Raw genomic sequence first — 51,196 nt, forward strand, 5'->3', positions numbered from 1 at the left:
GTCCGCGCCCTGGTCCTGGTGGATGGCGGGCTCCCGCTGCAGGTTCCGGCCGGAATTTCGGACGAGGACGTGGTGGCTGCCGTGTTGGGCCCTGCGGCCGAACGCCTGAACTCAACGTTCCCCAGCCGCGAGGTGTACCGGCAGTTCTGGCGCCAGCACCCCGCCTTCAGCAGCGACTGGGGCCCGTTCGTGGAGGAATACGTTGATTACGACCTGACCGGCGAGGAGCCCGAGCTGAAGCCGGCAACCCGCTACCAGGCCATGGCCGAGGACACCGCGGAGCTGCACCGGGGCGCCTCGCTGCTCAAAGCGCTGGACGAACTGGCGGTGGACGCCCAGGTGCTCCGGGCTCCGCGCGGACTCCTGAACGAACCCGCAGCCCTTTACACCCCCGGCTACCTGGATGCCTGGGCGTTGAAGCTTCCGGCCCTCCGGGTCCGTGAGGTGCCCGACGTGAACCACTACACGATCGTCATGGGAGAGGCCGGCGCCCGGGCTGTAGCCGAAAGCGTGCAGGAAGCGCTGGCCATCCGGTAGCAGTGCGTGATTCCATTCTTCCTGTGACAGACCCGGCCGCGGCCATCCTGAGGCGGCCCTACCGGTGGGTCACCATCGGCGCGTGCGCCCTGGTGTTCCTGGCCGCATTCGAATCCCTCGCGGTGACCACCATCATGCCTGTGGTCAGCCGCGAACTCGACGGCGCCGGCCTGTATGCGCTGGCGTTCGCCGGGCCCCTGGCCACCGGTGTGATCGGCATGGTGGCGGCCGGAAACTGGTCGGACCGGCGCGGGCCCGCGGCACCGCTGTACGCCTCAGTGGCCCTGTTTGTGCTGGGCCTGCTCATCGCGGGCACGGCAGCGTCCATGCCATGGCTGGTCACCGGACGCCTGGTGCAGGGGCTCGGCGGCGGCGCGCTGACGGTGGCGCTCTACGTGGTGGTGGCCCGCGTCTACCCGGCCGCCCTCCACCCCGGGATCTTTGCCGCCTTCTCGGCGGCCTGGGTGATCCCGTCCCTCGTGGGCCCCTTCGCGGCAGGCATCGTGGCACAGCTCCTGAGCTGGCACTGGGTCTTCCTGGGCGTGGTGGGGCTGGTGGTACCTGCAGTCGTGATGATTGTCCCGGTTCTCCGCGGCCTGGACGGGCAGGCCAGGGAGGCCGCCGTTCCGCCGTGGGCGGTGGGCCGGCTGGGGTGGGCTGCGCTCGCCGCGCTCGCCGTGCTGGGGCTGAACCTCTCCGCGGGTGTCACGCTCTTTCCCGCCGCCCCGGCGGTACTCGCCGCGGCCGCCGTCGTGGTTGCACTCGTTGCCGTCCGCCCACTTGTCCCAGACGGAACCCTGCTGGCCCGCCGCGGCCTCCCGAGCGTCATCCTCACCCGGGGCCTGGCCGGAGCGGCGTTCTTCGGCGCCGAGGTGTACTTGCCGTACCTGCTGATCGAGGAGTACGCGTTTCCGCCGACGTTCGCGGGGCTGACCCTCACCGGCGGGGCGCTGGCCTGGGCAGGTTCCGCCGCCATCCAGGGCCGCCTGGGCGCCAGGCTGACGCACCGGGCTGCAGTCAGGACCGGCTCAGTGCTGGTCCTGGGCGCCATCATCCTCGCCCTGGTGACAACGGCATTCCACTGGCCGGCCGCCGTCGCGATCGCCGGCTGGATCTTCGCCGGCGGCGGCATGGGGCTGCTTTACCCGCGGCTCAGCGTCATGACCCTGGCCCTGTCCACCAAGGAAAACGAGGGCTTCAACAGTTCGGCGATGTCCATATCTGATTCACTGGGCGGTGCACTGGCACTCGCCGCGACGGCGATCGTGTTCGCGGCATTCACGACGACGGCGGCAGCGTTCGCCGGGGTCTTCGCACTGATGGCGGTGGTGGGCGTCGCCGCGGTTGCCGTGGCGCCGCGGGTGTCCCGCTGACCCCGCCCGGAGGATCAGTAGTCCGGGCGGGGGAGGACATTGAAGTACAGGTGGGTGACGCCGTCGCCCTCTATCACCCGGGTCCGTTCGAGTTTCACCGGGGCGCTGCGCAGGTGGTCGAAGAACCGGATGCCGGAACCCAGCAACCACGGCGCCAGGTTCACGCGGATCTCGGCGAGCAGGCCTGCGTCGAGCGCCTGCCGGATGACATCCGGACCGGCGAGGCCAACGTCCTTGTCCCCGGCGAGCTTTTCTGCCTCCGCCACCGCTTCCTGGAAACCGCTCGTCACGAAGGTGTAAGGGACGCCGTCACGCGGCCAGCCGTCCGGGACGGAATGGCTGAGCACCACGATGGGGCAGCCGATGGGATGGTTGCCGTCCCAGCCGTGGGTGATGTCGAAGATGCGGCGGCCCACCAGGAGTGCGCCCGCTGACATGGTCCGGCGGAGGTGCTCCGCGCTTGCTTCGGTGACGTGCCAGGTCATGTCCGGCCGGGCTGTGGGGACTTCAACCGGGCCGTTCTCGTACCAGTCAAACAGTCCGCCGATGCTGTCATCCGGCAGGGCAATGAACCCGTCCAGAGACATCGTCATTTCCGCCACAAGCCTTGCCATGGTGGTCTCCTTCCGGGGGTTGAGGGTTCCCGCCGATGCCTTGGTCAGGAAAGCCGGGTGGCGCGGAGCACGGTGTCGCCGATGACCGCTTCCCGTCCGTCCGGATCGGACACGTGCCGATCGCGGGTGGTGAGGACCTCCACCTGCCACTCCGGAGCGGTGAGGTCCAGCTCCTGCACCAGCTGGGCCGGGGTGTAGAACATGTCCGGCGTGGTGTGCGTCTGGTTTCCCCAAGGCGGCAGCATGTCAGGGTGGTGGCCCACAATCAGCAGGGTGCCGCCGGGCTTCACGGCCGACGCCGCCATGCGCAAAGGTTCCTGCCACGCCATCGTCCGTGAGTGAAGGAACTGCGAGGACACCAGATCGTACTTCTCCTCCGGCTGCCATTCCGCCAGGTCACACTGCTGCCAGTGAATGCGGCTGGGGATGGCACCGGGACCCTCCGCGTGCACGCTCTCCCTGTCCAGCGCCGTCTTTTCGTGCGCGGCCGCGCGTTCCAGGGCGACGGCGGACACATCGACGGCGGTGACGGTCCAGCCCTGCTGGGCGAGCCAGATGGAGTCAGCACCCTCGCCGCACCCGACGTCGAGGGCTTTGCCCGGGTGAAGCCCGGAAGCTTCACGCACCAGCTGGGGGTTGGGTTTTCCGCTCCAGAGTTTCGGTGCGCTGCGGTACCGCTCGTCCCAGGCTTCGGCGGAACTTTGCTCCGCTTTATCCTCAAGCCCGGTGGCGCCGTCGTTCGTTGAGTGGTGGTGGTCCGCACCCTGTTGCGTCATGCCTCAAGGGTGCCCCTCCCGGGCCCGCGAAGGCAACGGCCGGTGCTTACTTGGCGGGGGTCCGGCCGCGTCGGGCGGCAGCAGTGGACGGCCGGACCGTCCGCTGCTGATAGACTGGTGGAACTTGATGTGCAGTGATGCCCACTTTTGTTCCGGTTCATCAACCGGTTCCCCTGCTGGATTCCTCGGATTCCGCGGCCAGGGAGTGGGATTTTTTCATGTGAGAGGCACATCCTGCGTCGATGAACGCGTTCTATTTGGTCCCGGCCGCCGTTTTGTACAAATGGCAGCTGGCCGGTTGATCACCTGACTTTTCTTCGGCGAAACCCCTGAGCCAACCGGCGTCGGGGGCCGATATCCGCATGGATACCGCCTGAAAGACCTTTACCTACATGACTACTTTCGCTGCCCTCGGCACGCCCAAAGAACTTGCCGATTCCCTCACCGCACAGGGGATCACCGAGCCGTTCCCCATCCAGGTCAAGACCCTCCCGGACACCCTGGCAGGACGCGACGTCCTGGGCCGCGGCCGCACCGGTTCCGGTAAGACCATTGCTTTCGCCATCCCGCTTGTAGCACGACTCGCTGAGCGGGAAGCCAAGCACTTCCGCAAGCCCGGCCGCCCCATGGGCCTGGTCCTCGCACCGACCCGTGAGCTGGCCACCCAGATCAACGCCACCATTGAGCCGCTGGCCAAGGCCATGGGCCTGACCACCACGGTGATCTACGGCGGCATCTCCCAGGCCCGCCAGGAAAAGGCCCTCCGCGCCGGCGTCGACATCGTCATCGCCTGCCCGGGACGCCTGGAGGACCTGATCCGCCAGCGCATCCTGACCCTTGAGGCCGTGGAGATCACTGTCCTGGACGAGGCCGACCATATGGCCGACCTCGGCTTCCTGCCGGTGGTCAAGAAGCTCATGGACATGACCCCCAGCCAGGGCCAGCGACTGCTCTTCTCCGCCACCCTGGACAACGGCGTGGACAAGATCGTCCAGCGCTACCTGTCCAACCCGCTGACCCACTCCGTGGACGACCCGCAGGCCGCGGTGACCACCATGGAACACCACGTGCTGGTGGTCAACGACCAGACCGTCAAAAAGCAGCTGATCGTCGAGCTCGCCTCGGGCGCCGGCCGCCGGATGCTCTTCATGCGCACCAAGCACCACGCCCGCAAGCTGGCCAAGACCCTGACCGACGCCGGCATCCCCGCCGTCGATCTGCACGGCAACCTCTCGCAGAACGCCCGTGACCGCAACCTGGCCGAGTTCTCCTCAGGTGACGTACGCGTCCTGGTTGCCACCGACGTCGCAGCCCGCGGCGTCCATGTGGACGACGTCGAACTGGTCATCCACGTTGACCCGCCCACCGAACACAAGGCCTACCTGCACCGCTCAGGCCGTACGGCCCGCGCCGGTTCGGACGGCACCGTTGTCACGCTGACCCTCCCGGAGCAGCAGAGCGACGTCAAGAAGCTCATGAAGGCCGCCGGCGTCGAGGTCAACTTCGAGCGCGTCACCGCCAACTCCCCGCTGGTTGCAGAACTCGTCGGCGAAATGGCCGACAAGATCGATCCCCGCACCCGCGCAGCACTGCTGGCCAAAAAGGCAGCACAGCAGGGCGGCGGCACCTCCACCGGTGCCAACGCCGAGCGCAAGCGCGCCCGCCGCACCACCCAGGCCGCACCCACCGCGGGTGGCCGTGGCGGACGTGGCGGACGCGGACGGGTTTCAGCCGAAGCCCCCCGCACCGACGTTCCGCGCGCCGAGCGCCGGGCAGCAGCCTTCGAAGGCCGCACCGAAGCCCGGGCAGCATTCGACCGCGTTGCAGAGCAGAACGAGGACCGCGCCATTGCAGCAGCCGCTGCACGACGCAACGCCCGCGGACGCGGCCCTGCAGCCGCAACGCACCGCAACGACGTCCCCGCGGCAGGTGGCCGTGCAGCGGCTGGCCGCGGTTCAGACGGACGTGCAGCGGATGGACGCACTGATTCCCGCGTAACCCGCAGCGACGCTCCCCGCGGCGGAACCGGTCGCCCGGCTACCTCCGGCGGACAGCGCGGCGGACGCCCGGCAACCGGCCAGCGTGCCGCAGCAGGTGCAGGTGCCAGGACCGGCGGTGCCCGCACGGGTGGCTCCGGTACGGGTGGCCAGCGCTCCGCAGGCGCCGGCGCAGCCGGTGGCAACAAAGCAGTCTGGTCCTCCAACACCGGCGGTACCTCGGGTGGTTCCTACGCAGGCAACGGCGGCGGTGGCCGTTCCAGCGAAGGCCGTCCGGCACGCAGCGCCGGCCCCCGCCGCGCGTCAGCTCCGGCATCGAACGAACGCCGCAGCCGCTAATCCCCAACCGCTCCCTAACCTCGCAAGCTCGGTCAGGGAACCCGGCGGTCGTGGCCCCAGCTTGACCACAGGTGGTTGAGGTGGGGTCTCGCCGGTTATTAGCCGGACGCTTTACCAGCCGCGGGCGCGCCACTCCTGAAGGTGCGGGCGTTCCGCGCCGAGGGTTGTCGGCTGGCCATGGCCCGGGTGCACCACGGTGTCATCCGGGTAGACGTCAAACAGCCGCTCGCTGACATCGGTGATCAGCCGGTCGAACCGCCCGGGATCCTTCTGGGTGTTGCCCACGCCGCCGGGGAAGAGTGAGTCCCCGGAGAAGATGTGGGCAGGCCCGTCCGGGTCCTGGTACACCAAAGCCACGGAGCCGGGGGTGTGGCCGCGCAGGTGCACGGCCGTCAGCCCGAAGCCGTCCAGGGTGACGGCGTCCCCGTGGTCCAGCAGAACATCCACCTTCACCGGCAGCTCCGGGGCGTCATCCGTCCCGGCCGCTGTCCGCACCCCTGTTGCCTCCACCAGGGCAGGCAGCGCGCGGACGTGGTCCCAGTGCTGGTGCGTGGTGGCAATCAGTTCCAGTTTGGGCGTTGCCGCGGTGTCCGCGGCGGCGTCCTGCAGCAGCGCCTGGATGGCCGGAAGGTCGTCCGCGGCATCGATCAGCAGCTGCGCGCCGGACTCCTTGGCGGTCAGCAGATAAACGTTGTTGTCCATCTCGCTGACCGAGATCCGGCGGATGGAGATGTCCTGTAAGTTGTGAATGAGCGTGTCCATGCGGACCAGTTTATTCACGGCCCTCCGACACCCAGTTCGGATCAGCAGAGCGGGAGCCGACGACGGCGTCCGCGGCCCGGTCCAGCGCGTTGAGTTGCGCCGGGGTCAGGTCCAGGGACAGTGCGCCCAGGTTTTCGTCGATCCGGTGCGTTTTGCGCGTGCCGGGGATGGGGACCACGGGCAGGCCCAGCCGCCTTCCCTGTGCCAACAGCCAGGCCAGTGCCACCTGCGCGGGAGTCGCGCCCAGCTCGGCCGCCACCGACGCGATGGCGGCCACCACACCCTGGTTGGCGTCAGCGGCGGCGTCGGCGAAACGGGGGATCCGGCGTCGGAAGTCATTGGCTCCGAGGCTGGAAGCGTCAACGGTGCCGGTGAGGAATCCCCGGCCCAGCGGCGAATACGGCACAAAACCCACGCCCAGTCCGGCCGCGGCAGGAACAACGTTACGTTCCACGTCGCGGCTCCAGATGGACCATTCGCTCTGGACTGCGGCGATCGGGTGCACGGCATGGGCTTCGGCCAGTTCCGCCGCTGTCACCTCGGACAGGCCAAGGTGTTTGACCTTGCCCTGCTGCACCAGCCCCGCTATGGCCTCCACGGTTTCCACAATCGGAACGCGGAGGTCACGGCGGTGCATGTAGTAAAGGTCGATCACGTCCGTGCCCAGCCGCGTCAGGCTGGCGTCCACGGCCTGCCGGACATAGGCCGCGTCCCCGCGGATGTCCGTGTAGCCTGCCGTCGGAGTGCCGACCAGGGAGAACTTGGTGGCCAGCTGGATCTCACCCCGGCGCTCCTTGAGCAGCTTCCCGATGAGTTCCTCGTTGCTGCCACCACCGTAGATGTCCGCGGTGTCGATAAAGCTGACGCCGGCATCCACGGCATGGTGCAGGGTTTTCAGGGCCTCGCCGGGGTCAACCTCGCCATACACAGGCGTCAGTGCCATCCCGCCGAAGCCGAGGGGGCTGACTTTCAGGCCGTCGCCGAGGTGTACCAGTGGTGCAGTCATGGGTGTGCTCCGTTCGTAGGGAATGTGTTTAGTGCCAAGGGATGACCCGGTCCGCACTCCGGCGCGTGGCTTCGATCAGCACGGCGTTGGCCTCGTCCGGACCCGTGGCCCAGGCCTCCGCCGCGGCGCGGTCCATGCCGAATTCCACATGCCGGTCCACCAAACGGGCAAGCCGCAGCGCAGGAGGCGTGTCAATGAACCAGACCTCGTCCAGCTGTGCCCGGACGTCCTTCCACTGCGGCGGCTCGGCCAGCAGGTAGTTGCCTTCGGTGATCACCAGCGGCACGGATGCCGGGATTGCAATGGACGCGGCCACGGGCTCGTCCAAGGTGCGCCGGAACTCGGGGGCGTAGACCACTGCCTCGTCCCGCCGCACCAGCCGCTGCAGCAGCGACAGGTACCCGCCGACGTCGAACGTGTCCATGGCACCTTTGCGCTGCCGCAGCGGTGTGCCGTCGATGATCGCGTTGCCCAGGTGGAAGCCGTCCATCGGCACAACCACCGCCTGCGCCGGCCCGAACTGCTGCTGGAGCCACGAGGCGAAGGTGGATTTCCCGGAGCCGGGCGATCCCGTGACGCCCAGCAGTGTCCGCTGGCCGCCGTCCAGTCTGAGGCGCAGGGCAGCGACGGCTTGGGAGATCTCGGGGGAGTCCATTGGAAAAGCCTAAACCGGCTGGTCCTCCCTCGCCTTCGCAGCGGCAGGCAGGGCTTTCAGACCCGCCGCGCAGCCCACGATCCCGGCGATGAACAGCACCTTCAGGACGCTGAAGGGTTCGACGCCGGTGGCCATCGCCCAGCCCACCGTCAGGGCCGCGCCGATCCCCACCCACACGGCGTACGCGGTGCCGAGGGGGATACTGCGGATGGCCAGGCCCAAGCCGATCATGCTAAGCGTGGCCGTCACGGCAAAGACGACGGTGGGCAGCGGGCGGGTGAAGCCGTCGGAAAGGCCGAGGGCGGTGGCCCACACGGCTTCCAGTACGGCGGAAGCCAGCAGCAACAGCCAGGCAACGGAACGTGGATTCATCACGCCACCACCTTCAGGCCCACCACGCACGCGGCGATGCCGGTGAGCAGGAGCAGGCGCGCCGTCGTCGGGCGTTCCGCTTTGGTGATGATCGCGTAGGCCGACGTCAACACGACGCCTACACCCACCCACACGGCGTAGGCGGTTCCGGTGGGGATGGACAGCATAGCCACGGCGAGGCCGGCCATGCTGGCGAGGACAGAGACGAGGAAGAGGAGCGCGGGCGCAATGCGGCGTGGGCCCTTGGCCTGGAAGGTCCGGTGCAGCGCAGCGGCCCAGACGGCTTCAAGCGCTCCGGAAAGAATGAGGATTAACCACGACATGACAGATCCTTTGGCCAGTCTTGTCGCGTGCCGGGTACTGAACCGTCGTCCGGAGGCCCCGTTGGGGAGCCTTGGATCCAAGCCTAGCAAGGCCATGCAACGCGGGGTCACTAAACGCCCGATATGAGGCCTCCGAAGGGCCAAAAGTGACCCCGCGTTGCACTTAGAGGGCGCCGCCTGCTGCCGCGGGGGCCGAGCTGTCGCGGCCGCCGTCGCCGATGGTTTCGCGGGCGATGAAGTTCTCGATGTCGAACAGGTTGTCGGCGCGTTCGGCGATGTTCAGCAGGGTTGTCATGGAGGCAACCTCCTCCACCTGCTCCTTGAGGAACCACAGGATGAACTGCTCGCCCAGGGCGTCGTCCTCGCCGCGGGCCGCACGGAAGAGGGACTCGATGTCGCGGGTGACATCCTTCTCCTGCTGCAGGGCAAGAGCGAGCGGTTCGGTGACCGTGGAGAAGTCGTTGCGGACGGTGGGGACGCCCGGGATGGTGAACGGAATGTCCCGGTCCAGCATGTACTGCACCATCATCATGGCGTGGTTCCGTTCCTCCACCGACTGCCGGTAGAAGTAGCGGGCCAGCTGCGGGAGGTCCTGGTTGGCGAACCAGGTGGCCACGGCAATGTACTGCTGCGAAGCCGCGAACTCGTTGCCGATCTGGGTGGACAGAAGCGCATTAAAGGAGGTGGTCATAGCCCGAGTTTAGGGTCGGCACGCGGCGGTGGCCAGTGTGGAAAGGCTCGGATAATGCAGGCGGGGCTACCCTGCCACGCGGTCGATCGACACCACGGCCAGGAAGCCGCGGCCCAGGATTTCGGGGGAACGGACATTGGAACCGACGACGGCGTCGTAGCGGCCCAGTGCCTCCGGTTCGGGTGCCGGGGCTGCTTCGGTTTCGGCGTCAGGTCCGGCTTCCATCCCGCCCTCGGCATCCTCCGCGGCACCTGGGCTGACGGTTGCCTGGCCCTGCAGCAGCACGGCCAGCTGGCCCTCGAACACGGGGTGCGCGCGCTTTTTGGAGAGCTCGATGATGGACGTGAAGCCCTTGTAGGAGTCGCTCCGGGTGACGACGTTCAGGTTGCGGACGTCCCCGGTGGGAAGTGCGCCGTGGCTTTCCGCTTCTCCGGAGAACCTGAAGGGACGGTACTTTTCGAGGGGGTGTTCTTCGCCGTCCACGGTCAGCAGGAGCAGTTCGCCGTCGATCACAGTCAGTACGCGCTCCATCCCCGGGAACACGGAGAAGTCCCCGGCCTTGGTGACGTCGGCGATGCTGACGCGCCAATCCCAGGCGCCGTCCTGCGCCGAGGCGGCCTTGGGGTGGCTTGCCAGCTCCCGGGTCACCCCGCCGCCGTTGCGCCACGGTTCGTTCTTGAGCTCTGCAAAGCGGATGATCTCCATCCGACCAGCCTAGTTTGTTGCCGGACCCCAAGGGGCTCGCAGCCGGGCGTGGCATGCTGGGTGGCCACCAAGACCCGCGCGTGGATGGACCGGGCCCACGGGCTGCTGACGGAGACGGACCTCAAGCGCCTCTCCCGCGAGTTGAATGGCCTGAATCCGGGCACAGTGCCGATGGTGGCCACGCACGGCGATTACCAGCCCAGGAACTGGCTGCAGGAGAACGGGCAGATCAAGGTGATCGACTTCGGCCGCGCCGAGAAACGCCCGTGGGTGCACGACCTCGTCCGCCTCACGCACCAGCAGTTCGTCCACCGGCCGGACCTGGCCGAGGCTTTCTACGCAAGTTTGGGCAGGACGGTGGGCCCGGCCGAAGCTGACCTTTGGGGCCTGGAGAACCTGAACCAGGCGGTCGGCACGGTGGTGTGGGCCCACCAGCTGGGCGACACAGCTTTCGAACAGTCCGGGCGGGAAATGGTGGACCGTACGCTGTCCGGCCGCTGACGGCACGGACCGCAGAGGCGCCGGGGCCGTGTGCCTGCTAATCTCCTCCGGGGGGACAACACAAAGTCAGCCTGAAGGAGCCGGGAATGTTCGTCAAAGTCTGTGGTCTCAGTACGCCCGAATCTGTCCGGGAGGCCGTCGACGCCGGTGCGGACGCCGTCGGTTTTGTCCTCACGGCCAGCCCGCGGGCGGTCTCGCCGTCGCAGGTGGCCCGGCTGCTGGCGGACGTCCCCGAAAGGGTGGCGGCCGTGGGAGTGTTCCGGCACGAACCCGTCGCCGACGCCCTGGCGATTGCCCGCGCCGCCGGCCTGGAGTGGATCCAGCTGCACGGGGACCTCACCCCGGAAGACGTCACAACAGTTCACGACGCCGGCATGAAGCTGGTCAGGGCAGTCACCATGGCAGCGACGGCGGACGCATTCGACGACTGGGGCGAGGAAATCCTCCTAATTGATGCCGCCGTGCCGGGATCCGGAGAAACCTGGGACTACGCCTCCATGGTGGACGTGACCGAGCTTCAGGACCGCAAGTGGCTGCTGGCCGGGGGACTGAATCCGGAAAACGTTGCCTCGGCCGCCGCAGCTGCCGGAGCGTGGGGAGTGGATGTCTCCTCCGGCGTCGAGGCTTCCCGGGGAGTCAAGGACCTGAACAAGGTCCGGGCTTTCGTCAAAGCCGCCAAGGGCTGACAGTTTCAGGGGCGAATCAGGGCACACCCCTACGTTTTTGTCAGACCCCGCAGGGCACAATGGACAGATGAAGACATTGCTCAACATCATCTGGCTGGTTTTCGGCGGTTTCTGGCTCGCGCTGGGCTATTTCATGGCCGGCATCATCTGCTGCCTCCTGATCGTCACGATTCCCTGGGGCATAGCATCGTTCCGGATCGCCGCCTACACGCTGTGGCCGTTCGGGCGCATGGTGGTGGACAAGCCGGGCGGGACAGGCGTGTTCTCGCTGCTCGGGAACGTCATCTGGCTGCTCGTCGCGGGCATCTGGATTGCCATCGGCCACGTGGTGACGGCGTTCGCCATGGCCATCACCATCATCGGGATCCCGCTGGCCATCGCCAACCTCAAGCTCATCCCGGTGAGCCTGATGCCGCTGGGCAAGCAGATCGTCCCCACCGACAGGCCGTTTATCGCCAGCTACCGCTAGCCGGCCGCCTGCCCGTCTGCCTGCGCCTGCTCGTCCGCCTGCAACGCCCGCAGGATGCAGAACTCGTTGCCGTCGGGGTCCGCCATCACCACCCACGTCACCTCCGGTCCCTGGCCGACGGAGATGCGGGAGGCGCCCAGTCTCTCCAGCCGCCGGACCTCCACCTCCTGGTCTTCCGGGCGGAGGTCCAGGTGCAGCCTGTTCTTGAGCTCTTTCCGCTCCGGCACCTTCAGGAACAGGAGGTCCGGGCTCACGCCCTCGGCCGGGCTGCCTGCCGGCGGTTCCAGCACGATTTCGTAGTCCGCCTCGTACGTCCGGCGCCAGCCAAGGGCCTTTTCCCAGAAGTCGGCGGGGATCTTGGGGTCGGTGGAGTCGATACAGAGGGATTGGATGCGCAGGCTCATCCGAGCAGTCTGGCACCGGCTGCCGCGGCCGTAAAGACTCCGCGAACGCTCGGCGGATACGTCAGGCCAGCTCGCCCCGGAGGTTCTGCCGCGCCGCGTCCGCCCAGAGCTCCCGCGCGCGTTCACTGTGGAACAGCGGGTCAAGATCGAGCAACTGACGGACGACGGCGGCGCGTCCCGCCGCGAAGTCGGCGTCGCCGATGTGCGCGTAGTCTTCGCGGACGGCGGCCACGTACCGGGCGTAGGGCTCAGGCTCCCCGCCCAGAACTGACAGGTCCGCGTCACTGAGGAGGGCGCCGTCGTCGTCCCCCGGATCCGGGCGGTGGTCCGACGTCAGGCGCACCAGCCTGGACACCTCCTCGACCTCCTCGGCCGGCAGTCCTGCGTGGGTGAGCCGCTCCTCGGCGAGCCGGGCGGACTCCTCCTCGTCCTGGCCGGCGACTCCGCGATACACCGCATCGTGGAACCAGGCCGCCAGCAGCACGGTCCGCGGCGGGTCGGCGGGATCGGTGAGCAGATCCAGGGCCTCGAGCACCGAAAGCAGGTGGGTGCAGCCGTGATAGCGCCGGTGCTCCTCGCTCCAGCGGTCCAGCAGGTCCAAGAAGAGGGCGTCGTGGCCGGGCATGATGGATTCCCAGCGGTTCAGCAGCGGCACCTTCAATGACTTGTTGCGCTGCCGGGCCGGGATGCGCAGCCCGCTGGCGATCAGTTTGCGGACCAGGATCCGGGCTTCAACCGGAATGGCACCTGCCGCCACCAGATCCGCGAAGCGGCGTTCCGGAACATCGTAATGGTCGCCGTCGAAGGCCCTGTCCGGGATGCCTGCTGCGGCGCAAAAGGCATGCAGCTCCTCCAACGAGGTGTCCGAAACCAGGTGCGAGAAGTGGGTGCCGTGGGCCGGCCACAGCGGCGGATCCAGGTAAATCGCCATGCAGGAAGTCTAGTGCTGCCTGGCTGCGGAGTGGTTCGGCGGTTGGCTAAGACGTCCGGTCAGGAGCCTGCGGGCAGGATGTTCTGGTTGCCGCGGAAAACGTTCTGCGGATCGAAGTCGCGCTTGACCCGGGCCAGCCGCGCGTAGTTGCCGTTCCCGAACGCAGCCTTGATCCGGTCCTGCCCTTCGTTGCCGATGAAGTTCAGCCACACCCCGCCCGTGGCGTAGGGGGCGATTTTTCCGCGGAAGTCCCTCACCCAGGCCTTGGCCCGCTCGCCTCCCTCAGGCGTGGGGGAGATTCCGTAGGGGTGGCTGACCCAGGCCGCGTTCCGGTTGATCAGCGGAGTGGCCGCAGCCGCGTTGCCTCCCACCGCGCCACCCCACCGTGCGAGGAGCTGCTGGGATGTGGCATCGGGGAGGTTCCGGGCCGATTCCACGAACAGCTCCAGGGCCTCGTCGGGAAGCTCGTCGTGGTAGTCCGCGCTCCAGTAGTTGTAATGGTCAGGCGGGTCGTCCAGGGAGCCGTTGAATTCGGCATAATGCGTGTCGCCCACCAGGTCCACTGCGGGGCCGAGTTCGCGGAATGGCCTGGCATGTTCGGAGCCTTCGTCGGTGTCGCCGGCGTACACGTAGGCCACGAGGACGGCCATCTTTCCCACCATGTTCTCCGGCACGAAAGGCTCGGGCGGTGCCGTCACGTACAGGAGCGCCAGGCCGACGCCGTCCGGAGCCGCCAGGGCCAAATCCCTGAAGGCGCGCGAGACGTCGGAGGCGGCATCCCCGGGCCACAGCCACATGCCGGCATGGACTACGGGACCTAGCCGGTGTCCCTGGAAAGTGAATGACGTGGCCACGCCGAAGTTGCCGCCCCCGCCGTGGAGCGCCCAGAAGAGCTCCGGATTCTCCCGTGCGCTCGCGGTGACGCGCTCGCCGTCGGCCGTTACCAGGTTGACGGAGACCAGGCTGTCGCACGCGAACCCGAAGGAGCGCTCCAGCCAGCCGGACCCGCCGCCCAGGGTGAAGCCGGCGATCCCGGTGGTGGATGCCCGCCCGCCGGTCACAGCGAAGGCATGTTCCTGGGTGGCGTGGTCGAATTCGCCCCAGGTGACGCCGGCTCCGGCGGTGATGATGCCGGATTCCGGGTCCACGTCGATGGATTTCATCGGCCGGACGTCAACCACCAGTCCGTCGTCGTTCGTGGACATTCCGGCCACCGAGTGTCCACCGGCGCGGACCGCGATAGCCAGGGAGTTCGCGCGTCCGTAACGGAGGGCTTCAGTCACCTCCGCGTCGGTAGAGCACTGGGCGATGACTGCCGGACGCCGGTCGATCATGGCATTGAAGACCTTGCGGGCGGGGTCGTAATCGGGGCTGTCAGGCCTGATCCACTTCATCACAAACGCTCCTCAGCGACTGCGGCCCTCCCCCTTCCCATAGCGTAGGACTCCGGCCGGGGAAGTTTCCATAGTCAGCCGCTGACCTGCGGTGACTACCGCAGCGAAGGATCCCGGGAGCGTTGAAATTCAGTCGGGGAAGGGAGATGATCAGCACCTATGGCCAAACTCTCGGTGCAGGGGAGGTTTCGATGGAGATGCCAGGCGGCGGCCGGCTGGAAGGTGAACCCGAATCCCTCTGGCTCGCCTCAGCCCCGGACACCGGCTATCCGACGCTGGACACAGACATCGAGGCCGACGTTGCCGTCATCGGAGCCGGTATCGCCGGGCTGACTGCCGCGCTGGCGCTCAAACGGGCCGGGCACACTGTTGCGGTCATCGAGGCGGCCCGTGTTGGAACAGGCGTCACCGGCCACACCACCGGCAAGGTCACCTCCCTCCACCGGCTTGCCTGCACCGAGCTTGTCCGCACCCACGGCACTGATACTGCGCGCATCTACGGGCAGGCCAACCAGGCCGCCATCGAACACATCCAGCGGGTCGTGGCCGAAGAGGGCATCGGATGCGACTTCCGCGTCGTCGCCAACTACACCTACGCCGGGACCGAGGAGGCACTGGAACTTGCCAGGGCCGAAGCCAGCCTCGCCGCCAGCCTTGGCCTTCCCGCGAGTTTCACTACCGACGTGCCGCTCCCGTTCGCGGTCAAGGGCGCGGTCCGGTTCGACGGGCAGGCACAATTCCATGCCGTGAAGTACCTCCAGGGCCTCGCGCGGGCGGTCCACGGGGATGGCAGCCTGGTGTTCGAGCAGACCCGGGCGCTGGCGGTCCGCGACGGCACCCCGGGCGTAGTGGACACGGAAGGCGGCACCGTCCGGGCCCGGGACATCATCGTCGCCACCAACGTGCCGTTCGGCGACCAGGGCCTTTTCGACTCCCGGTGCCGGCCGCACCGCTCCTACATCGTCGCCGGACGTCTGGACGGACCGACGCAGGATGGCACGTTCATCAGCGTCGACGAACCGATGCGCTCGATCCTGACCGCCAACATCAGCGGGGAGAACTACGTGCTGGTCGGCGGCGAGGGCCACAGCATTTCTGAGGCCGGGGACACCGCCGCGCGGTACGGCAGGCTTGCCGCCTTTGCCCGTGACAGTCTCGGGGTCCGCGAAATCGCCTACCGGTGGTCAACCCAGGACAACATGCCGGTGGACGGGCTGCCCTACGTGGGGCTCATGTCCCCTGACGCGCGGCACGTGTATGTGATCACCGGACTGCGCAAATGGGGCCTGACCAACGGAACAGCTGCCGCCCTCATCCTGACAGACACCATCAGCGGCCGGGAGCACCCCTGGGCTGCGGTCTTCGACAGCAACCGACCATCGCAGGCACCCAGTGATAGCGACGTGGCCGTCGAGGGAACCGCCGGCGCGGACACCACCGGCGAAGTATCCCCACTGCCAGGCAAGGTCACGCTCTCCCCCGGGGAAGGAACAGTCATCGACGTCGCCGGCGAGAGCACCGCCGTCTACAAGGACACTGACGGGCAGATCCACTCACTCTCCGCCGTCTGCACCCACCTGGGCTGCACCGTCGAGTTCAATCCTGCCGACACCACGTGGGACTGCCCCTGCCATGGTTCCCGGTTCGCTGCTGACGGAACGGTCCTCCACGGACCTGCCAACGCAAACCTGCCGCCCGGACCGGAAGACCTCCCGGAGAGCATAAACTAACGGCCGGACCCCACCGGACCGCAAATGCGGACTATTATGGGCAAATGCCCACGATTCGCGTTTCCGAAGCGGCCCGGTTCCTCGGTGTCAGTGACGACACCATCAGGCGCTGGACCGAGAACGGCAGCCTCACTCCGGTAAAGGACGACGCCGGCCGGCTGGCGGTGGACGGACTCGAGCTCGCCCGGCACGCCCGGAAGCTCGCCCAGCTTCCCGAGGATCCGCACCGCACCGGGAGTTCGGCGCGCAACCGGTTCGTCGGACTGGTCACGGGCATCACCGCGGACAAGGTCATGGCGCAGGTTGAACTACAGTGCGGTCCGTTCCGCGTGGTCTCTCTGATGAGCAGCGAAGCCGTCCGCGAGCTGGGACTTGAGCTCGGTTCTGTGGCCACAGCCGTAGTCAAAGCCACGACGGTCATCATCGAGACCCCGCAGGGCAAGGGCTCCGCGTGAAGCGCACGCTTGCGGCGTGGGCCGGGGCGGTGCTCCTCGTGCTGACCCTGACCGCCTGCGCTCCGGCGCGACAGGGTGGAACGAACGACGACGGCGGCGGCTCCGGCAGTGCAGGCACGCTCACCGTGTTTGCGGCCGCCTCCCTCAAGGGGGCCTTCACGGACCTGGCAGGGAAATTCGAAGCAGCCAATCCGGGAACACGCGTCACCCTCAGCTTCGCCGGCTCGGCCGACCTCGCGACCCAGATCAGCCAGGGCGCCCCGGCCGATGTCTTCGCCTCGGCCGACGCCCGGAACATGGCCAAGCTGAAGGACGAAGGCCTCATGGACGCCGAACCCCGGGACTTCGCCACCAACACCCTTGCCATCGTTGTCCCGCCGGGGAACCCCGCCGGCATCAAAGGCTTCGCCGACCTCGCCGGGCAGGGCGTCAAGTTAGTGGTGTGCGCCAGCCAGGTGCCCTGCGGTGCTGCCACGAAGACGATCGAGCAGGAGACCGGCACCGCCCTCAACCCGGTGAGCGAGGAATCCTCGGTCACCGGTGTCCTGGGCAAGGTCACCTCGGGGGAGGCCGACGCGGGCCTTGTCTACGTCACGGACGCCTTAGGCGCAGGCACCAGGGTGGAGCAGATCCCGTTCCCCGAGGCCGCCCAAGCCATCAACACCTATCCGATCGCCGCCGTCAAGGGCGCCGGCAACAAACCCGCGGCGGACGCCTTTGTGGAGTTTGTAGTCGGGGCCGAAGGCCAGGCAGCCCTGGCGGCGGCCGGCTTCGGCAAGCCGTGAACGCGCGCACCGTGACACCGCCAACGGCAAAGCCGCGCAGGCAGCCAGCCAACTACAGCGGCATCCCCGCCTGGATCTATGCCGTCGCCGCGGCGGGCGCCCTGCTGGTCCTCCTCCCGCTCGTGGCAATGGTGGCAAAGGTTAATTGGGCCCAGTTCATCCCGCTTGTCACCTCGGAATCGTCGCAGGCGGCGCTCGGCCTGAGCCTCCGAACCTCCGCTGCGAGCACCGTGCTGTGCATCGTTCTCGGGGTCCCGCTTGCGCTGGTCCTGGCCCGCGGCAGCTTCCGCGGCCAGCGGGTCCTGCGCTCGTTGGTCCTCCTGCCGTTGGTCCTTCCGCCGGTGGTGGGCGGCATAGCCCTGCTGTACACCTTCGGCCGGCAGGGCCTGTTGGGCAGGACGCTCGAAGTGGCCGGCATCCAGATCGCGTTCTCCACCACCGCCGTCGTCCTGGCCCAGACATTTGTTGCACTCCCGTTCCTGGTGGTCAGCCTCGAGGGGGCACTCCGCACCGCCGGGCCAAAATACGAGGCAGTGGCCGCCACCCTCGGCGCCAGCCCCAGCACAGTATTGCGCCGTGTCACCCTGCCGCTGGTCCTGCCCGGCCTGGCCTCGGGCGCCGTTCTGTCCTTTGCCCGCAGCCTGGGCGAGTTCGGCGCCACCCTCACGTTCGCGGGCAGCCTGCAGGGCGTGACCCGGACCTTGCCGCTGGAAATCTACCTGCAGCGCGAAACCGACGCCGACGCCGCCGTCGCGCTCTCGCTCGTGCTCGTCGCCGTTGCGGTGGCCGTGGTCGCCCTCGCATACCGCAGTTCCGGTATGCCCGGCCGGGTCAGTACGACGACGGCGCCCGCCCAGGGCGCTGATGCCCGGTGACGTTCACGGTTCAGGCTGCCGTGGCCGCCAGAGATTTCGACGTCTCCCTTACGGTGGCCCCTGGCGAAACGGTGGCCGTCATGGGACCGAACGGTGCAGGGAAGTCCACGCTGTTGAACGTCATCGCGGGGCTGCTGCAGCCGGATTCCGGCCGGTCCGGGCTGGACGGCAAAATGCTCTTTGATCTCACCGAAGGGCGGAACCAGTGGACGGCCCCGCACCGGCGCGGCACCGCGCTCCTGGCCCAGGAACCACTGCTTTTTCCGCACCTGAGCGTGCTGGAGAACGTGGCTTTCGGGCCCCGCAGCGCCGGTTCTGCGAAACGGTCCGCCACAGAGTCAGCCTTACACTGGCTGGCGGAAGTGGAGGCAACGGATCTCCGGTCCCGCCGCCCGGCGGAGCTGTCCGGCGGCCAGGCGCAGCGCGTGGCAGTGGCCCGGGCGCTCGCCGCCGAGCCCGGCCTTCTGCTGCTGGACGAGCCCATGGCCGCACTGGATATCCATGCAGCGCCGCTGCTCCGGAGGCTGCTCAAGCGCGTCCTCGCGGACCGGCGGGCCATCATCATCACGCACGATCCCCTCGACGCCCTGATGCTGGCAGACCGCCTGATCATCCTGGAGGACGGCAAAATCAGCGAGGAAGGCCCTACCCGGGCTGTCCTGCAGCGGCCGCGAAGCCGGTTTGCGGCGGGGCTGGCAGGGCTTAACTTCGTGACGGGACAGATCACCGAAAATGGCCTCCGCGCCGGGGCCCTGAACCTCTACGGACAGCACGACGACCTCCCCGGCCCGCTCCCCACCGGACAGCCGGGCGTGGCTGTCTTCCCGCCCTCGGCCGTTTCCATCTTCCTCAGCGAGGCGCACGGGAGCCCGCGGAACTCCTTCGCCGTCACCATCACGGACCTCGAGCCGCATGGCGACGGCATCAGGGTCCGCGCCGGGGAAGGCGGGCTGCTGAGCGCCGACATTACGACGGCGGCCGCAGCCGATCTCGGGATGGCGCCCGGCATGCAGGTGTACTTCGTGGTCAAGGCCGGCGCCGTCGCCATCTACCCCGGCTGAACGCTGACAGTGAGCCCGCGAAAGCAGCCCGGGCAGGCGCATAATAATTCGAAAGCGGAAGTTGGCGCACGGCCAACTCCATCCCTCGCGGAGGGCGCCATGAAGACCATGTACAACGCCTGGTACAAATTCGGGACTCCGCCGTGGGTGGGGAGCGCCCGCAATGAGCTCGTCCGCCTCGTGGAGGAAGGGCGGCTGACGCCCGGCCGTGCTGTGGACCTGGGCTGCGGAGAGGGCGACTACGCCATCTTCCTTGCCCAGCACGGGTTCGACGTCACCGGTGTCGACTTCGCGCCCGCCGCGATCGCCAAGGCGAAGGCCAAGGCCCGGCAGGCCGGCGCCGCCGTCGAATTCCTCGTTGACGACCTGACCAACCTGCGCCAGCAGCGCGGAAGGTTCGATGTCCTGGTGGACTATGGCACCTTCGACGACCTCACCGCGCAACATCGCAGCGCCTACCTCCGGAACGTGATCCCGCTGGCCAGACCGGGCGCGAAGTTCCGGATGACGCGCCGTCAATCATGGACCTAGGGCTACATCCCGGGCATATCCAGGGATTCGTAGACCCTGATGCTTCCGCCGGGCATCATCAGGTGCGGGTGCCCGTCGAGCAGCGCCTGGGCACCTTCCATATCGTCTGCCTGGATGATGCCGTACCCGCCAATGTGGTTGGTGCTGCTTATTTCTGAGACTCCTGTGGCAGAGACTTCCTTTCCGGCGATCAGAGGGTTGCCCATATCCACTACCCCGTCTCCGGCCCGGTCCGCCCACTGAAGCCAAGCTTTCATACCCTCCTGCGCCGCTTCAGGTGAGCTCTCCAGCATCTGTTCCTGGGCTGCCTTAGGTCCCATGTAGAGAACAACAAATTTCTTCATGGCAATCCTCCGCTTGACTCGCCGGGGCCCCTTGCCGCCGGACACAACGATCCTAGGATGATTCGGGCGGCGGGGATACAGTGCAAGGGAGATCAGCAGTCCGCCAGCGCAGCCGGAAGAACGGGTTCGCTGTCGGCAAACAAGAGCCAGCAAACACGCACGTCAGAGTTGAGCGTTGTACACTCAACTTAGCGATTGCGAAACCCGGAAGGAGCTCTCTTTGGACGTCAAATTCACCACCAAGAGCCAGGAGGCTCTGTCGGCTGCGGCCATGAACGCCTCGACGGCAGGGAATCCCCAGGTGGAACCCGCGCACATTCTTAAGGCCCTGATGGATCAGCGGGAGGGTGTCGCCGTCGCGCTCCTCCGGGCCACCGGGGCTGACCCGGACGCCGTGAGTGTCCAGGCAAGCACTGCCATCAAAGCACTGCCGGCCACGTCCGGCGGTTCCACCCAGCAGGCCCAGCTGTCGCGGCCTGCCCTGCAGGCCATCCAGAACGCCAAGAACGAGGCGGACAGGCTCGGTGACACGTTCGTCTCCACCGAGGTCCTGCTGCTGGGGCTCTCCGCGGGGAGTGACGCCGTCGGCCGCTTAATGCGCGACGCCGGCGCCTCCCATGAGGCGCTGCTCGCCGCCCTGCCCGGTGTCCGGGGCGACCGCAAGGTCACCAGCCCGGACCCGGAAAACACGTTCCAGTCGCTGGAGAAGTTCGGCACTGACCTGACCGCGATGGCGCGGTCCGGCAAGCTGGACCCGGTGATCGGCCGGGATAACGAAATCCGGCGCATCATCCAGGTGCTGAGCCGCCGCACCAAGAACAACCCCGTCATCATCGGCGAACCGGGAGTCGGTAAGACCGCCGTCGTCGAAGGCCTGGCCCAGCGCATCGTCCAGGGTGACGTGCCGGAGAGCCTCCGGGGCAAGACCCTGATCGCCCTGGACCTCGCTTCGATGGTGGCCGGTGCCAAGTACCGGGGCGAGTTTGAGGAGCGGCTGAAGGCGGTTCTTGAGGAGATCAAGAGCTCCGAAGGGCAGATCGTCACGTTCATCGACGAGATCCACCAGGTGGTGGGTGCCGGTGCCAGCGGCGAATCCTCCATGGATGCAGGCAACATGCTTAAGCCCATGCTGGCCCGGGGGGAGCTGCGCCTGATCGGCGCCACCACCCTGGACGAGTACCGCGAAAACATCGAGAAGGACGCGGCGCTGGAGCGCCGCTTCCAGCAGGTCTACGTTGGTGAGCCCAGCGTGGAGGACACCATCGGGATCCTCCGCGGCCTGAAGGAACGCTACGAGGCCCACCATAAAGTGACCATCGCGGACTCCGCCCTGGTGGCCGCCGCTACGCTGTCCAACCGCTACATCTCAGGCCGTCAACTGCCGGACAAAGCCATCGACCTGGTGGACGAGGCCGCTTCCCGGCTCCGCATGGAGATCGATTCCGCGCCGGAGGAGATTGACCAGCTCCGGCGCCAGGTGGACCGGTTGACCATGGAGGAGCTTGCCCTCGAAGGCGAAAGCGACGCAGCCTCCGTGGAACGCCTGGCCGCGCTCCGTGCGGACAAGGCGGACAAGACGGAAGAGCTTTCCGCGCTCAATGCCCGCTGGGAGGCCGAGAAGGCCGGCCTGAACCGGGTGGGTGACCTGAAGGCAAAGCTTGACGAGCTCCGGTCCGCCGCGGACAAGGCCCAGCGTGAGGGCGACCTGGAAACGGCCTCCCGCGTGCTCTACGGCGAGATCCCGGCACTGGAGCGCGAACTGAGTGCAGCCGCTGCCGCGGAGGAAGCCAACACGGACAAATCCGGCCAGATGGTCGCTGAACAGGTCACCGCGGACGATATTGCAGAGGTCATCTCCGCCTGGACGGGTATCCCGGCCGGCCGCATGTTGCAGGGCGAAAGCCAGAAGCTGCTCCACATGGAAGAGGAGCTCGGCAAGCGGCTTATCGGCCAGACGAAGGCCGTCACTGCCGTCGCCGACGCCGTGCGCCGCGCCCGGGCGGGCATCAGCGATCCCAACCGCCCCACCGGCTCGTTCCTGTTCCTCGGCCCCACCGGCGTGGGCAAAACCGAACTCGCCAAGTCGCTCGCGGACTTCCTGTTCGACGACGAACGCGCCATGGTGCGGATCGACATGTCCGAGTACGGCGAGAAGCACTCGGTGGCCCGGCTTGTGGGCGCCCCTCCGGGCTACGTCGGGTACGAGGAAGGCGGCCAGCTGACTGAAGCCGTCCGCCGCCGGCCGTACTCCGTGATCCTGCTGGACGAAGTGGAGAAGGCCCACCCGGAAGTCTTCGACATCCTCCTGCAGGTACTCGACGACGGCCGCCTTACCGACGGCCAGGGCCGCACCGTGGACTTCCGCAACGCCATCCTGGTGCTGACCTCCAACCTGGGCAGCCAGTATCTGGTGGACCAGACCATCTCGGAGGACGCCAAGCGCAACCTTGTCATGGCCACCGTGAATTCGTCCTTCAAGCCGGAGTTCCTGAACCGGCTGGACGAGGTGGTGCTGTTCGACGCACTGACCGTGGACGAACTGGCGCACATCGTGGAGCTGCAGGTGGCCGAGCTCGGGAGGAGGCTGACTGAGCGGCGCCTGACACTGGAGGTGACCGAGGGTGCGCGCGCATGGCTGGCCATGTCCGGCTTCGATCCCGCCTACGGCGCCCGGCCGCTGCGGCGGCTGGTGCAGCGGGAGATCGGCGACCGCCTGGCCAAGGCCATCCTGTCCGGGGACATCGCGGACGGTGACACCGTGCTCGTGGACACCGCAGCGGACGTCGACGAACTCACCATTGAAGGGCTGGAGGCAAAGACCGGGCCCGACGGCGGTGCTCCCGCCGGAACGGGACTGGTGGTGCGGCGGAAGGACTAGGGGTTTGGTATTGACGTGGAAGGTTGACCTGCGTTCCTCCGGCTAGATGCCGAGCTGCCGTTTGATTTCACCGACACGAGGGGAGTAGTGGCGTCGGTTGGCGATCCGGAGATCCTGAAGCCGGGGGAGCGTCAGTCAAGGACGCGGCCGGGCGGGTCTGCCGGCGTTGGCTTGATCTGCTCGAAGATGTCCAGCACCGCTTGGGTGGCGCGGCTCACTCCCCCGTCACGCCACACCACCACCACCGGCAAATAGGTCGGCGGACCGGCAAGCTCGCGGTACACAAGACCCGGCGGGTTCACATGCATCACCGATGACAGCGTCAACGTGACACCCACCCCGGCTGCCACGAGGCTCAGGATTGCGTAGGAATCCGGCGCCTCCTGCATAACCCGCGGCGAGAATCCCGCCTCCAGGGCAAGGCGGGTGGTGGCGTTACGGAGATTCGAACCGAGGGTTGCAGGGAACGCCACGAATGGTTCAGAAGCCAGATCGGCGAGCCGCACAACCTCCTCTGATGCCAAGGGGTGGTCTTCGGGCAAGGCCACCAGTATGCGCTCGTAGGCAAAAATGCGCGTCCGGACCTCCTTGTCCCGGACAGGGAGCCGTGAAAACCCGATGTCGATGGCGCCGGAAGCCACCTCGCCCGGGGCCAAGCCGCCGTAGACCAGCGACCTCAGCTTCAGTTCGATGCCGGGCTCAGCCGCCCGGACAGCCTTGGCCAGCGGCGGGATCACGTCCCTGCTACTGGCACCGGCGTAGCCCACCACCACCTGCCCCACCACGGCCGAGGAGCCGAGTAGGGCCGCCCGTTCAATGAGGCTGGCGCTCTCCAGAGTCTTCAGGATGGGTCCGTAGACCGCCTGCCCGGCATCAGTCAGGCGAACAGCCCGCGAGCTCCGGTCAAAAAGTACGACGCCGAGATCCTGTTCCAGCCGCCGGATCCACACGCTGAGCTGCGGTTGTGCCACGGCCAGGCGTTCGGCGGCGCGGCCGAAGTGCAGTTCCTCTGCGAGAACCGCGAACGCCCGAAGGTATTTCAGATGCATTGGGCCGGCCATTCATAAGCATTCCGTGATCGCTTCCTTAAGGAAAGTTTATTGGACACTTATCGTCCCGGTCTGCGATCTTGAGTGTGCGCCAGGTTACGCCCGGCTGCGATGCGGAGCATGGGCTCCGGTCCGCCGCACGCTCCCTTCGCCTCCCCAACGGCCGGCTTGCAGGCATTCCCTGAACCTGCGGCACGCCAACTTTTCGATTCAAAGAGGAAATCATGAGTAAAACTTTGGACAGGGCGGAATCGCCTGCCGTCAAGCGGCCCGGCGGCATGCAGAAGGTAACCGGCTTCTTCACAGAGTTGATGCGGCGCTACCTCCCGGACCCCTTTGTCTTCGCCATCATCCTGACCATCCTCACGGTGATCCTTGCCGTGGTGATCGAAGGCCAAAGCATTACGGACGTGACGGAGGCGTGGGGCAAGGGCTTCTGGTCCCTGCTCGCTTTCACCACCCAGATGGCCGTCATCCTGGCCATGGGCTACGTCCTGGCGAACGCCCCGGTGGTGGAGCGCATGCTCAACGCGATCGTCAGCCGGGTGGAAACACCGCGGACGGCCGTCATCGTGGCAACGCTGGTGGGTGCTGTGGGTTCCTACCTCAACTGGGGATTTGGACTGGTGATCGGTGGGATCATCGCCAAGAAGCTGTCCATGCACGTCAAGGGCGTCCACTACCCGCTGATCATCGCGGCTGCCTACAGCGGCTTCACGATGTATGGGCTGGGCCTGTCGGCCACCATTCCCATGGTGATCTCGACGCCGGGACACCCGATGGAGAAGCAGATGGGCCTCATCTCGCTGGCCGAAACCATCTTCTCGTTGCCCATGATGATCACCGCCGCGGTGGTCCTGGTGACCCTGCCCCTGCTCAATGCCGTGCTCCACCCCAAGCCCGGTCAGCCGGTCACGGAGATCGACCGGTCCCTGCATTCCAACGCGCCCCTCAAGGTCATGCTGGAGACGGACGCTGACACCTTCGCTTCCAAGCTTAACAACAGCTGGATTCTTGCCTGGGCAATCGGCATCCTGGGCATGGGCTACGTAGCGGTGCACTTCGTCCGCGGCGGCGGTGTGGACCTGAACCTGATCAACTTCTTCATCCTGTTCCTGGGAATCCTGCTGCTGGGCACCCCCAACGCCTACCTGCGCCAGCTCAATGAAGGAATCAAGACGATTTCCGGCATCATTCTGCAGTTCCCCTTTTACGCGGGAATCATGGCGATCATGGCCGCCTCCGGGCTGGTGGTGACGATATCGGGCGTCTTCACCAGCATCTCCACCCCGGAGACCCTGCCGTTCTGGGGATTGATCAGCTCGTTCCTGATCAACTTCTTCGCGCCGTCCGGTGGCGGTCACTGGATGATCCAGGGCCCGTTCATGATCGATGCGGCGAACGCCATTGGTGCCTCCACCGCGCAGACCTCCATGTCCGTCATGCTGGGCAACGCCTGGAACGACCTGGTCCAGCCCTTCTGGATCCTGCCCGCCCTGGCCCTGTCGAAGCTCAAGCTCAAGGACATTATGGGCTACACCGTGATCATGATGTTCTGGGTTGGCATTATCTACATTGCCGCCATCCTGCTCTGGGGATTCCTGGGCTAAGACCCGTCCTGCCAACCCGACCGCTAAGAAAAGAGAAGAAGATGCTGTTCCTGGTACGCATGGACGTAAATCTTCCCGTTGACATGCCCTCTGAAGAGGCGGCCGCCATCAAGGCTGTGGAAAAGTCCTACTCGCAGGATCTTCAGAAGCAGGGTAAGTGGCGCCACATCTGGCGCGTTGTCGGCGAGTACTCCAACTACTCAGTCTTTGACGCCGAAAGCAACGACGAACTCCACACCATGCTCTCCGGCCTGCCTCTGTTCCCGTACATGGACATCTCGGTCACACCCCTGGCGAAGCACCCGTCCGACGTCAACTGACTGGCGTGATGTCCTCAGGGAAGTGCGCTGGCGTTGATGACGTTGCCGCCGTCGGCCGTGACATAGCAGTCCACCCGCCGGTCGCCTGATGCCCAGCTCGTGCTGCTGGGATAGGAGCGCTGGAAGTTCAGGACGTAGTCGTTGGCTGCGGGGCCCAGTCTCGCCGCCTGGCAGGCCTCAAGCGCCTTGGCGGCAAGGGTTTCGCGGCCAGGGTATGGGCCCTTGGTGGGGTAGCGGAACACGGCTACTAGCTGGGCAGAGTGGCCGGTATCGCAGGCCACCACGGTTGACCGCAAGGACTCCGGGTCAAAATCCTTGAAGCAGTCGCCCAGCCGGAAGTCCGCAGGCGCTACACCCTCCCGGGGCAGCGCAAGCGGTGTCGGCAGGGGAGTGGGCGAGACTTCCACAACACCCGAGCCGCCGTCGTCGGCGGTGTTTGCCGAGTCCTTGCCCAGCCACATGGCGAGCCACACCAGGCCGGCAACGACGCCCAGCAAAACAAGCACGAAAACAGCTTTCAGGAGGTTGGATCCGGTCCGCCGCGGCTTCCGAGGCGGGGCGTCCGGGGAGTGCACGGCCGACGACGTCGCAGCCCCGGGGGCGGCCACCTGGGGCAGGCCCGCGGTAGGTGGCGCAGCGGGCTTGGGCGGGACGTTACGCAGTCCGCCCGGCGTACCCTGGGGGCCCTCAGCAGCCGGCCTGGCCGCGGCGTCCTGCTGGTTCATCCGGATACCCTCCTGGGTGTCGCCTCGTCTTGCCGCTGTTCCGCGAACCCCGGATCGGCAGCTGTTGAACAGACTCTATCCAACAAAAAAGCCGGGAACCCCGCGGTAGGCCGCGGAAATGGTACCTGACATGTCGTTTGCGGGCCCGCGCCGGGGCGCAGCGGGCGCCGAAAGCATGTAATCTAGGTGTACGACAAATTGACCAAACATTCCGGGGCCTCACCGATAGCCAAGGTGACCACCTCCGGTCCGAGTACAAAAGGGGGTCACGCCATGGGGCGCGGCCGTCAAAAGGCAAAAGCTACCAAGCAGGCTCGGGATATTAAGTACTATTCCCCGAACACTGACTATTCGGCACTTCAGCGCGAGCTCAAGGGCCCAGAAGGTCGTGCCACGAGCCATTTCGCGAATGAGCCGGTTGAACCGGACTATTCAGCTTATGTGGATAAGTACGCGGACGATTTGGAAGAAGACGACGACGAGGTAAAAACCCGTCGGATCGGCTAGTTGTCGCAAACCTGTCGCCGTAAGGCGGCAGGCCCTGTGACGCCGCAGTACCTTTCGGACGCGCGCAGCTTGGGCGTCGGTACAGCGCTTCTTTTCCAGTACACCGGATCCGGGCGGACCCGCAGTGCTGGCCTCAGTTATCAGGCCCGTCGCCTGTACCGGACTCCGGTGCAGGCGGCGGGCTTTTTGGTGTTGACTGAGGGGGTTGATGCTTTTGTGCCGCCGCGAAAGGACCTGCCATGCCAGGAAACACCACTTCACGCACCTACTCGCACGGTGAGCCGTGCTGGGCTGATGTACAAACCCGGGACGTGGACGCCGCCAAGGCCTTCTACACGGCAGTGTTCGGCTGGACCTTCAAGGACATGCCCACCCCCGACGGCCGCAGCTACGCCCAGGCCTTCATCGCCGAGGACCTGGTGGCTGTTGTGGCGCCGCAGAACCCGCACCAGGAACCGTTGGGCACCGACGCCCAGTGGAACATCTACTTCGCCGCTGAGGACGCCGGCGCCGTGGCCGAGGAGACACCCCACGCCGGCGGGCATGTCCAGTTCGGCCCGGAAATCGTGGGGGACACCGGCGTGATGGTCTTCGTGGATCCCCCCGGCGGCGGGACCACTGGCATTTGGCAGCCCGGGACGCACACCGGCACCGGACGGTACAACGAGCCCGGCGCCCTCTCTTGGACCGAACTGCTGACGCCCGAGCCGCAGGCCGCCGTCGGGTTCTTCCAGCAGCTGTTCGGCCACGAGGTGACCGAGTACCCCCAGGACGACGGCGGGACGTACTCAACACTGATGGTGAACGGCGCCGAGGTGGCCGGGGTTGTCGCGGCCGACGCGCCTGCCCGCTGGCAGATCTACTTCGGCGTGTCCGACGTTGCCGATACCGTGCGAAAGGCTGTGGCGGCCGGCGCCGAGGTGCTGATCGAACCCGGGGACGACGATCCGGAAACCCCAGGTGCCACTGCCACGCTGAGGGACCCGCAGGGCGGCGTCTTCAGCCTGCTGGAGGTTTAGGCGTAGGCGTTGACCAGGCGGACGGCGCCGCCGTCCACGCCCTTGGCGCCCTGCACGTAGTCCGGGCCGGTCTTGAGGATCGAATCCGAGTCGGTGGTGACGGTGCCCATGATCCAGGACGGCAGGCCGCGGTCGTTCAGGCGGGCCACGGCGGCGTCTGCGGCTTCGGCGGACACGATGGCCACCATGCCCACGCCCAGGTTCAGGGTGCGCTCGAGGTCGGCCAGGGGCACGTTGCCCAGTTCGCACACGAGCTTGAAGATGGCTGGCAGTTCCCAGGTGGCGCGGTCCACGGTGGCCACGAGGCCCTGCGGAAGCACGCGTGCAAGGTTGGCGGCGAGGCCGCCGCCGGTGACGTGGCTAAAGCCGTGGACGGCATTGGAGCTGTTCACCGGGAAGGCGCGGGCCAGGTCCAGGCAGTCGGCGGCGTACACGCGGGTGGGTTCCAGGAGTTCCTCGCCGAGGGTGCGGCCGAGTTCGGAGACCTGGCGGTCCAGTGCCCAGCCGGCGTGGTTGATGACGCGGCGGACCAGGGAGTAGCCGTTGGAGTGCAGGCCCGAGGAGGCCATGCCGATCACCACGTCGCCGGCGCGGACGCGGTCCGGGCCCAGCAGGTCGGCTGCCTCCACTACACCGGTGGCGGCACCGGCGACGTCGTATTCATGCTCGCCCAGCAGGCCCGGGTGCTCGGCTGTTTCGCCGCCCACCAGGGCGGTACCGGCGACGGAGCAGGCCGCGGCGATGCCGCGTACGATGTCCGCGATGCGCTCCGGGACAACCTTGCCGCAGGCGATGTAGTCGGTCATGTACAGCGGTTCGGCGCCCACCACCACGATGTCGTCCACCACCATGCCCACCAGGTCAAAGCCGATGGTGTCGTGGATGTCCATGGCCTGGGCGATGGCCACCTTGGTGCCCACACCGTCCGTGGACGTGGCCAGGAGCGGCCGCTTGTAGGTCAGGAGCCGGGAGACGTCGTACAGTCCGGCGAAGCCGCCCACACCGCCGATGACGGACGAGTTGTGGGTGGCCTTCACGGCACCCTTCATCAGCTCAACTGCGCGGTCGCCCGCTTCAACGTCAACGCCGGCGGAGGCATACGTGATGCCCGCGGCGTTCTGTGAGCTGTGGCCGGCGGCGGGAGTAGCGGAAGTCATACGGACTCTTTCTTATCGGCGCCGGTGGAGGTGGCTGCGTGGTGGATCTCGGGCACACGGTCTTCTTCGGTCAGCAGGTCCTCGAACTCGGCGTCCGGTCCCGGATCGCAGCCGTCGGAGCCTTCGTCGTCCGCCGGGTCCTCATTATTGTCGATGGTGGCGACGGCCAGTGCTGCGGTGGAACCCGGGAGGGCAGAGGGCGACGGCGCCAGGCCGCCGAGGTCGGTGCGTTCCAGGAGGTTTTTGCCCAGTTTGTCCGAGCCCGGGAGCGCGATGGGGTACTTGCCGGTGAAGCAGGCGGTGCAGAGGCGTTCGCGCGGCTGCTGGGTGGCGCCGATCATCCCGTCCTCGGAGATGTACGCGAGCGAATCCGCGCCGATCGCCTGGGAGATTTCCTCGATGGTGGCGCCGTTGGCGATCAGCTCCGCGCGGGAGGCGAAGTCGATGCCGTAGAAACAGGGCCACTTGACGGGAGGGGACGAGATCTTGATGTGGACGGCGGCGGCGCCGGCCTCGCGGAGCATCCGGACGATGGCCCGCTGGGTGTTGCCGCGGACGATCGAGTCATCAACCACCACCACGCGCTTGCCGCGGATCACGGACTCGAGGGCGTTCAGCTTCAGCCGGATGCCCAGCTGGCGCAGTGTCTGCGAAGGCTGGATGAAGGTGCGGCCCACGTAGGAGTTCTTGACGAAGCCGTGCGCGAACGGGATGCCGGATTCCTCGGCGTAGCCAACGGCTGCCGGGGTGCCCGATTCCGGGACCGGAATGACGATGTCCGCTTCCTGGGTGTTTTCACGGGCCAGCTGGCGGCCCATCTCCACGCGGGACTCGTACACGGAGCGGCCGGCGATGGCGGCGTCCGGGCGGGCGAGGTACACGTATTCGAAAACGCAACCTGCCGGCGTCGGCTCCGCGAAGCGCTTGGAACGCACGCCGTCCTCGTCGATGGCGATGAATTCGCCGGGTTCGATTTCCCGGATGAAGCTGGCACCCACGGTGGCCAGGGCGGACTGCTCGGAGGCGACAACCCAGCCGCGCTCCAGCCGGCCCAGGACCAGCGGGCGGATGCCGTAGGTGTCGCGTGCGGCGTAGAGGGTGCCTTCATCCATGAAGACGAAGCAGAAGCCGCCCTTGATCTTGGGCAGGAGTTCGGTGGCGGTCTCCTCGAGGGTCTTGCCCTCCTCGCCTTCCAGCAGGGCCGTGACCAGGGCGGTGTCAGAGGTGTTGCCCTGCTTCATTTCGCCGCTGAGCTGGCCGCCGTTGCGTTCCTGGATCATGGCGTTGAGCTCGGCCGTGTTGGTCAGGTTGCCGTTGTGCGCCAGGGCGACGGTACCCGTGCTGGTGGCGCCGAGGGTGGGCTGGGCGTTGGCCCAGTGGCTGGCTCCGGTGGTGGAGTAGCGGCAGTGTCCCACCGCCAGGTGCCCGGTCAGGGTGTTAAGCGTGGTCTCGTCGAAGACCTGGGAAACGAGGCCCATGTCCTTGTAGACGTTGATCCGCTTGCCGTCGCTGGTAGCTATGCCAGCCGACTCCTGACCGCGGTGCTGCAATGCATACAGCCCGTAATAGGTGAGTTTTGCAACCTCCTCACCTGGTGCCCAGACCCCGAAAACGCCACAAGCGTCCTGAGGGCCTTTTTCGCCAGGGAGAAGATCATGAGAAAGTTTTCCATCGCCGCGTGCCACTGGTCGATTATCTCACGACATGCGGTAAGACTTTTCCGCCGCTGGGTTTGTGACCGGCGGCTAGGGCTGCTCGCCGTCGTCGGGCTCGGAATCCGGAACCGCCTCAACGATGGCGCGTTGCTGGCGCTTGACGCTCAGCCAGTCCAGGAGCAGGGCCACCACGGCTCCCAGGATGGCGCCGCCTGCGCCAAACGTCACCAGGAAGAACCCGAACACCGCACCGCGGTCAAATTCCTCGTCCCCCGGGAGCGCATATGCAACCACGGCGGCCACCACCACTCCCACCAGGGCGCCGAGGATGAGGAACGGCACATACTTGGGGGCCCGGCGCACGGTGACCTCGCGGCGCTCAGCGGGAGTTTCTTCAAAAGCCATGGCATCCAGCCTACTCAACTGAAAGCTCCGGCCCGCCCCTACTCCTGCGAAGTCCGCGTGAGCACCCAGATGTTGGTTCCGTCCTGCCGTTCGAACGTCACCGTTGTGACCAGGGCCTGGATGAGCGCGAGCCCGCGCCCTGACTCTGCGTCGTCATCCGGGGTGCCCGGTATCATCGGCCCGAACGGGGGCTTCGCGTGAAAGGCGCTGACCCGTGCCTGCAGCAGCGTGGGCTGGACACTGATTTCCACGCCCAGCTCCACCGGCCGTTGCGCTTTGGCCGGCTGGGCGTGCTGGACGATGTTGGAAACAGATTCGATCACCGCTGTGGCGAACGTCATCTGGTCGACGTCCTGGACGAACGGGGCATCCTCCCAGAGGCCATCGAGCTCGTCATGGACAGCCTCGACGGCGTCCAGGTCCGCCCGGCCCCGGAAGCTCCGCTGCGCCAGGACGTCAGTCATTGCCGAACGCCTCGTCCGGGGAGGCATAGGACGTCAGGACGCGGTCCATGCTGGTCAGCTCGAGCACCATCTTCACCTGGGGCTGCACCGACGCAATTCGAAGGTCGCCGCCCGCCTGCCGGGCCGCCTTGAGGCAGCCGATCAGTGCGCCGAGTCCCGAGGAATCCATAAAGGCGGTCCTCTCGAGGTTCATCACGATCCGGCTGGAACCGCCCGCGATCACGTCCGTGACGTATTCGCGGAGCTTGGGCGCGGAGACCATGTTGAGCCGTCCGTTTGCCCTGACCTCCGCGTACGAATCCTTGACCTCGTGGCTAAACTCCATGGGGTTCCTTCTCTCCGGCTTCAACATCAACAGCGGGTTCGAAACCCTTGTACAAAACGGCCCGCACCAGGATGCTCATGACCACCAGGTCAAAAATAACCCAGGCAACGTTCACCAGCGTGCCAAGCGGCTCGGCCAGTCCGGTGGCCAGGCGGATGAGGCCGACGACGGCGGCGACCGCCAGCAGTGCGGCTACCACGATCTGGGGGCGGATCAGGCTCCAGCCGGGGCCGCCGCTCTGCCTGGCTTTGGGGGTGACCGCGAACCCGAGGGGACGGCCGAACCAGACGTTCTTGGCCGCCGTCGTACACGCCTTGATCCAGGTGGGAAACAGCGCCAGGCTGTACTGCTGGCCGCGCCAGGTGGGGATCCCGCGGCCGGCCACGGCGAACAGCAGCTGGTTGGCGATCATGAACGGGATGAACCGGATGAAGAAGTCCCAGCTGAGGCTGGTCACGGGAAGGATGCCCAGCAGCAGGTAGATGATGGGGGCCGCGAAGTAGATGACCGCCGCGTAGCCGCTGAGGTAGGTCCACATGGTGGCGAAGTACATCAGCCGCTGGCCGATCTTCAGGCCCTTCTGGACCAGCGGGTTTTCGCGCAGGAAGACCTGGATGGTCCCCTGCGCCCAGCGGAGGCGCTGGGTGAGCATGGTGGCGATGTCCTCGGGCGCGAGGCCGTACGCGAGGATCTCATGGTGGTAGACGCTCTCCCAGCCCATGCCATGCATGCGCATGGCGGTGGCCATGTCCTCGGTGACCGAGATGGTGGCCAGCGGCATAACAGGCTGCGCTTCGTCGTTCCGCTCCACATTCAGGGCATCAAGGACCGCCTGCACAGATTCCAGGGCACCGAGCGGGGACCAGTCCCGGGCGGACATGCGCTGGACGGCGTCATCGGCGACGACGGGGACACCGGCTTCGCCCACGTGGGCCACTTCCATGGCGGCGATCTCTTCGAGGTCCGCCTGCAGGGCCGAAACGTCGGCCTGGACCAGGGTCTGGACGGCCAGGTCAACCCTGCGCCGGACCCGGTAGGTGATCTCGCTCAGCGGTTCGCCGGCCGCCATTTGCTGCTGTGCCTGGAGGGTTGCCGCCTCCACCTCGTCGAGCACGTCAGCTACCAAAGGAGTGTCGACGTCGGCCGATGTGCGGGCCTGCCGGATGGCGGAGCGGGAGGCGGCGAGGGCGCGGCGGATGCTCTTTTCGGTTTCCTTGACGTAGCCCACCAGGCCCAGCTGCATCAGCGCTTCGCGGCGCAGGATGGCGTTGGAGCCGCAGAAGAAGGCAGCGTTCCAGCCGTCCTTGCCCTGCTGGATGGGGCCGTAGAACAGGGGCGCCTGGCTGCCCAGGGGATCGTCGGCGGGAACGTTGCTGAAGTACTGCGGGGTCTGGACCAGTGCCACGCGGCGGTTGTTGAAGTAGCCGAGGGTCTTTTCCAGGATGTCAGGCTCGGGGATCTGGTCCGCGTCCAGGATGAGCAGGAATTCGCCGTGCGTGACCATCAGGGCGTTGTTGAGGTTGCCGGCCTTGGCGTGGCGGGGAACGTTGGCGGTCCAGTCCCCGCTGCGGGTGACGTAGCCCAGCCCCTGCTCTTCGGCGAGGGCTTTGAGTTCGGGCCGGGCGCCGTCGTCCAGGATCCAGGTGCTGTGCGGGTGCCTGATCTTCTGCGCGGCCAGGGCGGTGGTCATCACCATGTCCAGGTCTTCGTTGTAGGTGGTGATGAAGACGTCCACGGTGGCGTCGTGGGGAGGCACCGGGGCTGCCTTGCGGATCTTCAGCTTCCATACGGTCATGCCGAACAGCATCACGTCGATCAGGCTGTAGGTTTCGGCGATAACCAGCGGCACCGCGATCCACCAGGCGTCCCAGTTCAGCGAGGCGGCCCAGCGCCAGGCCACGTAGTTCAGGCCGAAGATGACCATCAGGACCACCACCAGGCGGGTCCAGAAGCGGGTCACGCGGCAGCAGTTTCAGGCAGGCGGCGGACCACCACCACGGTGACGTCGTCCTCTGCGGTTTCGGCCGGTGCGAGGGCAAGGATGGCGTCGCTGGCGGCCTGGGCGGAGTCCTGCCCGTGGGCAGCGGCGAGCACCGCTCCGGTGAAGGCGTCGACGGAATCAAAGACGTCCAGGACGCCGTCACTGACCACCACGAGGGAATCCCCCGGGGCCAGGCCCAGCGAGGACTGCGGCCAGGTGGTCCCCGGCCACGCTCCCACCGGCGGCCCGCCGGACGGCAACCGGCGGACGCCGCCGTCGGCCCTAACGTGCAGCGCCAGCCCGTGACCGGCGTCGACGTAGCTGACGTTTCCCGACGCGGCGTCCAGCCGTGCGTGGAACAGGGTGACGAAGGAGTTGGAGGAGTCCAGATCGGTGGCGATGGCCTTGCTGGCGGAGGCGAAAGCGCCGTCCAGGTCCTGGCGGTGGCCCATGGATCTCATCACGGCCCGGACGGTGGCGGCGATGAGGGCAGCGCCCATGCCCTTGCCCATAGCATCGGCAAACGTCAGGTGCAGGCCGTCCGGGGTCCGGTACCAGTCGTAGAAGTCCCCGCCGACGTTGCGGGAAGGCCGGAAGGCACCGGCGAGGTCGTAGCCCTCCACCCGGACATCCTCGTTGGGCAGGAGGCTTTGTTGGACCTCCGTGGCGCGTTCGAGCTCGCTGCGCGCCGCCGTGTAGACGGAAGGGGACTGGCGCCGCCGGAACAGGGCGTTGATCCTTGACTGCAGTTCGCGGGGGCTGAACGGCTTGCTGATGTAGTCATCGGCGCCGTTGTCCAGGCCGGTGAGTTTGTCCAGCTCGTCGGCGCGGGCAGTGAGCATCACAATGAAGGCGTCGGAAAATTCGCGCAGGCGCTTGCAGACCTCCAGGCCGTCCAGGTCCGGAAGGTTCAGGTCCAGGGTGACCAGGTCAGGCCGCTCGCTGCGGACCAGTTCCATGCCCGGCAGGCCGGCGGCGGCCTCGGTGACCAGGAATCCCTGCTTGACCAGGACCCGCACCAGGAGGCCGCGGATGTCCGGATCGTCTTCAATCACAACGGCTCGACGTGTTTCGGGCGTGGGAGGCATAGCTCTACTTCTACCGTATTAAGGCCTTGGGGGCATTGTCACATGCACCACACCGCCTGGTTCCTGCCAGCACACTTGACCGTTCGGGACTTCAGCCGGGGTCTTGTCTGAAAGTTGGGACCGACTTGATGGGACCTTGAGCAACGTTGGCCACACTCGAAGGGAAGACCTGAAGTTTCGCCAGACTTGCCGGAGGACGGTGCACGGCTAATGGAAAAAACCGAATCCGCAGAAGCACTTCCGGGCATCGTCGCCCGCTCGCTGCTCCTGATCAGGGAGGGCCACTTCGGGCGGAGTACCCTTCACTACCTGAGCCACACATGGAAAGTCCGTACGCTGAACCGGTCATTGGCCCGGGCGCTGGGGGAATCCTGGGAGGCGTCCAGCTGGCCGGGCGACAGGCTCGCCGTCGGCGTCGAAATGTCCGAGAAGGTCGAACAGCTGACGCGCCTCCTCAACCGCGAAACCGAAGTGCACGGCCGCCTGGTGGCACTCCTGAAGTAGCCGTTCCCTGCTGACCCATTCCGTGCCACACTTGAGGACAATCGAGTGGCTGGGGGATACCAGGTCAGGAGATTGCGGTGCATTGGTTCACAGGTTGGGCTTACCTCCTAGCAGGACTCATCACCATGGACACGCTCCTGGTGGTCCTGTGGCTGATGGACAAAGACTGGCCCAGCCGCTGGCGGAAAAAGCCCTGACCAGCGGATGCTTCAGCGCAGGTCGCGGCGCATCAGCACCCGGGGAAACCCGTTGAGCACCGAATCCGTGTCCGCGGCCTTGACGAACCCGGCCTTCTCGAAAAGCCTGCGTGTGCCCACATACGCCATGGTGAGGTCCACCTTGCTGCCGCGGTTATCCACCGGATAGCCCTCGATGGCCGGCGCGCCGTAGCTTCGGGCAAAATCCACCGCACCTTCCAGCAGGTGATGGGAGATCCCCTTGCCCCGGTGGCCGGGCCGCACCCTGATGCACCAGACGGACCATACGTCCAGGCTGTCCACGTGCGGGATTTTCCGGTTGCGGGCGAAACTTGTGTCGGCGCGGGGATGGACACCCGCCCAGCCGACGACGTCGTCGCCGTCGTAGGCCAGGACACCGGGCGGGGGATCCTGCCCCACCAACTCCCTGACGAAGTCTCCGCGGGCCGTCCCCTGCAGCTCCAGGTTCTGCTTTGACGGGATGCGGTAGCTCAGACACCAGCACACGTTGGCATCGGGCCGCTTGGGGCCCACCACCGCTGCCACGTCCTCAAACACCGTCGCCGGACGGACCTCAATGCCCATGGTTGCGCTCCCGGAAGGGGGTAGCCGGAAAGGTCTGGCCGGAACCGCTAGACGCCCAGCGCTTCCTTCAGTGCGGCGACGTGGCCCTGGGCCTTGACCTGGTACTGGGCCAGTGCCACTTTGCCCTCAGGGTCCACCACCACGGTGGAGCGGACGATGCCTTCGGTGATCTCGCCGTTGACGAGCTTTTCGCCCCATGCGCCGTAGGAGAGGGCCACCTTGTGGTCTTCGTCGGAGAGCAGCGGAAAGGTCAGGTCAAAGTCGCCGGTGAAGCTGGCCAGCTTCCCGGGGGCGTCCGGGGAAACCCCAACCACTTCGTAGCCCGAACCCTGGAGGGAGGAAAGGCTGTCCCGGAAATCGCAGGCCTCGGTGGTGCAGCCCGGGGTGGCCGCGGCCGGGTAGAAGTAGACGATGACATTCCTGCCGCGGTACTGGGCAAGGGAGGTCGTTTTTCCGGAGGCATCCTGGAGGCTGAAATCCGGGGCCTGGGTGCCGGGCTGAAGTTTGACGGTCAGTTGGGGGCTCATGCATTCCTCCGGGAGGTGGGGCGGCTAAGGGCAAAACAAGTGAAGCGGCTTCCCGCCCTATGCACAACTTCGGCGTCACCTTCCGTATTCCGCGGCGCCTGGCGCCGGGCAACCTAGAGTTTACATTCGGTCCATTGACTTCAGACGGCGCAGGGATACCGTTAGAGATACACGATTTCGGTCTCCGCCACGTTTCCGCATGATCGGCCTCCACGCTCAGGCCGATGCTCCGCCCCTCAGCGCCCGCCGCAAAAAATTCCTAGGCTGTGTGTCCTTCATGACCGCAAATTTCATCAGAGCTTTGGCCGTTAAGTCCCTGGACATCCCGGACAGGAAGCGGTGTCCGGACAAGGCCGAGTTCGACCTCGTCACCGTTGATGACTACTCGGTGGCCCGTTTAATCCTGGCTCCGGGCTGGCGTTGGTCCGAGTTGGTCAAACCCACGGAACTGACGGAGTTCTGTGAACACAACCACCTCGGGTACTGCGTCTCCGGCAGCCTGGAGATTCAAACGTCCGACGGCGTGAGGTCCACCATCCAGGCCCACGACACCTATGCGCTTCCCCCCGGCCACGATGAGTGGGTGGTGGGGTCGGAGCCGTTCGTCGCCGTCGAGTTCCTGGGGGCGGCGTCCTACGGCCGCCCGCGAAGCCGGGGAATGCATGCGCTCATCTGAGCCGGCCACTGCCTAAATGCTGGTGAGGGTTTCGCCGTCGGTGATGCTCCGCAGCCGGGCCAAAAGTTCGGCGGCGGGAACGCCTGCGTCGATCACCGTGAACTGCGCGTATTCGGGCAGGGACCGGTAGCCGTCCCGGAAGGAAACCAGTTCCGCCAGCGTTTCGTTGTCCGTACCGCGGGCCACGATGCGCCCGTGTGCCACGGCGGGATCGGCGTCCAGATGGACGACGGCGTCCGGTGCGGGGAGTGCCGAAAGCAACATGGGCACGAACCTGCCACGGGGCAGACCCTTTGCAGTCCGCAAGGCCAGTTGGCAGTAGAGATGCCGGTCCATCATCACCAGTCCATCGAAGCGGCTTGCCCGGGCATGGGACAAGAGCACGTTGACCGTGCGCAGGGTGGTTTCCACGGCGTCGGCTAGTCTGCCTGGCCAACGGATGCCCAGGCGTTGCCCCAGTACTGACATGCTTCGCCGGCCTGCGTGGTTGCTTAGCAGCAAGGCACTTCCGCCTTCGGCCCGGACCGCGGACACCAGGGCGCGGGCAGCCGTGGATTTCCCCGAACCGTCGATTCCGGTTAAGACAATAAGCACGTGGCCTCCTTCCGCCAATGCTTTAACGGTAGGGACATGCGGATCGTCCCGGCATGCGGGGGAAGTCACATTAGCCATGACGACGGCGGCCAGCCGGCCGCCGTCGGGCACTCCGGCGGGAGGCTACTGGCAGAACGTCGACAACGCTGTGTTGGCTTCCTGGTTCTTGGCCTGCATCCCGGCGAGCTTGTCCTCGTCCGGGGTCTCCTTGGAGGCCTCGTCCGCGTATTCGATATAGGAGCCGAGCGCAGTCTTGAGTTCATCAGAGGCCACAGCCTCGATGGGCCGGATCTGGTTGGCGAGGCGGACCAGGCCGCTCTTGCCGACCTTGTTCGCCTGGTTCGATAAAACAACCTGAACGCGCTCGCAGGTCTCGACGGTGGAAAGTTTGGTCGGAGCAGTGCAGGCCGAAGCGGAGAACACGAGGCCGGCAGCGACCAGGACGGTGGCGAGTTTCTTCATGGGTCCCTCAGTAGGCGGTTGAGGTTTCGATTGTAAGCAGAGACCGCGGTCCGGTGCCGGGTCGGCGCTGTTGGCGGGCGTAGTGTGACCCGCGGACAAGCGGGATTCGGGCCCTGCAGAAGGGGGCATCAGCCTCTGGCGGACCTTCTGCGGAGGTGCTTAGACTGGCAGGACAACCGTGCGGGTTCCCGCATGTTTGGGCCCGTGCGGATCAGTCCTATCCAAGGAAGCATCATGGCCCGCACAACGCAGAATTCAGGAAAAGTACACCGCCGTACCGCCCTCTGGTTCATCGCCCTGATGGGTCTGCTGGCACCTGCCGTCCCGGCCGCGGCTGCTCCGCCGGAAGACTCGGAAATCGTGCTGCCTGGCGCCACGTCGGCCGAGGGGATAGCCGCCGGCAGGGGGACTACCTTCTATGCAGGAGATCTGGGTACCGGGGATATCTTCCGCGGTGATATCCGCACCGGCAAGGCAAAATTGTTCATCGACGCCCCCAACGATGGCAGGGCCGCCGTCGGCATGAAGGCCGACACCCGCAACAACCTGCTGTTTGTGGCGGGCGGTGCCACCGGCAAGGCCTTCATTTACGACACCGAATCCGGTGAGCCCGTCAAAACGGTCGAGCTGGCTCCAGGTTTCATCAACGACGTCACGCTGACCAGGGACGGGGCCTGGTTCACCAACTCTGCCGCCGCCGTCCTGTATTTCGTTCCGGTCAGCCGGAGCGGTGTGGTTGGGGAGGTCCAAGAGCCACCCCTGAAGCTGACAGGACCTGCTGCGGACGCTTCTGATCCCTTCAACCTCAACGGCATCGCTGCTGCCCAGGGCGGGAAAACGCTGATCGTTGCACACTCCGGCAACAGTGAGCTCTACACCGTCAATCCGGAAAACGGTACCAGCGCCAAGATAGAGGGAGTGAGCGTGCCCAACGTGGACGGCATCCTGGTCAGGGGACATCAGCTGTGGGCCGTGCAGAACTTCAAGAACCAGGTCAGCCACATCAGGCTGTCCGGTGACCTTTCTTCGGGAAGGGTCCTTGATGTCATCAAGAGCGAGGACTTCAACATTCCCACCACGGCCGCGCTGTTCGGGAACACCTTGGCCGTTGTGAATGCCCAGTTCATGGATAAGAAGGACAAGCAATTTGAGGTGGTGCTGGTCCGCGCACGGGACGACTAATCTCCAGCACCGAAACCTGCAGGCGCCGCCCGGCTGACAGACAGGATCCGGCACTCAGGAACGGCTCTGCTCACAGGAACGGCTCTGCCCCGCAAGAACTTTGCGGGGCAGAGCCGTCTGTGCGGGGCAGGCCCGTCCGAACTGGGTCAGGACAGGTCAGCCGGCCGGCAGGTCAGTGCTGGCCGAGGTTTCCGCCAAGCGGCGGGACGTTTCCGGTCACCGTGTCAGTTTCCTCACGGCGCTGGCCGGCACTGCGCGTTTCGCCCTCCGCGGTTTCGTCGGATTCACCGTCGAAGTCCACCAAACCGTTGGTCTGGTCGAACGGATGGCCGGGCGAGCGTTCGCCGCCGCCTACAGTGCTGGCCGCCGAGCCGGACGTCGTTGTAGTGCTGGTGACGGTATCCGAGGGAACGTGCTGGATCGGCGTCGGTTCGCCGGACCGGATCGGCTCGTCCGCAACTGGTGTCACTGGCGTCGCGGTCACGTCCCGGTCCTCGTCCTTCTTCCCGCTCATGGCTGCGGCTGCCCCGGCAACTGCGGCCACTCCGGCTGCTGCCGCCACCTTGCCGGAGATGCCGGCCTTGCCCGAATCGCCGCGTGATGCTGAGGCATCCTCCACACCCGGGGTGCCCACCGTGGCACCCTCGTTCACGGACCCGCGCCAGGCGCCGCTGGCGTAACCAGCGTCCTCGATGAAGTCCTTGAAGCGCTTCAGGTCTGCCTCGGCCTGGCGGTCAACCACGTTCAGCTTGTCGCCGACCTTCTCGACGATGCCTTCGGGATCGTATTCGAGGGTGAGCCGGATGGAGGTCTGGCCCCCGCCGACATCTTCGAACTCCACGGCACCGGCGTTGGTGGCGCCTTCGGTGGCGGCCCAGGCAACCTTACGGTCGGGGACCTGCTCCAGCACCCTGGCGGTCCACTGCCTGCGGACGCCGGCGATTTCCGCCACCCATTCCAGCTGGTCGTCGCTGGTCTGCTTGACGCTCTTCACCCCGCCCATGAAGTGGGGAAACTCTTCGAACTGGGTCCACTGGTTGTACGCCGTGCTCACCGGTACGTTCACCAGAATGCGTTTTTCCACCTTCGTGCTCATAGCGGTCTCCTTTGTGTAGAACCGGATCTGATGAGGGGATCAACAATTCATCAGCATGCTTAGCATCATATAGTCCGGTCCGAGCTTATGGCCAGCCTCAAGGGACCAATTTCCGGCATTTAGGTGGCTCTTGGGCTTCAGCCGGCGGTCTCCTGGAGGTCTTCCGGGTCGGCGCCTTCGGCCGGTTCCTGCGAGTGGACGCGGATGTCCGTGGGGTCCGCGGATTCGTCCCCCTCGGCCGGCGCCTCGGCGTGAATACGCTGCGCCATTTCTGATTTTTCCTTCATGACAGCTGCTCCCGTGACGTGGGTGGATGCTCCCCCGATCATCATTCAGCCCCCGTGCCGGCGGGGTGTCAAGATCCTTCGCGGGACCTCTGGCCGGGGGGACCGTTCTGTGCTGGACTGGGGAAGCACTGTGCCGCTTCACCAACAACAAGCTCTTTGGCCGGCCGGCTAAGCCGGCTGTTTGGGAAGGAACATTCATGGCAACGCACAAAATCGGATACTTCGTTGGGAGCCTGGCGAGCGGTTCCATCAACCGCACGCTCGCCACCGCCCTGATCAAGCTGGCTCCGGACACCCTCGAGTTCAACGAGATCCCCATCAGGGACCTGCCGCTTTACAGCTACGACTACGACGCCGATTTCCCGCCGGCAGGACGGGCCCTCAAGGAAGCCATCGAAGCTTCGGACGGCATCCTGTTTGTGTCCCCGGAATATAACCGCTCCATCCCCGGGGCCCTGAAGAACGCCATCGACTGGGGCTCCCGGCCGTGGGGGACAAACTCCTTCGCACGAAAGCCCACCGGCATCATCGGCGCTTCACCAGGCGGCATCGGCACAGCGGTGATGCAGTCCTCCATGCGCAGCGTGCTCAGCTTCCTGGACGCCCCCCAACTGAACGCCCCTGAAGTCTATATTCAGTTCAAGCCCGAGGTGTTCGGCGGAGACGGCGAGATCAAGGATGAATCCACCGCCAAGTTCCTGCGGCACTACATGGACGAGTACGGCGCGTTCGTCGAGCGGGTGCTGGCAGCCAACGCCCCGGGCCACATCGGTGACCTTGAGCCTGATCCGGACAAGCTTTCACGGTAGGTGCCTGCGGTTCAGCCGGGTCAGTCCAGCGGCAGGGTTACCGTTATGGTGGTGCCCTGCCCTGGCTCTGAACGGATGTCTACGGTGCCGCCGGCTTCGTGGACTGCCACGGACATCAGCCGAAGGCCGTAGCCGTGGTGCCGCCCGCTGACGGCGAGCCGGCTGTCAAAGCCTGAGCCGTCGTCGGACACCACCAGCCTTACGCCGTGGCCCACGGCCGCGAGCTGGAGGCTGAGTTCGGAAGCATCCGAGTACTTGTAGGCATTACTCAGGGCTTCGCGGGCCGACTGGTAGAGCAAAGACGCGCAGTCCGCCGGGATCTCGATGCCCCAGTGCGGAGTATCCCAGCGGACTGCTGTGCCTTGCTGCCGGAGGGGACCTGTGAGCCGGTCAATGCAGCCGGCGAGCCCCAGGCTATGGAAGTCGAGCGGATGGTGATCAGTGATCACGCCTCCCACTGCGACTACTTCCTCCAGAGCTGGTCGGTTTCCCATGACTCTTCCTGCTTCCCCGCCATCATTTGTGTTGATGAATCCAGCGTGAACCCCTAACTGCATGGGTTCGCAAGGGTTAGCTCAAGATCGAGTCAATTTTGTTCTCAGAAATGTTCGGCGGATTCGAGAGCCATCCGATTCGGGCGCTGATAGCGTTGTTGCCCACCAACGAAGGAGGGGCCATGACCATCAACTCACCTGAATCCCTGCCCGACGACGACGAGCCGCAGGGTGCCGCCGTGAAGGATACGGCGGGGAACGGCACCGCAGGGAAGGACGACGACGGCGTTCCCACTGCCAACGACGGCGTCGGGCTGGGTGCCACCCAGGAACCGAATACGTTCGAGCCCGAAGAGGACCCGGAAGCGGACTGAACAGGACCGGCGCGGGGTGATCCGGGGCCACTGGCCCCGTATGCTGCTTTGCGTTGATGTTGGCGCGCCCGTCTTGACAGAAGCTTGTTCCTTTAGTGCCGGAATTCTGCTGGTGCTTTGAGTTCTCCTTGGAAAACTCAAAGTCAATAGCTAGTTGAGAACTTCCGGCGGGGAATATGGGAAAAATTTGTGCTGCATCGCAGGGCCCTGGGAATAAAAGGGCCGGGGCGATTCGGTGATTACTGTCCTTATTCCCGCTCATAATGAAGCAGCCGGGATCGGTGAAACACTGAGATCACTCAAAAGCCAATCCCGTGTGCCCGACAGGATAATTGTCGTGGCGGACAATTGCGCCGACGCAACAGTGCAGATAGCCCTGGACGAGGGCGCAGAGGTGGTGCCCACGGCCGGAAATACCGACAAGAAGGCCGGGGCCCTCAATCAGGTGCTGGCCACCCTTCTTCCGGATGCCGAGCCCGAGGACCTCGTCCTTGTCCAGGACGCAGATTCCCAACTGTCCGCGGACTTCATCGAGCGGGCGGTAATCCACCTTCAGGGAGACCGACGCCTGGGTGCCGTCGGCGGGGTTTTCCGCGGCGCAGGCGGCGGGGGTTTTGTGGGCCACCTGCAACGGAACGAATATGCCCGCTACGCCCGGGACGTCCAGCGGCTTAACGGCAAATGCCTTGTGGTCACCGGCACGGCCGCGCTGTTCAGGGTCCGCACCCTCCGCGACGTTATTGCCGGACGGCTGGACGGGACGCTCCCCGCCGGCAACGGGCTCGGAGGCGTGTACGACACGTCGGTCCTGACCGAGGACAACGAGCTGTCCTTCGCCCTGCTGACGCTTCATTACCGGATCAAGTCGCCCGCGGACTGCACCCTGGTCACCGAGGTGATGCCCACGTGGCGCGAGCTTTGGGCGCAGCGCCTCAGGTGGAAGAGGGGCGCAGTGGAGAACTGTGTCCAGTACGGCTGGACGCGCGTTACCCGGCCGTACTGGGGCCGGCAGATGCTGTCCGTGCTGGGTTTGCTGGTGAGCCTGGCCTATTTGAGCACGATCGCGCTTGCACTGGGCACGGGGGCAGGGCTGCACATGCAGCCTTTCTGGCTTGCCGTGACCGGTGTCTTCGTGATCGAACGGGTGGTGACGGTGCGGCTTCGCGGATGGAAGTACATGCTTGCCGCCGCCACCATGTACGAGCTGGTGATCGACCTGTTCCTGCAGGTGGTCCACACGAAGGCCTACGCAGATGCAGCCTTCAACAACAAGAAAGCCTGGTAAACACATATGTATGACAACCCAGCAGCCCCGATGGCAGCCGGAATCGGTTCCGGCACCCTCGCCATGACGGGCGCCGGTGACCTCTTTTGGGTCGGACTCGCCGCGTTCGCCATGGTGGCACTCGGCATGGCCGTCAAGCGGATCGTTCCGGTCCGCGGCGGTAACTCCTAACCAGGAGCAACCCGGGCACCGTGCCCGGGACCGCAGCAAGCGCAGGGCAGCCTTCCGGCCGTCCTGCGTTTTTGCTGCCCTTCGGGTTGCCTGCTCCATGGCAGGCGTCAGGTGCTGACGCTCACCGCGCTTGAGCACCCGCCGGCATCGCAGACCTTGTAGGTGGTGGTACTGGCGCCCTTGAACGCGTTGACGTAGCTGCCGGTATTGGCAACAGTCTTTTGGGTCCCATTGATCCAGAGGGTTACGCTGCCCCCGGTGGCGCCCGCCCATTTGAGGGCGGTGCTGTTCATGCCTTTGACCTTGGAGTTGGACGCCGTCAGGGATATGGCTGATACGGGCGCAGTTGGCTGTGCAGAGGCGGCCGGAGTGAAGCTGAAGTCGCGGACCACCACCGTTTCCGGCCTCACGTGCGCAGGATCCCCGCCCCCTCCGCCGGTGACCCACAGGTTGAAGTGCAGCCGCTCGCCGGCGGGCACAGGAACCGTGGAGCCTTCCAGTACGGTGCGCTTGAGCAGCGTCCCCACAAAACCTTCGCCGGAGTAGGTCTCGAAAGTCAGCTTGCCCGGTTCCCAGACCATCCGGTGCGTGGTGACGGGGCTGGAGGTCACGTCAAAGGTCACGGTGTTGTTTCCCTGTCCCGGCGGTTTGCTGGCATCGAACCAATAGCCGTGGCCCTGACTGACGGGCCAGGATTCACCGTAGGCAGCACCGCCTCCCCACGCCGACGCCTCGCAAAGATCGATCTCGTTGAACCCCGGCTCAGCCAGTGGATCGTAGGTGAACAGGCAGCCCCACACCACTTCCTTCTGCAGCATGCTCAGGTTCTTCTCAACGGTGGTGCTGTAGGTTCCGTAGCCGAAGCCCTGGCGGGTGGACTGGAACTCGGCTCCTATCGGCGCCTCGCCGGTGGGGTTGGTCAGGCTGAGCGACACGTACCCGCTGGCGTCCGGGCTGCCGACATTGGCAGCATCAAAGGCCTTGTTGTACTGCGGGGCTCCGCCCCAGAAACGCTTCTCCCAGTTGAACCCTTTCCACGTGAAGCTTCCCGCGGGGCCAGGATTCTGGTCCACCGGAGTGGTGTCCGCGGTCTGGGCACTGGGCACGAACGCCAGCACGGCAACGGTGGTTGCCGCCAGGACAGCGAGCGGCCTGAAAAAGCGGGCACGATGTGAAACCGAAAAGTGAAAAGAAGCCATGTGGTGCCCCTTGCGTGTTGCTCCCAGCGAGCTAGCTGCGCCCCATTGGGCACAGCTTGATCATCAGCCACAACAGCCCCAGACGCAATAGCCCATAAATGTGAAAGTTCCTGAGGGATATTCTCAAGAAATACGCAATTCTTGTTAAAGCTCAAGAGTGACGCAATAAAATAATCAAATCCGGAATGCGGCTCTCAGTTTGTGTAGGCTCGATAATGAGGCAGTTCCGGCAAATAATGCCGATCACCCATCCAACTGCGCTTATGCCTACGAATTGACGGGGAAATCGCGTTTGCTTGCGTGCGGTGTCCGTCGACAGACGGTGCACCAATGCGTGCATGCAAACCCCGCTCCGTGGGTCCGCTGCATGCGTTTGGCACAAGGCGGGGCAATCAAGATTCAGATGAAAGGTTTTGGGGCACGGATGGTGGGGCGTGGAATTGCAGTGGTGGTGGAAGACGACGACGATATCAGGACGTGTTTGACCGATGTGTTCCTCCAGTCCGGCTTTGCCGTGCATGTGGCGGCCTCCGGCCAGGCAGGCGTTGATGCGGTCCGTGAGTACAACCCGGTCATCGTCACCCTGGATGTGGGGCTGCCTGACTTCGACGGGATCGAGGCTGCCCGCCGCATCAGAACCTTCAGTGACGCCTACCTCATCATGGTGACGGGCCGGATGGAGGAAGCCGACGCCCTCATGGGCTTCGAGGCCGGTGCCGACGACTACCTCACGAAACCTTTCCGCCCGCGGGAACTCCGTGCCCGCATCGCGGCGATGCTGAGGCGGCCGCGGATTCTCAACGTAGGCTCAGCGGAAAGTGCCCCCGGTCCGTGGTCTCCTGGCGGCCACCATCCCTTCGGGCCACTTTCGGCACAGCCCGGGCTTGAGGTTCTTGCGTCCGCACAGCAGGCCGGCATGATCGTGCGCTGCGACTTTGAGCACCGGGGCCTGACCCTTCACGAGGGCTCGCGGGCGGCCGCCATCCACGGTGAAGCGGTTGATCTCACGAGGACCCAGTTTGACCTGCTCCTGGTGCTGATGGAGAACGGGCGTGTGGTGCAGACCAAAGCTGACCTGGTTCGCAGGCTTCGCAATGAGCCCTACAGCACCGGTTCCTATGTCAGCACCGGCGAGGAACGCGCCGTCGAGGTCCACCTGGGAAACCTGCGGAAGCGCCTGGGGGACAGCACCCGCTCTCCGCGCTGGGTGGAGACCGTGCGTGGGGTGGGGTACCGGCTGACGCCCTAGGTGCAGCCAGCCAGGTCCTCTACTGAGCCTTTCGTTATCCGGCGCAACAGTTCGGCGCCAATGGGTTGCGTCCGGGCTCCTTCCGGAACTGGCTGCTCCACAATTTAAGGACTGAAAGTCAGGCCCAAAGGAGGGTGTGATGCGCAGTCGGTCCGCGCGAGGTTCGGCAATTCCCGCAGTGCTTCTTTCCGCTTTGCTGCTTGCCGGCTGCGGTCCAGAGGCATCGCCCCCGACGGCGACGGGCAGCCAGGGCGGTGCCGCAACATCCGCTGTGACCTCCACACCTGCGGTGACATCCAGCGCAACGGGCACCGCACCGGCGTCGGAATCCAGGAAGTCCTTCACCACGTCGGACGGCGAACTGACCTTTGACCATCCGGCAGCGTGGAGCGTGCGGGACCCCGCCGGGGACCTGCCCGAGGGCGGGGGTGCGTTCGCCGAGGTGACCAACGCGGCAGGCAGGCCGCTGGCCACGCTCAGGACCAACATGGCCACTGGCTCCACCTGCATGGAACGCTACCCGTACGAGGTGTTGGAGTCGCAGGAGTTGCCGGCCCTGGCCCAAGACGGAGCTGCACCCCGGTATGTTTTTGAAACCCGCGGTAATGATGCCGCGCCGGGGCCGGCGGAAACCCCCGCCGCGGCTTACGGCATCACCACCATGCAGCCTCCTACCGGCGACTCGACCTGCGCCATTTTCCACTTCTTCACCTGGCCGCCCACGGCCGTGATGTTCGGGGCTTTCTTCAGCCCGGAGAACAACGTGACGGCGGGAGCGGAGTCCTTGCCGTATCTGGAGCAGGCCAAGAAGTACGCGCAAACGCAGGAGTACCGGGACATCAAGAGGATGATCACGTCGCTGCGGCCGGCGGGGTGATCGGGGGCTCGCTGCCTGCCGGCGGGCTGCAGACGGCGTGGAGAAGCCCGGGAGTGCGGACCCCTCGGGAGTCCCTCTGGTGACCCTGCGGGGGTGTGGCCAGCGGAAAAACTTTGGTCAGCCAACCGAAAAGCTGCCACGGCATTTGGGTTTCTTTACATATTTTGGGGAAGCCTGCCTCGATAGCATGAGGTGACCGGACAGAGCTGTCCGGTCACCTCGATGCAGAAGGAAGCCCATGGCAACGGTTACGGTGGACGATATCCTCTCGGATCTCCCCCTGGGTTTCGCCAGCCTCATCCTCCGGCCTGCGGCGGCCGGCGCTGAGATCCACCGGTTCCTGATCGTGGACGCGGATGATGAATCGTCCGACGGCGGCGCGGCGTTTGTCCTGCTGATCGGCGTCCGCGGACGCTCGGCTTTGCCCGCTCTGCGCCGGCTCTTGAAGAACCCGCCCCCGGTGGTCGCCGTCAAGGGTAAACGTGAAGAGCTCGCCGAGGCTGAAGAGCTGCTCCGCGATGCCGGCACTGGCCTGCTCCTGGTGGATCCGGAGGCTGACTGGGACCGGCTGTTGTCCATCGCCAGGGACCGCATCCAGCCGCCCAGCTACCAGCGCGAGGTGCTGACTCTGCTGGAAGAGGACCTGTTTGCCATCGCCCAGACCACCGCCAGGCTCACATCCAGCCACGTGCTCATCGAAGATGCAGCCAACAAGGTGCTGGCCTACTCCACTGTTTCGAATGACATCGACGAGCTGCGAAAGGCCTCCATCCTCGCCCGGCGCGGTCCGCGTAAATACGAGCTGCTGCTCAAGGACCTGGGCGCCTACCGTGAACTGCACAGGACACGGCTGCCGGTGCGGGTGCCGGCCCGGCCACAGGACGGACTGCGGGAACGCGTGGCCATCACGCTGTTCGCCGGGGACCGGATCATGGGCTACATCTGGCTGCAGGAAACCGGGGCGGGTTTCGGCGCGGACGTCGACTACGTGCTCACCGGATCTGCTGCACGGGCCTCGGCCGAACTGATCCGTTACCGCAACCAGCAGTCAGTACATATGCGCGAAGACCGCATTGTGCGGATCCTGTCAGGTCCGGCGGAGGCCGCGGCCAGTGCACACAGCGGGAAAATCCCCGCGGAGCGCCCGGCCGCACTGATCCTGATTGGAATATCCGATGCCGAAGCCCAGGCCGACGACGCGGCCCTGAAGCACGGCGAACTCGCCAACCTCGCATCCATCCACGCCGCTGCGTACAAGGCGTCCGCCGTCGTGGGTCAGTTCAAGGGCGACACCGCGGTGATTGTCCCTGGCCTGCAGTCAACCGCCGCGGAGCCCGGGCTGCGCAGCCTGGCCGAGGCCATTGTTCGGGATGCCGGCAAGCACCTCGGCATCAGCCCCTTCGCCGCCGTCGGTCCGGTTGTCCCGGACTTGCTTTCGCTGCATTCAACCACCCGTATCACCGTCGCCCTGTTGGGTTGCGTGGGCACGTCTTCGGACATGTCGGTTGCCACCGTGGACGACTTCGAGGGCGAGATCCTTTTCCGCGAGGCGGTTCAGAACTTCACGTCCTCCACGTTCCGCCACCGCAGCCTTACAGCGCTGCTGCGGCAGGACTCCGAACTCGCCGACACCCTGCATGCGTACTTCCAAGCATCACTCGACGTCGCCGAGTGCGCCAGCAGGATGGGGCTGCACAAGAACACCGTCTATTACCGGATCAGTAAGGCTTCCCGGGCGACTGGCCTGAACTTCGGCAACCCCCGGGACTCGCTTGTGGCCCTGCTTCACATTCAGGAATGGGCCGGCACACGCAAAGAACAGCGGGGCAGGAAATGACCACAGCACTCAAGGCGCCGCCGCTCGACGCGATACTGGCGGACATCGTCCGCGGCCACAGGCCCCAGCGGGAAACCGGTTCTGTCCCGGCCAACATCCCCTTCCTCGCAGCGGTCCCCTTCAACAGGTTCGGCATTGCCGTCGCCACCGCTTCCGGCGAAGTGTTCAGCTCAGGTGATGCTGAGGTCCCCTTCTCCATCCAGAGCATCTCCAAGGTGTTCACCCTGGCCATGGCCCTGCGCGGCGACAGTGCGGGAACACTGTGGTCCCGTGTGCTGCGCGAGCCCTCCGGCACCTCGTTCAATTCCCTGGTCCAGCTGGAGGTGGAGCACGGCATCCCGCGGAACCCCTTCATCAATGCCGGCGCCCTGGTAGTCACAGACCACCTGATGAGGGACACCCCCGACGCCGCCACCCGGCTTTTGCTGTTCCTCACCGCCCAATCGGCCAGCACAGGGCCGTACATCGATGAGGAGGCTGCTGCCGGTGAGCTCGCCGGCAGCAGCCGGAACCTGGCATTGGCCCACTTCCTGAAGGACTTCGGCAATCTACAGCAGACAGCGGAGTCGGTGGTCGAAAACTACGTCCGGCAATGCTCCATCATGATGACCTGTGTGGAACTGGCCAAAGCAGGACTCTTCCTTGCCCGCGACGGCCAGGGAACGCACGGAACCGTGGTGTCAGCCAGCGAGGCGAAGCGGATCGGTTCGATCATGCTGACCTGCGGCATGTACGACGCCGCAGGTGAGTTCGCCTACCGCGTGGGTCTTCCCGGAAAAAGCGGTGTGGGCGGTGGGATCCTCGTCATCGTTCCGGGTGTCTGCGCCATTTGCGTTTGGTCCCCGCGGCTGGACGCCAAAGGAAATTCCCTTGCCGGCACCGCCGCTCTTGCCGATCTTTCCGACCGCACCGGCTGGTCCGTTTTCTAACCCCTGGCTGCACACCCCACAACTTCCTTCCCAACCCAGCAGGATCTTCTCCGTATCGAAAGGATCAACCATGCCCATCAACCCCAATGACGAGGTTGTACAGAAGCAGGTCGTCCCTGACCACCTGATTGATGGCGGTCACGCGCACGCCAGCGAGACCGCCCTCCACGCCGAGGACAAGGGCTACCACAAGAACCTCAAACCGCGGCAGATCCAGATGATCGCCATCGGCGGAGCGATCGGCACCGGCCTGTTCCTCGGCGCCGGCGGCCGCCTCAACGCCGCCGGACCGTCCCTGGTCATCGCCTACGCGGTCTGCGGTTTCTTCGCGTTCCTCATCCTCCGGGCACTGGGCGAACTGGT

The 51,196-nt window shown here is 65.9% G+C and carries 58 protein-coding genes, 2 pseudogenes and 1 riboswitch (1 of these 61 cut by a window edge); of the genes and pseudogenes, 30 read left to right on the forward strand and 30 right to left on the reverse strand.

The window, feature by feature from the left end:
* Positions 1-537: the 3' portion of an alpha/beta hydrolase gene (locus ABIA70_RS20490; protein ID WP_354149420.1), read on the forward strand. The gene continues 369 nt to the left of window position 1, outside the view; 537 of the gene's 906 nt are visible here — the last part of the coding sequence; the start codon falls outside the window, past its left edge; it ends in the stop codon at positions 535-537.
* Positions 538-539: 2 nt separating this feature from the next.
* Positions 540-1,910, forward strand: coding sequence for an MFS transporter (locus tag ABIA70_RS20495; protein WP_502917240.1), 1,371 nt, complete (start codon positions 540-542; stop codon positions 1,908-1,910).
* 14 nt (positions 1,911-1,924) lie between these two features.
* Here the strand turns inward: ABIA70_RS20495 and ABIA70_RS20500 are convergent, their stop codons facing one another.
* A complete protein-coding gene (locus ABIA70_RS20500) occupies positions 1,925-2,524 on the reverse strand; it encodes a dihydrofolate reductase family protein (RefSeq protein ID WP_354149422.1) in 600 nt (199 codons plus the stop codon).
* Positions 2,525-2,568: 44 nt separating this feature from the next.
* Complete coding sequence (locus ABIA70_RS20505; protein WP_354149423.1) at positions 2,569-3,300, reverse strand: class I SAM-dependent methyltransferase; 732 nt, start codon at positions 3,298-3,300, stop codon at positions 2,569-2,571.
* 392 nt (positions 3,301-3,692) lie between these two features.
* Here ABIA70_RS20505 and ABIA70_RS20510 point away from each other — a divergent pair, with 392 nt between their 5' ends.
* Complete coding sequence (locus ABIA70_RS20510) at positions 3,693-5,636, forward strand: DEAD/DEAH box helicase (RefSeq protein WP_354149424.1); 1,944 nt, start codon at positions 3,693-3,695, stop codon at positions 5,634-5,636.
* A 111-nt stretch (positions 5,637-5,747) separates the two neighbouring features.
* On the opposite strand, the gene ABIA70_RS20515 is transcribed toward ABIA70_RS20510, so the two are convergent.
* The 7 genes from ABIA70_RS20515 to ABIA70_RS20545 form a co-directional block, all read right to left on the reverse strand.
* Positions 5,748-6,398: an MBL fold metallo-hydrolase gene (locus tag ABIA70_RS20515; RefSeq protein WP_354149425.1), complete on the reverse strand. Its 651-nt coding sequence runs from the start codon at positions 6,396-6,398 to the stop codon at positions 5,748-5,750.
* 10 nt (positions 6,399-6,408) lie between these two features.
* Positions 6,409-7,404, reverse strand: coding sequence for an aldo/keto reductase (locus ABIA70_RS20520; protein ID WP_354149426.1), 996 nt, complete (start codon positions 7,402-7,404; stop codon positions 6,409-6,411).
* A 28-nt stretch (positions 7,405-7,432) separates the two neighbouring features.
* A complete protein-coding gene (locus ABIA70_RS20525; protein ID WP_354149427.1) occupies positions 7,433-8,059 on the reverse strand; it encodes a nucleoside/nucleotide kinase family protein in 627 nt (208 codons plus the stop codon).
* Between the two features lie 9 nt (positions 8,060-8,068).
* Positions 8,069-8,431 carry a DMT family transporter gene (locus ABIA70_RS20530; RefSeq protein ID WP_354149428.1) on the reverse strand — a complete coding sequence of 121 codons (363 nt, stop codon included), beginning with the start codon at positions 8,429-8,431 and terminating at the stop codon, positions 8,069-8,071.
* Positions 8,431-8,754, reverse strand: a complete 324-nt coding sequence (locus tag ABIA70_RS20535) for a DMT family transporter (protein WP_354149429.1) — start codon at positions 8,752-8,754, stop codon at positions 8,431-8,433. The genes ABIA70_RS20530 and ABIA70_RS20535 overlap by 1 nt, the downstream gene beginning before the upstream one ends.
* A gap of 9 nt (positions 8,755-8,763) precedes the next feature.
* Positions 8,764-8,829, reverse strand: a riboswitch (guanidine-III (ykkC-III) riboswitch).
* Between the two features lie 88 nt (positions 8,830-8,917).
* Positions 8,918-9,445, reverse strand: a complete 528-nt coding sequence (locus ABIA70_RS20540; RefSeq protein ID WP_354149430.1) for a ferritin — start codon at positions 9,443-9,445, stop codon at positions 8,918-8,920.
* Between the two features lie 66 nt (positions 9,446-9,511).
* Positions 9,512-10,150 (reverse strand): HutD/Ves family protein, encoded by a 639-nt coding sequence (locus ABIA70_RS20545; protein ID WP_354149431.1) that lies wholly within the window; start codon positions 10,148-10,150, stop codon positions 9,512-9,514.
* Between the two features lie 60 nt (positions 10,151-10,210).
* Here ABIA70_RS20545 and ABIA70_RS20550 point away from each other — a divergent pair, with 60 nt between their 5' ends.
* From ABIA70_RS20550 to ABIA70_RS20560, 3 genes are all read left to right on the forward strand, one after another.
* The gene (locus ABIA70_RS20550; protein ID WP_354149432.1) at positions 10,211-10,651 is read left to right on the forward strand and encodes a phosphotransferase; all 441 of its coding nucleotides are present in this window, start codon (positions 10,211-10,213) and stop codon (positions 10,649-10,651) included.
* 86 nt (positions 10,652-10,737) lie between these two features.
* A complete protein-coding gene (locus ABIA70_RS20555) occupies positions 10,738-11,337 on the forward strand; it encodes a phosphoribosylanthranilate isomerase (protein WP_354149433.1) in 600 nt (199 codons plus the stop codon).
* A 67-nt stretch (positions 11,338-11,404) separates the two neighbouring features.
* Entirely contained in the window at positions 11,405-11,806 is a 402-nt protein-coding gene (locus tag ABIA70_RS20560) for a YccF domain-containing protein (RefSeq protein WP_354149434.1), read from the forward strand.
* Here the strand turns inward: ABIA70_RS20560 and ABIA70_RS20565 are convergent.
* The 3 genes from ABIA70_RS20565 to ABIA70_RS20575 form a co-directional block, all read right to left on the reverse strand.
* Positions 11,803-12,210 (reverse strand): VOC family protein, encoded by a 408-nt coding sequence (locus ABIA70_RS20565; protein ID WP_354149435.1) that lies wholly within the window; start codon positions 12,208-12,210, stop codon positions 11,803-11,805. The two genes, ABIA70_RS20560 and ABIA70_RS20565, sit on opposite strands and share 4 nt — an antisense overlap.
* A gap of 61 nt (positions 12,211-12,271) precedes the next feature.
* A complete protein-coding gene (locus ABIA70_RS20570; RefSeq protein WP_354149436.1) occupies positions 12,272-13,141 on the reverse strand; it encodes a DUF4031 domain-containing protein in 870 nt (289 codons plus the stop codon).
* Between the two features lie 59 nt (positions 13,142-13,200).
* The gene (locus ABIA70_RS20575; RefSeq protein WP_354149437.1) at positions 13,201-14,535 is read right to left on the reverse strand and encodes an FAD-binding oxidoreductase; all 1,335 of its coding nucleotides are present in this window, start codon (positions 14,533-14,535) and stop codon (positions 13,201-13,203) included.
* Positions 14,536-14,681: 146 nt separating this feature from the next.
* Here ABIA70_RS20575 and ABIA70_RS20580 point away from each other — a divergent pair, with 146 nt between their 5' ends.
* The 7 genes and pseudogenes from ABIA70_RS20580 (at position 14,682) to ABIA70_RS20605 (ending at position 19,972) form a co-directional block, all read left to right on the forward strand.
* Positions 14,682-16,265: an FAD-dependent oxidoreductase gene (locus ABIA70_RS20580; protein ID WP_354149438.1), complete on the forward strand. Its 1,584-nt coding sequence runs from the start codon at positions 14,682-14,684 to the stop codon at positions 16,263-16,265.
* A 44-nt stretch (positions 16,266-16,309) separates the two neighbouring features.
* Positions 16,310-16,720, forward strand: coding sequence for a TOBE domain-containing protein (locus ABIA70_RS20585; protein WP_354149439.1), 411 nt, complete (start codon positions 16,310-16,312; stop codon positions 16,718-16,720).
* Complete coding sequence (modA, locus tag ABIA70_RS20590) at positions 16,717-17,505, forward strand: molybdate ABC transporter substrate-binding protein (protein ID WP_502917241.1); 789 nt, start codon at positions 16,717-16,719, stop codon at positions 17,503-17,505. The genes ABIA70_RS20585 and modA overlap by 4 nt, the downstream gene beginning before the upstream one ends.
* 11 nt (positions 17,506-17,516) lie before the next feature.
* A complete protein-coding gene (locus ABIA70_RS20595; RefSeq protein ID WP_354149440.1) occupies positions 17,517-18,380 on the forward strand; it encodes an ABC transporter permease in 864 nt (287 codons plus the stop codon).
* 20 nt (positions 18,381-18,400) lie between these two features.
* Positions 18,401-18,808: pseudogene (locus ABIA70_RS21670) on the forward strand (ATP-binding cassette domain-containing protein); the annotation flags it as partial.
* Positions 18,809-18,970: 162 nt separating this feature from the next.
* On the forward strand, positions 18,971-19,441 hold the full coding sequence (locus ABIA70_RS21675) for a TOBE domain-containing protein (RefSeq protein WP_502917242.1): 471 nt from the start codon (positions 18,971-18,973) through the stop codon (positions 19,439-19,441).
* Between the two features lie 99 nt (positions 19,442-19,540).
* Positions 19,541-19,972, forward strand: a complete 432-nt coding sequence (locus tag ABIA70_RS20605; protein WP_354149442.1) for a class I SAM-dependent methyltransferase — start codon at positions 19,541-19,543, stop codon at positions 19,970-19,972.
* A 2-nt stretch (positions 19,973-19,974) separates the two neighbouring features.
* Here ABIA70_RS20605 and ABIA70_RS20610 read toward each other — a convergent pair whose 3' ends face one another.
* Positions 19,975-20,316, reverse strand: coding sequence for a YciI family protein (locus ABIA70_RS20610; protein ID WP_354149443.1), 342 nt, complete (start codon positions 20,314-20,316; stop codon positions 19,975-19,977).
* A 220-nt stretch (positions 20,317-20,536) separates the two neighbouring features.
* Between ABIA70_RS20610 and clpB the strand changes: the two genes are divergently transcribed.
* Positions 20,537-23,194, forward strand: a complete 2,658-nt coding sequence (gene clpB, locus ABIA70_RS20615) for an ATP-dependent chaperone ClpB (protein WP_354149444.1) — start codon at positions 20,537-20,539, stop codon at positions 23,192-23,194.
* A 131-nt stretch (positions 23,195-23,325) separates the two neighbouring features.
* On the opposite strand, the gene ABIA70_RS20620 is transcribed toward clpB, so the two are convergent.
* The gene (locus ABIA70_RS20620; protein ID WP_354149445.1) at positions 23,326-24,243 is read right to left on the reverse strand and encodes a LysR family transcriptional regulator; all 918 of its coding nucleotides are present in this window, start codon (positions 24,241-24,243) and stop codon (positions 23,326-23,328) included.
* 224 nt (positions 24,244-24,467) lie between these two features.
* On the opposite strand from ABIA70_RS20620, the gene ABIA70_RS20625 reads away from it, so the two are divergent.
* Together ABIA70_RS20625 and catC are read left to right on the forward strand one after the other, a co-directional pair.
* Positions 24,468-25,853: a short-chain fatty acid transporter gene (locus tag ABIA70_RS20625; protein ID WP_354149446.1), complete on the forward strand. Its 1,386-nt coding sequence runs from the start codon at positions 24,468-24,470 to the stop codon at positions 25,851-25,853.
* 41 nt (positions 25,854-25,894) lie between these two features.
* Positions 25,895-26,173 carry a muconolactone Delta-isomerase gene (gene catC, locus ABIA70_RS20630; protein WP_354149447.1) on the forward strand — a complete coding sequence of 93 codons (279 nt, stop codon included), beginning with the start codon at positions 25,895-25,897 and terminating at the stop codon, positions 26,171-26,173.
* A gap of 14 nt (positions 26,174-26,187) precedes the next feature.
* On the opposite strand, the gene ABIA70_RS20635 is transcribed toward catC, so the two are convergent.
* A complete protein-coding gene (locus tag ABIA70_RS20635; protein ID WP_354149448.1) occupies positions 26,188-26,898 on the reverse strand; it encodes a septum formation family protein in 711 nt (236 codons plus the stop codon).
* Between the two features lie 273 nt (positions 26,899-27,171).
* Between ABIA70_RS20635 and ABIA70_RS20640 the strand changes: the two genes are divergently transcribed.
* Together ABIA70_RS20640 and ABIA70_RS20645 are read left to right on the forward strand one after the other, a co-directional pair.
* Positions 27,172-27,405 (forward strand): DUF3073 domain-containing protein, encoded by a 234-nt coding sequence (locus ABIA70_RS20640; protein WP_354149488.1) that lies wholly within the window; start codon positions 27,172-27,174, stop codon positions 27,403-27,405.
* 239 nt (positions 27,406-27,644) lie between these two features.
* On the forward strand, positions 27,645-28,424 hold the full coding sequence (locus ABIA70_RS20645) for a VOC family protein (RefSeq protein ID WP_354149449.1): 780 nt from the start codon (positions 27,645-27,647) through the stop codon (positions 28,422-28,424).
* On the opposite strand, the gene purM is transcribed toward ABIA70_RS20645, so the two are convergent.
* From purM to ABIA70_RS20680, 7 genes are read right to left on the reverse strand one after another with little or no spacing between them, the layout of a single operon-like run.
* Positions 28,421-29,581, reverse strand: coding sequence for a phosphoribosylformylglycinamidine cyclo-ligase (gene purM / locus ABIA70_RS20650; RefSeq protein WP_354149450.1), 1,161 nt, complete (start codon positions 29,579-29,581; stop codon positions 28,421-28,423). The genes ABIA70_RS20645 and purM overlap by 4 nt on opposite strands.
* Positions 29,578-31,266, reverse strand: coding sequence for an amidophosphoribosyltransferase (gene purF / locus ABIA70_RS20655; protein WP_354149451.1), 1,689 nt, complete (start codon positions 31,264-31,266; stop codon positions 29,578-29,580). The genes purM and purF overlap by 4 nt, the downstream gene beginning before the upstream one ends.
* Before the next feature lie 60 nt (positions 31,267-31,326).
* Positions 31,327-31,641, reverse strand: a complete 315-nt coding sequence (locus ABIA70_RS20660) for a hypothetical protein (RefSeq protein WP_354149452.1) — start codon at positions 31,639-31,641, stop codon at positions 31,327-31,329.
* A 38-nt stretch (positions 31,642-31,679) separates the two neighbouring features.
* The gene (locus tag ABIA70_RS20665; RefSeq protein ID WP_354149453.1) at positions 31,680-32,105 is read right to left on the reverse strand and encodes an ATP-binding protein; all 426 of its coding nucleotides are present in this window, start codon (positions 32,103-32,105) and stop codon (positions 31,680-31,682) included.
* Complete coding sequence (locus tag ABIA70_RS20670; protein WP_354149454.1) at positions 32,098-32,430, reverse strand: STAS domain-containing protein; 333 nt, start codon at positions 32,428-32,430, stop codon at positions 32,098-32,100. Before ABIA70_RS20670 ends, ABIA70_RS20665 begins: the two co-directional genes overlap by 8 nt.
* Complete coding sequence (locus ABIA70_RS20675; RefSeq protein WP_354149455.1) at positions 32,420-34,390, reverse strand: glycosyltransferase family 2 protein; 1,971 nt, start codon at positions 34,388-34,390, stop codon at positions 32,420-32,422. Before ABIA70_RS20675 ends, ABIA70_RS20670 begins: the two co-directional genes overlap by 11 nt.
* Entirely contained in the window at positions 34,387-35,499 is a 1,113-nt protein-coding gene (locus ABIA70_RS20680; RefSeq protein WP_354149456.1) for a PP2C family protein-serine/threonine phosphatase, read from the reverse strand. Before ABIA70_RS20680 ends, ABIA70_RS20675 begins: the two co-directional genes overlap by 4 nt.
* 210 nt (positions 35,500-35,709) lie before the next feature.
* On the opposite strand from ABIA70_RS20680, the gene ABIA70_RS20685 reads away from it, so the two are divergent.
* Positions 35,710-36,003, forward strand: a complete 294-nt coding sequence (locus ABIA70_RS20685) for a hypothetical protein (protein WP_354149457.1) — start codon at positions 35,710-35,712, stop codon at positions 36,001-36,003.
* 209 nt (positions 36,004-36,212) lie between these two features.
* On the opposite strand, the gene ABIA70_RS20690 is transcribed toward ABIA70_RS20685, so the two are convergent.
* Both ABIA70_RS20690 and bcp read right to left on the reverse strand, forming a co-directional pair.
* Positions 36,213-36,785 (reverse strand): GNAT family N-acetyltransferase, encoded by a 573-nt coding sequence (locus ABIA70_RS20690; RefSeq protein ID WP_354149458.1) that lies wholly within the window; start codon positions 36,783-36,785, stop codon positions 36,213-36,215.
* 47 nt (positions 36,786-36,832) lie between these two features.
* Positions 36,833-37,312: a thioredoxin-dependent thiol peroxidase gene (gene bcp / locus ABIA70_RS20695; protein ID WP_354149459.1), complete on the reverse strand. Its 480-nt coding sequence runs from the start codon at positions 37,310-37,312 to the stop codon at positions 36,833-36,835.
* A 277-nt stretch (positions 37,313-37,589) separates the two neighbouring features.
* Here bcp and ABIA70_RS20700 point away from each other — a divergent pair, with 277 nt between their 5' ends.
* The gene (locus ABIA70_RS20700; protein ID WP_354149460.1) at positions 37,590-37,988 is read left to right on the forward strand and encodes a cupin domain-containing protein; all 399 of its coding nucleotides are present in this window, start codon (positions 37,590-37,592) and stop codon (positions 37,986-37,988) included.
* A 12-nt stretch (positions 37,989-38,000) separates the two neighbouring features.
* Here the strand turns inward: ABIA70_RS20700 and ABIA70_RS20705 are convergent, their stop codons facing one another.
* On the reverse strand, positions 38,001-38,582 hold the full coding sequence (locus tag ABIA70_RS20705) for a nucleoside/nucleotide kinase family protein (protein WP_354149461.1): 582 nt from the start codon (positions 38,580-38,582) through the stop codon (positions 38,001-38,003).
* A gap of 123 nt (positions 38,583-38,705) precedes the next feature.
* Positions 38,706-39,044: a hypothetical protein gene (locus tag ABIA70_RS20710; RefSeq protein ID WP_354149462.1), complete on the reverse strand. Its 339-nt coding sequence runs from the start codon at positions 39,042-39,044 to the stop codon at positions 38,706-38,708.
* 234 nt (positions 39,045-39,278) lie between these two features.
* Here ABIA70_RS20710 and ABIA70_RS20715 point away from each other — a divergent pair, with 234 nt between their 5' ends.
* Entirely contained in the window at positions 39,279-40,226 is a 948-nt protein-coding gene (locus tag ABIA70_RS20715) for an SMP-30/gluconolactonase/LRE family protein (RefSeq protein WP_354149463.1), read from the forward strand.
* A gap of 172 nt (positions 40,227-40,398) precedes the next feature.
* Here ABIA70_RS20715 and ABIA70_RS20720 read toward each other — a convergent pair whose 3' ends face one another.
* Positions 40,399-41,322, reverse strand: coding sequence for an SRPBCC family protein (locus tag ABIA70_RS20720; RefSeq protein WP_354149464.1), 924 nt, complete (start codon positions 41,320-41,322; stop codon positions 40,399-40,401).
* A gap of 137 nt (positions 41,323-41,459) precedes the next feature.
* Positions 41,460-41,591: a hypothetical protein gene (locus ABIA70_RS20725; protein ID WP_354149465.1), complete on the reverse strand. Its 132-nt coding sequence runs from the start codon at positions 41,589-41,591 to the stop codon at positions 41,460-41,462.
* A gap of 215 nt (positions 41,592-41,806) precedes the next feature.
* Between ABIA70_RS20725 and ABIA70_RS20730 the strand changes: the two genes are divergently transcribed.
* On the forward strand, positions 41,807-42,418 hold the full coding sequence (locus ABIA70_RS20730) for an NADPH-dependent FMN reductase (RefSeq protein WP_354149466.1): 612 nt from the start codon (positions 41,807-41,809) through the stop codon (positions 42,416-42,418).
* 20 nt (positions 42,419-42,438) lie between these two features.
* Here ABIA70_RS20730 and ABIA70_RS20735 read toward each other — a convergent pair whose 3' ends face one another.
* Positions 42,439-42,912, reverse strand: coding sequence for a sensor histidine kinase (locus ABIA70_RS20735; RefSeq protein ID WP_354149467.1), 474 nt, complete (start codon positions 42,910-42,912; stop codon positions 42,439-42,441).
* A gap of 182 nt (positions 42,913-43,094) precedes the next feature.
* Between ABIA70_RS20735 and ABIA70_RS20740 the strand changes: the two genes are divergently transcribed.
* The 3 genes from ABIA70_RS20740 to ABIA70_RS20750 all read left to right on the forward strand — a co-directional run bounded on the left by ABIA70_RS20740 (position 43,095) and on the right by ABIA70_RS20750 (position 44,742).
* Positions 43,095-43,286, forward strand: a complete 192-nt coding sequence (locus tag ABIA70_RS20740; RefSeq protein ID WP_354149468.1) for a hypothetical protein — start codon at positions 43,095-43,097, stop codon at positions 43,284-43,286.
* 235 nt (positions 43,287-43,521) lie between these two features.
* The gene (locus tag ABIA70_RS20745; RefSeq protein WP_354149469.1) at positions 43,522-44,571 is read left to right on the forward strand and encodes a glycosyltransferase family 2 protein; all 1,050 of its coding nucleotides are present in this window, start codon (positions 43,522-43,524) and stop codon (positions 44,569-44,571) included.
* Between the two features lie 6 nt (positions 44,572-44,577).
* Entirely contained in the window at positions 44,578-44,742 is a 165-nt protein-coding gene (locus tag ABIA70_RS20750) for a hypothetical protein (RefSeq protein WP_354149470.1), read from the forward strand.
* Positions 44,743-44,849: 107 nt separating this feature from the next.
* Here the strand turns inward: ABIA70_RS20750 and ABIA70_RS20755 are convergent, their stop codons facing one another.
* Positions 44,850-45,941 carry a LamG domain-containing protein gene (locus tag ABIA70_RS20755; protein WP_354149471.1) on the reverse strand — a complete coding sequence of 364 codons (1,092 nt, stop codon included), beginning with the start codon at positions 45,939-45,941 and terminating at the stop codon, positions 44,850-44,852.
* 403 nt (positions 45,942-46,344) lie between these two features.
* Here ABIA70_RS20755 and ABIA70_RS20760 point away from each other — a divergent pair, with 403 nt between their 5' ends.
* The 5 genes and pseudogenes from ABIA70_RS20760 to ABIA70_RS20780 all read left to right on the forward strand — a co-directional run.
* The gene (locus tag ABIA70_RS20760) at positions 46,345-47,190 is read left to right on the forward strand and encodes a response regulator transcription factor (RefSeq protein WP_354149472.1); all 846 of its coding nucleotides are present in this window, start codon (positions 46,345-46,347) and stop codon (positions 47,188-47,190) included.
* A 139-nt stretch (positions 47,191-47,329) separates the two neighbouring features.
* Positions 47,330-48,067, forward strand: a complete 738-nt coding sequence (locus tag ABIA70_RS20765; RefSeq protein WP_354149473.1) for a hypothetical protein — start codon at positions 47,330-47,332, stop codon at positions 48,065-48,067.
* A 238-nt stretch (positions 48,068-48,305) separates the two neighbouring features.
* A complete protein-coding gene (locus ABIA70_RS20770) occupies positions 48,306-49,904 on the forward strand; it encodes a PucR family transcriptional regulator (RefSeq protein ID WP_354149474.1) in 1,599 nt (532 codons plus the stop codon).
* Positions 49,901-50,833: a glutaminase gene (locus ABIA70_RS20775; protein ID WP_354149475.1), complete on the forward strand. Its 933-nt coding sequence runs from the start codon at positions 49,901-49,903 to the stop codon at positions 50,831-50,833. The genes ABIA70_RS20770 and ABIA70_RS20775 overlap by 4 nt, the downstream gene beginning before the upstream one ends.
* A 70-nt stretch (positions 50,834-50,903) precedes the next feature.
* Positions 50,904-51,196: pseudogene (locus ABIA70_RS20780) on the forward strand (amino acid permease); the annotation flags it as partial.

It is taken from the genome of Arthrobacter sp. 754, assembly GCF_040548695.1.
GTDB lineage: Bacteria > Actinomycetota > Actinomycetes > Actinomycetales > Micrococcaceae > Arthrobacter.

Bases quoted from the DNA above. Each gene is read 5' to 3' on its own strand.
- ABIA70_RS20535 (WP_354149429.1), bottom strand. From the start codon at position 8,754: ATGTCGTGGTTAATCCTCATTCTTTCCGGAGCGCTTGAAGCCGTCTGG.
- ABIA70_RS20625 (WP_354149446.1), top strand. From the start codon at position 24,468: ATGAGTAAAACTTTGGACAGGGCGGAATCGCCTGCCGTCAAGCGGCCC.
- ABIA70_RS20690 (WP_354149458.1), bottom strand. From the start codon at position 36,785: ATGGGCATTGAGGTCCGTCCGGCGACGGTGTTTGAGGACGTGGCAGCG.
- ABIA70_RS20510 (WP_354149424.1), top strand. From the start codon at position 3,693: ATGACTACTTTCGCTGCCCTCGGCACGCCCAAAGAACTTGCCGATTCC.
- ABIA70_RS20685 (WP_354149457.1), top strand. From the start codon at position 35,710: ATGGAAAAAACCGAATCCGCAGAAGCACTTCCGGGCATCGTCGCCCGC.
- ABIA70_RS20505 (WP_354149423.1), bottom strand. From the start codon at position 3,300: ATGACGCAACAGGGTGCGGACCACCACCACTCAACGAACGACGGCGCC.
- ABIA70_RS20525 (WP_354149427.1), bottom strand. From the start codon at position 8,059: ATGGACTCCCCCGAGATCTCCCAAGCCGTCGCTGCCCTGCGCCTCAGA.
- ABIA70_RS20620 (WP_354149445.1), bottom strand. From the start codon at position 24,243: ATGCATCTGAAATACCTTCGGGCGTTCGCGGTTCTCGCAGAGGAACTG.
- ABIA70_RS20730 (WP_354149466.1), top strand. From the start codon at position 41,807: ATGGCAACGCACAAAATCGGATACTTCGTTGGGAGCCTGGCGAGCGGT.
- ABIA70_RS20640 (WP_354149488.1), top strand. From the start codon at position 27,172: ATGGGGCGCGGCCGTCAAAAGGCAAAAGCTACCAAGCAGGCTCGGGAT.
- catC (WP_354149447.1), top strand. From the start codon at position 25,895: ATGCTGTTCCTGGTACGCATGGACGTAAATCTTCCCGTTGACATGCCC.
- ABIA70_RS20770 (WP_354149474.1), top strand. From the start codon at position 48,306: ATGGCAACGGTTACGGTGGACGATATCCTCTCGGATCTCCCCCTGGGT.
- ABIA70_RS20715 (WP_354149463.1), top strand. From the start codon at position 39,279: ATGGCCCGCACAACGCAGAATTCAGGAAAAGTACACCGCCGTACCGCC.
- ABIA70_RS20660 (WP_354149452.1), bottom strand. From the start codon at position 31,641: ATGGCTTTTGAAGAAACTCCCGCTGAGCGCCGCGAGGTCACCGTGCGC.
- ABIA70_RS20635 (WP_354149448.1), bottom strand. From the start codon at position 26,898: ATGAACCAGCAGGACGCCGCGGCCAGGCCGGCTGCTGAGGGCCCCCAG.
- ABIA70_RS20725 (WP_354149465.1), bottom strand. From the start codon at position 41,591: ATGGCGCAGCGTATTCACGCCGAGGCGCCGGCCGAGGGGGACGAATCC.
- ABIA70_RS20750 (WP_354149470.1), top strand. From the start codon at position 44,578: ATGTATGACAACCCAGCAGCCCCGATGGCAGCCGGAATCGGTTCCGGC.
- ABIA70_RS20515 (WP_354149425.1), bottom strand. From the start codon at position 6,398: ATGGACACGCTCATTCACAACTTACAGGACATCTCCATCCGCCGGATC.
- ABIA70_RS20680 (WP_354149456.1), bottom strand. From the start codon at position 35,499: ATGCCTCCCACGCCCGAAACACGTCGAGCCGTTGTGATTGAAGACGAT.
- ABIA70_RS20765 (WP_354149473.1), top strand. From the start codon at position 47,330: ATGCGCAGTCGGTCCGCGCGAGGTTCGGCAATTCCCGCAGTGCTTCTT.
- ABIA70_RS20710 (WP_354149462.1), bottom strand. From the start codon at position 39,044: ATGAAGAAACTCGCCACCGTCCTGGTCGCTGCCGGCCTCGTGTTCTCC.
- ABIA70_RS20610 (WP_354149443.1), bottom strand. From the start codon at position 20,316: ATGAAGAAATTTGTTGTTCTCTACATGGGACCTAAGGCAGCCCAGGAA.
- ABIA70_RS20755 (WP_354149471.1), bottom strand. From the start codon at position 45,941: ATGGCTTCTTTTCACTTTTCGGTTTCACATCGTGCCCGCTTTTTCAGG.
- ABIA70_RS20540 (WP_354149430.1), bottom strand. From the start codon at position 9,445: ATGACCACCTCCTTTAATGCGCTTCTGTCCACCCAGATCGGCAACGAG.
- ABIA70_RS20700 (WP_354149460.1), top strand. From the start codon at position 37,590: ATGACCGCAAATTTCATCAGAGCTTTGGCCGTTAAGTCCCTGGACATC.
- ABIA70_RS20580 (WP_354149438.1), top strand. From the start codon at position 14,682: ATGATCAGCACCTATGGCCAAACTCTCGGTGCAGGGGAGGTTTCGATG.
- ABIA70_RS20740 (WP_354149468.1), top strand. From the start codon at position 43,095: ATGACCATCAACTCACCTGAATCCCTGCCCGACGACGACGAGCCGCAG.
- ABIA70_RS20585 (WP_354149439.1), top strand. From the start codon at position 16,310: ATGCCCACGATTCGCGTTTCCGAAGCGGCCCGGTTCCTCGGTGTCAGT.
- ABIA70_RS20775 (WP_354149475.1), top strand. From the start codon at position 49,901: ATGACCACAGCACTCAAGGCGCCGCCGCTCGACGCGATACTGGCGGAC.
- ABIA70_RS20665 (WP_354149453.1), bottom strand. From the start codon at position 32,105: ATGACTGACGTCCTGGCGCAGCGGAGCTTCCGGGGCCGGGCGGACCTG.
- ABIA70_RS20530 (WP_354149428.1), bottom strand. From the start codon at position 8,431: ATGAATCCACGTTCCGTTGCCTGGCTGTTGCTGCTGGCTTCCGCCGTA.
- ABIA70_RS20670 (WP_354149454.1), bottom strand. From the start codon at position 32,430: ATGGAGTTTAGCCACGAGGTCAAGGATTCGTACGCGGAGGTCAGGGCA.
- ABIA70_RS20565 (WP_354149435.1), bottom strand. From the start codon at position 12,210: ATGAGCCTGCGCATCCAATCCCTCTGTATCGACTCCACCGACCCCAAG.
- ABIA70_RS20570 (WP_354149436.1), bottom strand. From the start codon at position 13,141: ATGGCGATTTACCTGGATCCGCCGCTGTGGCCGGCCCACGGCACCCAC.
- ABIA70_RS21675 (WP_502917242.1), top strand. From the start codon at position 18,971: ATGCTGGCAGACCGCCTGATCATCCTGGAGGACGGCAAAATCAGCGAG.
- ABIA70_RS20760 (WP_354149472.1), top strand. From the start codon at position 46,345: ATGAAAGGTTTTGGGGCACGGATGGTGGGGCGTGGAATTGCAGTGGTG.
- ABIA70_RS20575 (WP_354149437.1), bottom strand. From the start codon at position 14,535: ATGAAGTGGATCAGGCCTGACAGCCCCGATTACGACCCCGCCCGCAAG.
- ABIA70_RS20500 (WP_354149422.1), bottom strand. From the start codon at position 2,524: ATGGCAAGGCTTGTGGCGGAAATGACGATGTCTCTGGACGGGTTCATT.
- ABIA70_RS20735 (WP_354149467.1), bottom strand. From the start codon at position 42,912: ATGGGAAACCGACCAGCTCTGGAGGAAGTAGTCGCAGTGGGAGGCGTG.
- ABIA70_RS20555 (WP_354149433.1), top strand. From the start codon at position 10,738: ATGTTCGTCAAAGTCTGTGGTCTCAGTACGCCCGAATCTGTCCGGGAG.
- ABIA70_RS20645 (WP_354149449.1), top strand. From the start codon at position 27,645: ATGCCAGGAAACACCACTTCACGCACCTACTCGCACGGTGAGCCGTGC.
- bcp (WP_354149459.1), bottom strand. From the start codon at position 37,312: ATGAGCCCCCAACTGACCGTCAAACTTCAGCCCGGCACCCAGGCCCCG.
- ABIA70_RS20545 (WP_354149431.1), bottom strand. From the start codon at position 10,150: ATGGAGATCATCCGCTTTGCAGAGCTCAAGAACGAACCGTGGCGCAAC.
- ABIA70_RS20560 (WP_354149434.1), top strand. From the start codon at position 11,405: ATGAAGACATTGCTCAACATCATCTGGCTGGTTTTCGGCGGTTTCTGG.
- purM (WP_354149450.1), bottom strand. From the start codon at position 29,581: ATGACTTCCGCTACTCCCGCCGCCGGCCACAGCTCACAGAACGCCGCG.
- ABIA70_RS20520 (WP_354149426.1), bottom strand. From the start codon at position 7,404: ATGACTGCACCACTGGTACACCTCGGCGACGGCCTGAAAGTCAGCCCC.
- ABIA70_RS20720 (WP_354149464.1), bottom strand. From the start codon at position 41,322: ATGAGCACGAAGGTGGAAAAACGCATTCTGGTGAACGTACCGGTGAGC.
- ABIA70_RS20605 (WP_354149442.1), top strand. From the start codon at position 19,541: ATGAAGACCATGTACAACGCCTGGTACAAATTCGGGACTCCGCCGTGG.